Genomic DNA, 57,671 nt, shown 5'->3' on the forward strand with positions numbered 1-57,671 from the left:
TTAAAAACTATGAAGAATTTACAAAAGCGTTAGCAGACTATATTTACTATTACAATCATGAACGAATTAAAATAAAACTCAACGGAAAAAGTCCCGTTGAGTTTCGAAAAGCTTCATAAAAAAGTTCATATTTTTGGGGTCAGATCACTATTCCCCAAGGAGTCGCCCAGTCTCCACTTCAATCAACTAGAATATACAGGGCATATTTTTTTAAAAATGTCATCCACAACTTTTAGTGATGAACCCTATATATACTAATTATACATAAAATTACAAATACCTCTTTTGTAATTTCTGATAGGTCTATAAGACTTACAACAATAAGAAAAAGAGCTGCCGTATCATGTTCAGCAACTCTTGCACCGGTTGTTTAGAAATTATTAATTATAAACCTAAAGCACCCCCATTACTTTAAGGGATTTTCTTCACGAACTAAAGGAGAGCGAGCCAATTCTTTATTACAGGAATACTCCTCGTTAGTTCAACAAGGAAAATTTATCTGTCTATTGATTAAAGTATTGCAAAATAATACCTTTACCTTCTTCTACTTCTACTTCAGCAAAAGCACCATTTATGAAAGTGATTTGTGGTGGAACATGACCGCAATCCACGTCATAAATAATAGGTATCCCAAGCTCATCAGAAAGTTCATTATAAACATCTTCAATCGTGTAGTTATTTACAGGCGTATTCGCTTCACTTCGACCAAACATAATACCTGAACATTGTTCAAGCCAACCAGCTAACTTCATTTGTACTAATGACCTTCTTAAATCTGTTGTGTTCAATTCGCAATTTTCTAAATACCATAATACAGGCTCTCCACTGATATATTGTTTTCTAAAGTTTTGTACATCACCATAAGTTGTACCAACCAAATGTCTTATCACGTCTATGCATCCACCAAGTAAACGACCTTGTATCTTAACTTTTTGATTTGACACAGTATTCCAATAGGTTTGTTCTGTTAAATTAAAAACACAAGGAGAAGGAGAATTGTGTTGCCATTCTTTTTGATATTTAGCTGATGAATGTTGAAGGACTGATTCTCCAATTTTTGTCGATAATACAGACTGCCACATTGCAGTGGTGTCATCTGAATATTCCCCTCTTAAATCTACAAGATTTGTACCATGAGCAGTAGCTATACCTGTTTTTAATGTGATTGCTAATAATAATGCACTGATATCTGAATAACCTAATACCCATTTATTTTTTATATTTTCAAAATCAATTTTTTCAAGTATTTCAATTAACAGTTCTCCACCCCATGGAGGAATAATGATATTTATATTATCATCACTCATCATTTCATTAAACTCATCTGCACGTTTTTCGGCAGGTGCGGATTTGGCTTTTTCTTGAGTCCAAACCGTATCACCACAAATGATTTTAAATCCTTTCGATTTCAGACGCTCACATGATTGTTTAAACATATCCTGAAACTCAACTTGTACCCCAGATGAAGGTGCTGTGACTCCTATGGTTGCATCTTTTTCTAAAAACGGGTATTTAATCATATGTATCCCCCTTAATTTTTACATTATTACACCAAATGATTCCACTTAAACTAGACTGCACCGTAAGTTGAAGAGCAACAATCTTTACGAAAACAGCCTTTGTTAAACAAGGCATGTAAAAATACTAGATGGCCAAAGAAATATTTTCACTTCTTTGGCCACCAATATTTCTCTTATAGATATTCCACAAACCAATCCCTAATATATTCTAATCTATTGATTCTTAACGTTGGTTTTCCGCTTCTAGAAAGTTCATGATTAGATTCAGGGAAGCGAACAAATTTTGTTTCTTTTTTACGATGTTTTAAGGCGATAAATAATTGCTCTGCCTGCTCAATCGGACAGCGATAGTCTTTTTCGCTGTGTAAAATTAACAGTGGCGTCTCCACATTGTCTACATATTTCAGGGGCGAATGATTCCATAGCTTCTCTATATCGTCTAGTCCCGCTTGGATTTGCCAGTCATTGAAGTAGTAGCCGATATCACTTACACCGTAAAAGCTAATCCAGTTAGAAATGCAACGTTGCGTAACAGCGGCTTTAAAGCGATTTGTATGACCGACAATCCAGTTTGTCATGAAGCCCCCATAGCTCCCACCTGTAACGCCGAGACGGTTTTTGTCAATGAAATCATAATGCTTCAATGCATAATCAACAGCGGCCATTAGATCATTATAATCATTGCCACCATAATCACCACGAACCGCATCAACAAATTTTTGACCGTATCCATGGCTTCCACGAGGATTCGTATAGAGAACTGCATAACCTTGAGCAGCAAGGATTTGGAATTCGTTAAAATAGGAGTTGGCATACATAGCGTGCGGACCACCATGAATTTCAAGAATAAGTGGATACTTTTTCCCTTCCTCATAGCCAATAGGTTTCATCATCCAGCCGCTTACTTTCCAGCCATCTGCCCCTACATATTCAATTGCTTCTGGAACAGATAATTCTCTCGTCTTTAAAAATTCTTCATTTACTTTCGTAAGCTGTTCTTTTTCACCAGTATTTAAATTTACGTAAAAAAGATCGCCAGGATTTGTAGTAGTGCTGATTGCAACTACCGCTCTATCATTTTTATGATCAAGTGAAAAACCATAGACATACTGATCATCATTAATAGCCGGATATAATTCGCCAGATAGATTGCCAAAATAAATAGCTGTATTTCCGTGATCAGTTACTTGGAAGTAAAAGCTTTTATTATCCTCCAACCATTGGACGCGCGGAGCAACAACACCTTGAAGGAAATCACCGACAACAAAATCACCAACAGGAGCGTCAAATTCACTCGTTACACATGTCGTATTGTTATTTTCCAAATCATATATCCAGAGCTTTGCTTGTGTTGCATTTTCAAATTCTCTTTCATTTCCAACATAAGATACGTAGCGGCTATTCGGTGACCATGATGTTTGGTAAAACACCCCTGTTCCTTCTGTTAGCTTGCGACCATGTTTCGTTTCTAAATCTAATAAGTAGATATCACATATGAATGAAAAGTCTTGATCCTCTGTTAAGTCCGCAATGTAAGAAAGATATTTACCGTTTGGAGACCATGTACCAAGCTGTAAATTATGTTTCCCTTCCGTAACTAGCTCTAATTCACCAGATTCCAGGTTGACGATGGCAATTTGAGAAAATTGCTCCATATCAATAAACCCAGCAACATCTGATTTATATTTCATCTTTTCTACTTCAAGTGGTTTTAGTTCTTTGTCTTCTTTCTTATCATTTTCAGCTTTATCATAAATGCTATCATTTTTTCCTAACTTTACTGAGAAAGCTATATTCTTACCACATGGAGACCAAGTAGGCGATGTCGCACCGTTTTTACAATTAGTAAGTTGTTTCGCTTCCCCACCTGCTTTAGAAAGCACAAAAATTTGTGGCTTGCCATGTCTCGTTGATACAAATGCGATTTTACTGCCATCTGGAGACCAAACAGGTGAATTCGTTTTATCTTCACCAAATGTCCATTGTTGTGAATTTTTTTCATTTAAGTTTATGTAAAATAAATTAGACACGTAGTCCTTTTTCTTCTCATCAATACGAGTCTCTACATACACAACTTCTGTTCCGTCAGGTGATACTTGTGGATCTGACACGGATTTTAATTGGTATAGATCTTCTGGTTTTATCCCTTGTTTCGATGTCATATTTTATATCCCCTTTGTGCTGAAATTTCATTACTTTGTAGAATATTTCGACGCCCTAAGTATTATTCCTGCTTTTAAAGAAGAAATTGTTTTTTTATCCCAGAGAGGATTTTACAATAGTATGTAGTACAATTAAAAAACCGTAGCTGCTTCGCAATAATTACGAAGAGCTACGGATAGAATTTATTTCAAGATTGATTCTGGGATAAGTGGTTGTTCACCCATTTGAGTAACGACATAAGCATTTTATCGGGTAGAACAAGATGCGGATGAAGCAGCTCGTCGGACGCTCCCAGGTAAGTACTCAGTCGGTACGCAAATCACACTCCCGTTTTGATGGTCTTACTTTTTAACATTTCCCAATAATCCTCAGAATTTGTTCTGCGATAAAATTTATAAAAAGGTTCATTCGGACGTGCATGTTCCTTATAGAGCTCAATGATTTGCTTTAAAAAATCTTCAATATGCTCCACTCCTACCCTTTTTGCAAACAGAGTCCCGGCTTGTGCATTCGGACCCATTGGCACTGCCCCTAAATAGACATCAAAGCTATCCTTTTGGTAGACAAGCCCAATATCATCATAAACCGCATTATAACAGGCAGAGGCACAGCCATTTACATTTAAACGTAATCTTGTTGGGACAGTTAACCCTTCTAATGAATGATATAGCTGTTCAGTAATTGGGGCTGCCTCCATCTTATCACCATCGCAAAAATCACAAGCCTTCATAGCCACACTTGACCCTTGCTTTGCCACATACAGACCAGCGTCTTGTAGCTCTTTAGTTGCATCTGTTACATCTACTGTTGGAATTGATAATATTATACTGTAAGATGCGGAGTATTTGATTGCACCAGTTTCCCCTACAACCTTTGCAATTGTTTGAAATTGTGCCGGAGAATAATGCTTATTAATAATACCTGGGCTTACGGCAAGACGAGTAAAATCTCCATTATTGTTTAGTTTTGCAAATGTTTTGTCGGGTATATTTTTACGAAATGCATTCATAAATAATTCTCCTTATGAAAAGAGAGCTAGCAAAACGCTAGCCCCATATTTTTTCTAGTTTTCAAAGTTATCCGGATAGAAGCCTTTTGCCAAAATTTGAATAGCCTCTGCAGCACGAACCCCTTCTGACGCAGCAGAAAGCGGTAAGATCACAAAGCGTTCTTTTTTTACAGCTTCCGTTTCTTTTAAAGCTGGATCATTTTTTAAGAAATTAATTTTTTCTTCCGCCGTTGTTTCTCCGTAATCAACGACAACAATAACTTCTGGATTTCGTTCTACTACATCCTCTTTTGACACCGTAGTCCATCCTGATTCCACATCACCAAAAATATTTTTACCGCCAGCAATAGTTACAAGCTCATTCATGAAGTTTTGGCCAGCGGTAAAGACATCTTTATCACCACTGTCAAACACTAAAACACGTAGTTCTTTTTCATTTTGCGGTAATTTCGCACGGACAGCATCTACATCTTTTGTCATTTGCTTAATTAATGCTTCTCCACGATCCTCAACGCGGAAAATTTTTGCGATATTTCGAATATCTGTGAAAATATCTTCTAAAGTTGGTTTCGTCATATTTGAGGCAGTATGTAAATAACTGTGAATCCCTAATGCCTCAAGCTCTTCCTGTGTACCAACACCTTTCTCTCCAAAGGCGCTTTTCCAACCACCGTATAAAAAGTCTGCTCCTGCATCAATTACTTGCTCCTTAGAAGGATACTTTTCAGCTATTACAGGCACTTTATCGTAGGCAGCTTGCAGGGGCTCATAAATTTTATCATCTAAGTATGCCGTCCCTACCATTGAATTTTCTAAACCTAAAGCCAGCATAATTTCTGTTACGTGTTGATTTAAGCTAATCGCTTTTTTAGGTGCTTCCTTATATACTTGTGTTGTTCCATTATTTTCAATTGTTACTTCTGTCGTTTCAGCTTGTGATGGCTCAACCTTCTCACCTTTTGCTGCAGATTCTGGTTTGTCCTTTGAGTTACACGCGCCTAGTACAGCGATCAATGCTATAGCAAAGACAAACCACAGGTGTTTCCATTTCTTCATGTCCTCTTCTCCTTTGTTGTTAAATATATAGAAAGAAATCAATAGACTTCTTTACTACCAAGTTCGGTTTTAGAAAAGGGCATAAAAAAAAACCCCTTGTTTCCAAGAGGTTAGCATAGTGAAAGAAAGGTTCTTCAACCTGTTCACTATCCCCATCCTCGTGGTTTAAGTAAAAAAAATACTAATTGGCAGGTATCCTGGCTTAGGTTCATCATCTATACCCCTTCCCATAGCGTTGGCTACAGTGGCATCTCGTATAGACTCCCCATTTACAGTTGCGGGACAGCATCGGATTTGCACCGATTTCCCTTTTAAGCAAATGACAAAGATCATTTGCACCAATAGGTCGTTTTTATTTTGTTGTAAATGATATTGAAAGATTAGTAGATTCAGAATCTCATGAAAATATTAAAAAATATAATCATAAATATATTAACACTATTCAGACATAAATACTAACTATTTTTATACGAAATATTTTTCAATCCAATTCTGTTACAATGTTGATAAATGAATTAATAGAAACGAGGATTTTTTTATGCATGTAACAATTGGAGTACTCGCTCACGTTGACGCAGGAAAAACAACATTTTCTGAGCAGTTACTATTTCATACAAACAGTATTCAAGCCCGCGGGCGAGTAGATCACCAGGACACATTTCTAGATAATCATGAATTAGAGCGTCAGCGAGGCATTACAATTTTTGCGGAGCAAGGTCGCATGACGATTGGAAACGATACATATACGTTAATCGATACACCAGGACACGTCGATTTCTCCCCAGAGATGGAGCGTGCCATTCGAGTTATGGATTATGCCATTATTATTGTTAGTGCGGTTGAAGGAATACAAGGTCATACTGAAACAGTGTGGCAACTTTTACGCCAATATCACGTCCCAACCTTTTTCTTTATCAATAAAATTGACCGTGAAGGGGCAGATGTTAAAGCCGTTATGGCACAGCTTCATAAGGATTGCTCTGAGGATGTACTACTCGTAGATGAACCGCTCCGTTCCGACTATGTTCCTTATTCGATGATGGAATGGCTTGCCGAACGTGATGAGCAGCTTTTAGATGCTTTTCTTAATGAGACATTGGATAGCTCTAGCTGCCTTTCTCATTTACAAACGATGATTAAACAGGAAAAGGCCTTTTTGTGTTTTACTGGCTCTGCCTTAAAAGATATTGGGATAAAGGAATTCCTAGCACAGCTTCCCCTACTTACAAAGACACATTTTCATAACGATGCCCCGTTCCAAGGTGAGGTGTTTAAAATTCGTCATGATGGACATCAACGTTTAACTTTTTTAAAGGCATTGCAGGGAACGTTGCATGTGCGTGATGAATTTTCATTTGGAAATGTAACAGAAAAAGTGACTGAAATTCGGCAATACAATGGCAGTCGTTATGAAACAGCTCAAGAGGTCGAAGCTGGGGAAATTTTCACAGTTAAAGGGCTTAGTGAAGCCAACATTGGAAATATCATTGGCAATTCCGGTAACCCGCAGCCCTATGAATTAGTACCTACATTACAAGCGAAAGTACAATATGAGGGCGATCAGCATATAAAAGAAGTTTTAAAGATTTTCCGCACACTCGAAGCAGAAGAACCATCATTACGTGTACTATGGCAAGAAAAATTCCAAGAAATTCATGTTCATATTATGGGTGTCATCCAACTCGAGGTTCTTATTGACGTGCTTAACAAACGCTTCTCGCTAGATATCTCATTTAGCGAACCACAGATTTTATATATGGAAACGATCACAACAACCGTGACAGGCTATGGTCATTTTGAGCCATTAAAGCATTATGCAGAAGTACATTTATTAATGGAGCCAAATACTCGCGGTACTGGTAATACATTTGTCAATGCATGTCACGCGGATGATTTATCTGTTGGGCATCAACGACTCATTGAAAAACATCTATTTGAGCGCGATCATCATGGGCTGTTAACCGGTTTTCCTGTGACAGATATTCGCTTCACTCTCTTAACGGGACGCGCACACATTAAACATACTGACGGTGGCGATTTCCGCGAGGCAACATTCCGTGCATTACGACAAGGGCTGGAGCAAGCAGAAAATGTATTACTAGAGCCCTATTACCGCTTTAAGCTCAAAGCGCCTAGTGATTTTATTGGTCGCATGATGACCGACATTCAGCAAGCTGCTGGTACATTTGACGCGCCAATCTTAACTGAAAATGATGCGATTTTAACTGGCCGAGCCCCTGTCGCAACATTTATGAGCTACAGTACAACCTTTGCCGCCTACACCAATGGTAAGGGCGTACTTTCTCTACAATTTGATGGTTATGATATGTGTCACAATACAGAAGACATTATTGCGCAAATTGGCTACGATAAGAACGCCGACCCTGAATATACATCTTCTAGCATTTTTTGTGCAAAAGGCAAGGGCTACTCCGTTCCATGGCATGAAGCAGAGGAAGCTATGCATTGTATTAAGTAAATTTAAAAACAGGACATGATTTGTTATATATCATTGTCCTGTTTTTTATGTTTCGTGGGGATTTACTGTGCTATCGTGGGGATTCTTGCTTCGCGTGGGTATTCTGCGCTCGCGCGGGTATTCTCTTCCCTTTCGCGGGTATTTGCTCTGCTTCCGCGGGTATTCTACTTCCTTTCGCGGGTATTTGCTCTGCCTCCGCGGATATTCTGCCCTCGCGCGGGTATTTACTCTGCTTCCGCGGGTATTCTCTTGCTTCGCGCGGGTATTCTACTTCCTTTCGCGGGTATTTGCTCTGCTTCCGCGGGTATTCTCTTGCTTCGCGCGGGTATTCTACTTCCTTTCGCGGGTATTTGCTCTGTTTCCGCGGATATTCTGCCCTCGCGCGGGTATTTACTCTGCTTCCGCGGGTATTCTCTTGCTTCGCGCGGGTATTCTACTCCCTATCGCGGGTATTTGCTCTGCTTTCGCGGGTATTCTTCTTCATCTCGTGCTAATTCAATTTATAAAGCTTGTACTTTTTTCTGTGCCTGTTTGAACATGCGATATGAAGGTTCCACTAGAACGTAGCTATGGGAATTAGAAAAATCAATTAAAACCTTGCCAGGTCGACTTTTCAATAGTTGCAATTTATCAATCAATGCTAACAATAGCTCATGACCGTTACCACGTGGGTGCCAGTTTAAATGATAATCATTTAGTTCCTGCACTGCTTCTAAAAATTGATAATACTCTCGCTCTACAAAATTCATCAGTTTTTTGTCTTTATGAGCTACTTGAGATAAATCCTCTAAATATGTTTCATAAAAGCGCATTACTATCGAACACAATAAATCATTAGCACGGGCAGCACTTAGTATTGGCTTTGGAGCTTGGGAAAGTCGCTCTAAATTTGGTTTTGCACGAGTCGAATCAATGCGTGTAATTAAATGGTAATGCTCACCATTTACCTCATACACAATTGGATTTGTCGGCATATACATCATAAAACTATTTGTTTTTGTTTTAAGCTGATCTGTAATATTTGCCTTTGCAAAAAGGTGCCCATTAATACTTTCATTTTGAATCCAAATAATGTCTTTGTTATATAGAATTTGCTCAAATAATCGTTCATTACTAATAAGATTGCTAGCTATTAATTGATCAACAAGTGATTCTACAACCATTCTTGTTGTAGCTTTCTTTGAAACTTCAGTGCGTGGCTGTTTACAAATTTTCATATCTAAATATTGCGATTGCTGTGCTGTACATACATGAATATTCTTCATACGTGCATCCTCTTTTCGTACATATTTTCAAAACGGAAGTCATCAGTAAAAAAAGGATTTCCTATTAACCGAGGAAATCCTTCATTCTATCTCTTTCGTTCATCACATAAAGTCAAACAATGCCCAAATATGAAAGAATTAGCTTGATAGCAAATACCTTCTTTTATCTTGGGCGTTTGACGTACAGTGACGAACAGAGCATTCTGTTTTGTCAACATGCCACCTCCTATTCCTCGTAGGGTTATGGTGTGTACTCATAATAGGCAGGTCTCCTGACTTATGATCATCGCTACTTTTCCCCTTCCCGTCGTTAAACAGTGGTATTTGAAAAGTCGCTCACATTTACAGTTGCGGGACAGTGTCGGATTTGCACCGATTTCCCTTTTAAGTAAATTGCACGCAATTTACACCTATTATTTCACGCTATTCAGTTGTCATAGGAATCCTAGTGACTACACATTCCTATTAGATTATTAAATTCAATTGTAAAGGAGTGTATTTTCTAAGTCAAATGACACAATATATTCCAGTTTCTTGTTCTTTATCTTCTAGCTATTTTCTTTCCCAAAATGTGTTACATAAAAAATTGTTAATTATAGTTTTCGAGGTAATTTCCTTTTTCAAAAAATTCTTTTGAACTTAGGGCAGTCCATTCCTCTGGTGTTAAAGTTGGGTTCAAATCAAGATAGGATTTAACCAATTTATAGCCTACACCGTAACCATATAAACTTGGAAGGCCGTTACCTCCCATAATAATTTCGTAAGTCCGAGAATTACGGTGTTTACTTTGTCTACCAGAGGTTCTTATTACATCTTCGGAGCTTTTCGTAATTTAGTTGCTTGCTCAAATGAAAATGCGAGTTTTATTAGAACATCTTCACTAAATGCAGTTCCTGCGAAAGTTATGCCAAATGGTCTCCCATTTTCCATATACCCTGCTGGGACGGCAATAGACGGATAACCAGCTTTTGCACTAATTGTCGAACCTATATATGATGGAAAGATAATCGCATCTAATTCATATTTTTTTAATGTATAGTCGATTCCTTGCTCTTGAGAAAAATACAAATCCTCTAATTTTGCATTTAAATATTCAGGATCTCTTAACGTGTTCGGTAAATACTCTCTCGATTCCAATTTATCCTGCCCATATTTCAACGAGTTTTCTTTCGATAGTTTATTAAATTGAATTAACTCAGAGATAGAATGTACAGGCATGTGTGAAGGTAGATTGACAAGGAAATTATTTAAACTATGCTTTAATTCATATTGCGGTACTCCCCATTTCCAGTCTCTATGGAAAGAAGGAATCTCGATGTCTTCAATAATAACGGCTCCTTGCTCTCTTATAACCTGAATTGCATTATTAAAAAGTGTTTCATCATATTCTCCTGAGTCATAATAAGCTTTCGGGGCATTATTATACACTCCAATTCTAGCGCCCTTTAATCCTGTAGCATCTAAAAAACTGGTGTAATCCTTAAATAACCTTCTTTCACTTTTATATGTAGCGACGTCGTCTTGATCTACTCCTGTTAATACTCCCAATAAAATAGCTGCATCTGTTACTGTTCTAGCCATTGGCCCTGCTGTGTCTTGAGAGTAAGTAAACGGTATAATGCCTCGTCGGCTAATTAGCCCAACAGTCGGTTTTATGCCGACAACTGAATTTTGAATAGCAGGATTTAATATCGAGGCGTCTGTCTCAGTTCCAATTGATAAAACAGAAAAATTCGATGCTACTGCTACTGCCGAGCCCGTGCTAGATCCTCCTACAAAAAGTTCTGGATCACCATAAGGATTAAGTGTTTGTCCACCTCGAGAACTATAGCCTGCCCACATCGTACTCGACATACCGTTCGCTAATTCAGTCATATTTGCTTTCCCTAAAATTACAGCCCCCGCTTCACGAAGCTTTTTTACTAGAAATGCATCTTGCTTAGCTAAATAGTTTTCTAATGCTATTGCGCCTGCACTAGTATGCATAAAATCTTTCGTTTCGATATTGTCTTTTAAAACAACCGGAATTCCGTGTAGAGGCCCTCTAGTCCCTTTCGTCATTCTTTCCTCATCTAAAGCTTCAGCAATAAATATCGCTTCAGGATTAATTTCAAGCATAGAATTAATTTTTCGTCCACCTTGATCATAGTTAGCAATTCTGTGTAAATAATACATAGTTAATTCTTTTGATGTTATATCACCTTGTACCATAGCTTTCTGAATATCGATTACTGACAATTCTTCTTTAAGAAAACTATTAAAATATTTCTCCATTCATGTTCCCCACCCTTCTTTCAAGATTATACCAAAAAATCAATTTATACCTAAAACATAATTAAATTTCAAAGCCTCCTCAGCCACCCGCAGTCGGATAAGTATGCATGCTAACTCAAAGCTCGACAAGTAGTTAACGTGTAAACATAAATGTTAAACTGCCCCACACATATTAATCTAATGGCTTAAGTTTATGTATATAACCTGTGCTTCTGTTTGTCTCACACTCTCCAATTAATTACCAAATAATGATCTGATGTGCTACACTTTCTATACAGATAAAATTTTCAGTTAGTTTAGAAATGGGTGGGAACGGGATCATATGAAGAAGCTTAGAGGTATTTGGGGTGTCACAATGTGCATATATGGCGTGTCTTTATATATCAAATATTTTCAAAAAGTCAGTGAAGGATGGAATATTACCCTTCATGTTTTATCAGGGAGTTTATGTATTATAGGATTTTCATTAATTGTTCAAGCAATAAGAGTACATAAATAATCTGGCGCTACTATCTCAAGAAAAGATCAGGTTGAGAGGTGAATGAAATTGAATAATATTAATATCCAATTTGGAACACTAATGCTTTTTCTAATTGTGCTTGTTTTAGTAATTAGTATTTTTGGATTTATCATTAGAAAGCTGTTAGGTGTCGAAAGAAAGAAATGGTTTTCTTATAATCACATTAACGAAAGACATAAAAAACTAGATTGGTCTGTACGAATAATTTTTACAAGTCTATTATTAATAAGTTCTTATTACACGATATACAATGACACAATTGGAATTCCTTGGTTTTTCAAAACATGGTTTATATTAATTGTCTTTTTAGTAACATCTGAAATGTTACGAGCATTTATGGAATGGAAATACGCGGATAATAAAAGAGATTTTCTTGCTACTATCGCAGAACTGATGTTTATGATCAGCATAGTATTTTTGGTGATAACAACTGGTTTTTTCGGCTTATTTAATGTTTAATACCGAATCTATTAAGCAGTTGATAACACCGGTAAATCAATGCACTTGGTATAAAATAATAAAGGCTATTTCGCAGAAAATTTATTCCTGCAAAATAGCCCTTTTTTATTAAGTAATATAGTTCTTTCAATTATTGTCCACTAAATCTTTGTGTAAGCTTTTGTAAATTTTCAGCTTGTACACATAAGTCTTCCGACACCACCGTGTTGACCGCCTGCATAGAGGCACTTTGCTCATCAACTGACTGCAGAATGACCTCAGTATAATTAGATAATTTATCCATTCCGTTTGCAATTGTCGATACTAATTTTGTCACTTCATTCGAGCTACTTGAAAGCTCTTCTGCTGTTGCGGAAATATCCTCAAGCTGGTTCGTCATTTTGCTAACATGCTGAGAGATTGTACCAAACGACTTTGTAGCCTCATCAATGACATAGACGCCCTGTTGAACGTTTTTCAAGTCCTCTTCGACAGCGGTAGCCACTTGTTTTGTATCGCTTTCAATGCCAACAACAAGTTCGACAATTTGAATAGCAGAATGCTTTGATTGCTCTGCCAATTTTCGAACTTCCTCCGCTACTACTGCAAAACCTTTACCATGCTCTCCAGCCCGCGCCGCTTCAATCGCTGCATTTAATGCAAGCAAATTCGTTTGATCTGTAATAGCCGTAATCATATCTGTCATAGACTTGATATCTGTCATTTTACTTGATAATTGTTGCATTAATTCACTTGTTTTTTCAGTGGAAGTTGAAATAAACTCCATTTGATTTTTAGCTACGTGTAAAATTTCCGCACCGTTGCCTGCAATGTCATTTGCTTCTTTTGCATGATCAAAAACGTCTTGCGTTGCCACGGTAATACGTTCAATACCGTCAGCAGTTTCCTGCATTGCAATAGCACTCTCATTTGCAGACTGAGCTGCTTTCTTAAGCCCCTCAGACGTATTTTCCATTTGTGAATCAACTTCGTTAACCGCATTTGTAATTTCATTTGTACTTGCTGATAGCTCCTCTATGCTCGCTGATAAATCTGTAGAACTACTCGCAATTTCTTGTGTCATCGTATGTAATTGTTCTTTCATCTCTATAAACGCATGAGCTAACTTCGAAATCTCATCATTGGAATTTATCTCAATAGGAGCAGTATGAAAATTCCCATCAGCTATAGCTTGAGCGGATGCAGCTAATTGATTAATTGGCTTAATAATTTTATATTTCACATAGAAAATATAAGAAATCGTCATAGTCGTTCCAATTATCGTTAATAAAGTGGAAATCCAATTTAATGAAGTTACATTTGCAAGGTCAATAATTAAAATGACACCCATAAGAACACTTAAAGCAGAAAAGCCAATTATACTTCTTTTCCGTAAACTCATACTAAACTCCCCCAACTATATTATTATTCTAATGTTGTTATTATAGTTTAAATATACCAAAATTCCTAGAAAAAAGCCCATCTTTTGTAAAAACAGAGAAACATAGAGCTCACTTTACTTTAGAGAAAGTGCTTTTATGTCGTTGAAAGAATATTGCGTCAATAAAGTTATGATCTAAAAGTATGACTCTTCAGCAAAACGAGGGGTTGGTTTCCGCTCCGACTGGGCACTTTCCTGGGGGCGTCGTGCCAACAAATGGTTTTTGCGCGAAAGCGAAGCGGCAGCGGCAGATGCTTTTTGCGCGAAAGCGAAGCGGCAGCAGCAAATGGTTTTTGCGCGAAAGCGACCAGGTTGGTCACGAAGGCGTTAAAACAGGACGTGATGCTTTTAGCCTCCGTTCCTCTACCCGCTTCGCTTGCGCTCATTCACCAAGATTGCCCCTGACCATTTTATTTTTCACAAAATATAAAAGCACTTTGCTATAGACAAAGTGCTTTCATAATAAATTATTTTAATTTCATAATACTTGATCCTGCAATACCTGGATGTGTCATCTCATATGGATCTAAAATTAAATCTAATTCTTCTTTCGTTAGTACACCCTCTTCAAGGCAAAGCTCACGAATTGAACGACCTGATAGGATTGCTTTACGCGCAAGGCGTGCAGCTACTTCATAGCCAATATGCGGGTTCACTGCTGTTAACACACCAACACTTTTTTCCACATATTCTTTCATGCGATCTTCGTTTGCTTCAATATCCTTCAAGCAATTTTGTGTAAATGCTCGGAACACGTTATTCATAATACTAATTGATTGAATTAAGTTAAAGACAAGCACAGGCTCCATTACGTTTAATTCTAATTGTCCAGCTTCTGATGCTAAAGAAATTGTATGGTCATTACCAATTACTTGGAAGGCCACTTGGTTAAGAACCTCTGGCATAACAGGATTTACTTTCCCTGGCATAATTGACGATCCAGGTTGACGAGCTGGTAAAACGATTTCTCCTAATCCAGCACGTGGTCCAGATGCCATTAAACGAAGGTCGTTAGCAATTTTCGACATATTAATCATACAGATTTTTAATGCGCCAGATACTTCTGTATAAGCATCGGTATTTTGTGTTGCATCCACCAGGTGTGTAGCGCCTTTAAGCGGCAAACCTGAAATTTCAGCAAGATGAACATCAACTGATTGAATATAGTCAGGAAATGCATTTAATCCTGTACCAACAGCTGTTGCTCCCATATTTACATCATATAAATTTGGGCGAGTTTGGCGAATACGCACAATATCACGAGTGATAACACGGCAATATGCTTCAAATTCTTGCCCTAATCGAATCGGTACAGCGTCTTGTAAATGCGTACGACCCATTTTAATAACATGCGCAAATTGCTCCGCTTTTTGGTGGAACACCGCTTGCATGTTTTCCATTGTAAGAAGTAGTTCATCTATTAAATTCAACACAGCAATATGAATTGCTGTTGGGAAAGCATCGTTTGTTGATTGTGACATATTAACATGGCTGTTTGGACTAATTGTATGGTAGTCCCCTTTTTCTTTGCCCAAAATCTCTAAGGCACGGTTAGCAATAACCTCGTTGGCATTCATATTAATGGATGTGCCAGCACCACCTTGGATTGGGTCAACGATAAATTCAGCATCCCACTCACCATCAATAACTTCTTGTGCAGCCTCGACAATTGCATCTCCGATTTCTTTTGAAAGTAGGTGTACCTCCATATTACTTAAAGCAGCTGCTTTTTTAACAATACCCATTGCTTTAATAAGCGCTGAATGGATCGTGTAACCTGTAATTGGGAAATTTTCAGTTGCACGAAGAGTTTGAATACCGTAATAAGCATCGCTTGGTAAGGCACGTTCACCTAAAAAGTCTTTTTCTATACGTTGTGTGGACATAATTGTCGTCTCCTTTTATGTAATACTCACACTTGATAGTAGCTAATTAATCTCGTATTGTAAACAGTCAATTGTCCGAAAACGAAAAATAATCATTTCGCCTTGGCGTAATTGTAGCTGCCGCTTCACTTTCGAGCAAAAAAGATATGTCGAATGAAGATAAAAACCGAGCGCAGTTTTTACGCTCGGTTTCCATTATTTATTAGAAGTCACTGTAAAACGGCTGTTTACATGCTTTGAATTTTCAATCTCATCTAACAACGCAATGGCATAATCTGCATAGCTAACATAACTTTCCCCAGCAGTATTTACTAATAAATGATCTTCTCCTATAGTATAGCTACCTGTACGTGAACCCTCTGGATCAAAGAAAGCAGATGGGCTTAAAAATGTCCAAATAATAGTAGATTGCTGTAAGTCATTTAGATTTTCTCCTTGGTTTTTAGCTGTCGCGTAAAACATTTCTGGAAAATCCGGTGTATCCATTACGCGTACAGTCTTGTCTGGATCTACAAACAGACTACCCGCACCACCGACAACAAATAATTTTGTATCAATACCAGTGAAAATGTCAATTAAATGACGGCCAACTTTCACATGTAATTCCTCTTGACCAAAAGGAGCACCAAAAGCATTCACAACAACGTCAAAGCCTTTTACATCTACTTGTGACAATTCCAAAACGTCTTTTTCAATAACATCAATACTAGCCGTAATTTTTGAAGCCGAACGCACAATCGCAGTTACATCATGACTACGTTGTAGTGCCTCCTCCACAATTTTTTTTCCTGCTTTCCCTGTTGCGCCAATAACTGCAATTTTCATAATTATAATTCCTCCTATTTTCATTTGTAACCATTTTAGTTACAGGTTAGATACAAAAGACCGACTTCGTTAATTTAAACGAAGTTGATCTAGCACATCCTGTAAAGTTTGTGCTTGTAGTTGTTCTTCCATTGCATTCCAAATTGATGTATAAACACCCTCCAATGTATGTTGGATTTTTTGACCAACCGTACATGCTGGATTTGGCTCATCATGAATCGCAAATAGCTGTTCTGGCCCATCAATCGCATGGTAAATGGCTAATAGCGTTAAATCTTTTGGCTCTACTAACAAGTCATAGCCTGCAATTCCTGGTTGTGACGTTAGTAAGCCCGCTTTTTTTAGCACCCCGATCATACGTCGCACGACAACCGGATTCGTATTCACACTCCCTGCGATGAAATCAGATGTCAGCTGGCTTTTATCAGATGTTGTTGCAATAAGCGAAAGTATATGGATCGCTACCGAAAATCGACTGTTCACCATATGTATCACCACCTGTTGTAACTATTATAGTTACAGGTTTAAATAAAAGCAATTATTTGTACCTGTATTTATTTTTTCTATTTTAAAGAACGTTATACGATAACTATATTTTCTTTACGTAAATGACTAATTCTTGTCGTATTTCTCCATTTTCCTCGTAAAAGTCTAAGTTATGGAATTCATACTTAAAATGGCCAACTGGAAACGTCACACTTTCCCCCTGCGCCGCAGCTAAAATGCCTGCCACATCATGTGACACCATCTGTAAAAGCTCTGCACCTGTAAACGCTTCTATAAATATCACATTCATCATAAAACACCTCCTCAGCTATTATAGCGTAGAAGGCGCTTACATTTATAGTCTTTCTTAATAACGTTTAAGGCGAATTTCCTCAATGACTTGCATCATTTTATGTATTTGCTCCTGCGTTAATTTTGTAGAGATGTGTGAAAGCTCATGTTGTTGAATAGATTCCTCTTTTTGCTGAGAAATATTCGTAAGCAAGTTCGTCCTTAAACGCTGCTCACGTCCTCTTCCATCTATTTGAAAAATCAATGATCTCCTCACATCATTCACCTCTAAATATTTATTAAGACTTCCAGATTAAAACTTATATCGGAAATATTTTCATAAATTTAAACATTCTTCATAATATTACTGGAATTAAGTTCTATATTAAATAAAAAGAATCTCTCTTTTGGCGTTTTATCTTGCGCTTTGCGAGTTCGGCTTTTCTATCCGTCGTTTTGACGGTTCTATCCACGACTTTGACTCTTCTTTCCGTCGCTCTGACTCTTCTTTCCGTCGTTCTGGCCATTCTTTCCGTCGCCTTCACTTCTTTCCGTCACTCTGGCCATTCTTTCCGTCACTTTGACTCTTCTTTCCGTCGTTCTGGCCATTCTTTCCGTCGCTCTAGCCATTTTTCCGTCGCTTTGACTCTTCTTTCCGTCGTTCTGGCCATTCTTTCCGTCGTTCTGGCCATTCTTTCCGTCGCCTTCACTTCTTTCCGTCGCTTTCGCTTTTCTATCCAAGACTTTGCCGGTTCTATCCATCATTTTTGGCTTTTCTATCCACGATTTTGCCGGTTCTATCCACGACTTTGGCATTTCTATCCATCGCCCTGGCCATTCTATCCACCACTTTGCCGCTTCTTTCCGTCGCCCCAGTCAATCTACCCGTCGCTTCGCTGTTTGTAAGCTAAAAAAACAGCAACCATAACGGCTGCTGCTTCTGTTTAAACGGCTATTGGTGCTTTAATTGTTGGGTGTGGATCATAGCCCTCGATAGATAGATCTTCTAGTTCTATATCGAAAATTGACGTTTTATTTGGATTAATTTTTAAGGTTGGTAGGTCCTTAGGCTCGCGTGAAAGCTGTTCTTTTACTTGCTCCACGTGATTTGAATATATATGAGCATCCCCAATGCTATGAATAAATTCGCCAACTTCTAAACCACATTCATGTGCAATTAAATGCGTCAGTAATGCATATGATGCAATATTAAATGGACAGCCTAATAAGGTATCAAGGCTTCTTTGCATTAGCTGACAGCTCAATTTACCATTTGCGACATAAAATTGGAACATCACGTGACACGGAGGTAATGCAGCTTTACTGCCCTTTGCTCCAGCATTGATAACATCCTCTGGATTCCATGCATTAATAATTATGCGTCGTGAATCTGGATTGTGCTTGATTTGATCGATTACATCTTGCAATTGATCGATGCTTTCCCCTGTTGATGTTGTCCAATTACGCCACTGCTTGCCGTAAACATTTCCAAGCTCTCCGTATTTACGTGTAAATTCATCATCCGTTAAAACTCGCTCACAAAATGATGCTAATTCTTTTTTATAGTCAGCATTGAAAGACTCGTCCACTAAGCAACGACGACCAAAATCTGTCATATCAGGACCTGAATATTCATCAGACTCAACCCATTTTTTAAAAGCCCATTCATCCCAAATATGATTGTTATTTTGCAGTAGATAACGAATATTTGTATCCCCTTTAATAAACCAAAGTAGCTCGCTTGCTACAAGTTTGAATGGTACACGTTTAGTCGTTAATAGAGGAAAGCCTTTGCTTAAATCAAAACGCATTTGATAACCAAATACACTATATGTACCGGTTCCTGTTCGATCTTCCCTTTTAACACCATTTTCTAATATATGTTGTAGTAAATTTAAGTACGCGATTTCTGGATGCGCCATGTCAATCATCAGCTCCTTCAAGTTTGCTGTTGACCATTATAACATCTAATAACTACATTTTGTCGCTCAAAAATAAAACAATATTTATATGTTTGAGCCAAAGGAATTGTTATCCAGCTCTTTTGAAACTTCACTTTCAATCATGACAAAGAACATTGGCAACAAAATAATATTAAATAAAATGGGTCCAATAATAAGCAATAGATCAATGCCTGGGGAAAAATAGAGACCAAACGCAGTCAGTAACCCTGACATGACTAGAAAAACAATTTGCACACCAATAATCATGATTGGAATGATTTGATACATATAGTTAAGCTTTCGGAACTGATGCATGTTTTCTGGATTTTCAATAATTCTCTTTTTTAAGCGCCTTGATAAACATATACAGGCAATAAGCTGTGCAATAATAAAACTAAAATAAATAACACTTTGTTGTACCATTTGCCTTTTCATAAACGTGCCATTAAAATGTCCTACCCTCTGCTGTAATAGCTCGTTGACTGCTCCCTCATAAACATATTCCTGTTCACTAAAATATGTAGGCAGTTCCACAAAGCCGAGAGTTGCCCAATCTTTTGCGTTAGCTTTCCAGTCGACTAGTTTGCTAGCTGAAATGCGTAATTGAACGGCATCATTTTCACCAAACATTCCTACTAAAAAAGTATATGGTATCGCTACCTTCATTTGTCCATCTTGTTTTTCATTAATTAAATCTTTAATAGAGAAAGTATACGCAACATCCTTCTGGTGGGCTTCATAACGAGCATCACCGATCTTCCAATGACTTGCTAAAGAAGATTCAATATTATTCTTCATTTCAACATACGGCGTATTATTATGTAAATGCTTTGGAATCTGATAGACAAAACGATTGTCACCCCCAATAATACAAATATCTACTTTCACCGCATCATTCTCAAAATTCTTAGCGATTGTTGTCATCGGGTACGACATTATGACCACTATAAAAAAAAGGATTAGTGGCAATCCTTTCTTTTTCATGCAACGCTCCCCCTTTTCGTCACATATGCTAGATTTACACTATCATAGGCTATACCGAAAACACTACTTCGTTATTCCGAAAAAGCAATAGTGGTTTTCCGAAACACCTTTTTCGGTATTCCAAAATTACCAATAATTATGGATAATATATAGGTACTAAAGATTGAAATGGGGCAATATTATCATGCAAATAATTGTGAGAAAACTATGAGTAAATGGACATATAGTATTTTGATAACCTATCTAGTCCTAGGTATTTACGTACTTGTGGTGGCAATGAGAATACCTTTAATTGGTATTTCAGTAGAGACAATTAGTGGAAAAACGGTTATGACTGAATTCTATTATCCCGATTGGGCACAGCAAAATAATATTGAAAAAGGTGATCTACTACTGACAATCGATGGCAAGCCTGCAGAAGATGTTCGTTCTATCCAACTCGATTCACTCGCTAGAAGTGCTAAGGAACTAACATTTATGAAGCCTGATGGTGATGTTCATTCTGTAACAGTTAAGCATAAAGATATTCCGGAAGAATTTTATTTGCAAATTATTTTTCCACTGTTTTATTTTGTCTTATCTTTTGGCGTCGCTATCTATTTATGGCGAAGAAATAAAGATAATCTGCTAACTAGCCTACTAACATTATTTTTATTAACTTGTTCATTGGCTTATATAAGTACAGGAGCTTCAGGTAGAGGGAATTTAATTGGATCATCAATCATAACTATTGGTATCGTTTTATGCATAGTGCTTTTCATTCACTTTTTACAATTTTATTTCCGCTATCTACGTATAGAATGGCTCTACATCAATACTAAGTGGCTTTATTTAATATTACTATTGATACCTTGCTGTGATTTCATTGCTATATTTTATACTGACTTCAGGACGATAGCATCATTATTTAACTTAGGCTTGTTTGCTGCACTAGTTCTCTATGCCATCTATATTTTACTAACGAGTTATTTACGAAATAAACTGGCAAAGATCCGCCTGATTACTATTGCGTTTATTACGCCTTTCTTACCGTTTCTACTGTTTTTCGTCGTTCCTGAAATATTTGGCCAGAATCCTATTTTACATTCTGAGGTAGCTGCTTTATTTTTATTGTTTATTCCTTTTTCTTTTATCTTCATTCAAGTGAATGAACGATTATTCGATATTGAATATCAATTATCTCGTTTACGTTATTATTCAACACTTGCTTTTTTTAGTGCATCAATATTAACTACGGGCATTACCATACTGTTAATAGACAAATTATCGATTGTTAAAATTACGAGTGTCTTTATATTCATATTCCTCGTTGTCATTGCTAGCTTCTATATAAAAGAGCAGCTTGATTTTAAGTATCGAAAGATTATATTTTCATCCACTGGCAATTATGTACATAATTTATATGCTGCTGTTAATCGTATGGGTAAGGCAAAAAACCAGCAAGAATTACTGGATCAATTTAAGTATGAAATAACAGAAAAGCTTGGTACTACAGCTTTTACAATTACAATCATAACGGATCATGTGCCATTCACTCGTGGTGAAGTCAACATAGGGAATGAAATGACTCATCTGCTATTACATGATGCAAGTGAAGAAAAAATCCTATTAAAAATTAGACATGTATTACAAAAAGAAGAGCTTCTTTGGTTAGAGTTACTTTCCCTTTATGTTTCTATGTTTATTGATAATTTAAAGCTCATTGAAGATTTAGTATGTGAAATAAAACATATGAAGGATAACAATGATACACAGCTTCCTTGGCTCGATAAATTATTATGGAATATCATTGAAAAGGAAAAAAGTATTTTAGCGCAGGAATTACATGACACTATTTTGCAGGAGCAACTTCATTTAGCGAGAGAGTTAGATGTACTTGCTAGCTCGCCAAGTATAAAAAAAGAAAAGGTATTAGATATTCGAGAGCAATTGCTGAATGCTTCGAAGGATTTACGTGAGTATTGTGAGAATTTAAGCCCTCCATTGCTAGACACATTTGGGTTACAAATCGCTTTAAAAAAACTGATCCAAAAGGTAAAAATACGGGCCGACTTTTTGTTAAGAGCCCAAATAGAGCGTGTCCAATTCCAGGATGTAACCTTACATTTAGTCGTTTATCGCCTTGTGCAGGAGCTCTTAAATAATGCAATTAAGCATTCTGAGGCAACCGAAGTTTCACTAAGACTACAAGCGATAGATCGTGGCTTCATTCTTCAATACGAAGATAATGGTATTGGTTGTAATATTGAAGATTTAATGCAATCTTCAGCTTCTATGGGCATTAACGGTATTCGAGAACGTGTCCGTGCTTTTAATGGATACATCACGATAACCTCCAGTCATAATGAAGGAATGCATATATTTATTCAAATACAAGAGGACGTGGAATCATATGATTGAAATTCTTATTGTAGATGACCATCCTGTCGTTTTAGATGGTACAAAAACTTTATTACAGGATTTAGCAAATGTCCGTATAGACACAGAGCAGGATAGTGCCGCCGTTCTACCGAGAATGGATGCCCAAGCTTTTCAATTATTTTTGATTGATATAAATATGAAACCTATCAATGGCATCCAGCTGTCAGAAATGATTAAGAAAAAGCAACCTGAAGCACTTATTTTACTCTATACGGGATACGAGCTTTCCGATTATTACGAACTACTTATCGAGAAAAAGGTTGATGGACTTTTATCAAAGCTTGCCACGAAAGAGCAAGTAATTCAAACCATTCAAGCCGCGCTAAGAGGCGAAATCCTATTAGCAGCTGATTTTTTAGATTTTGTACATCAGCGTACTAATCTATCAAATGTGCAACAAGATGTTTTACTAAGCGACAAGGAGCAAGAGATCTTACAGCTCGTCGCACAAGGCTGTACAAATAAAGCAATTGCTTCAGCCATCGGGGTCACACAGCGTACAGTTGAAAACTATTTATCCAAACTTTTTGTCAAACTAAACGTAGAATCACGTGCAGAGGCAGTAATTGTCGCTAAAGAGAAAGCCTGGATTGACTAATTATAGAGTCCTCTATAATGCATAAACAGTATTAAAAACATTACAATGTAAATTTTCTCTTACTAAAAACGGAATATACTGGATAAATATCTGGAACTGTTATATAATGAAAAAAATAATTACATTACTTCATCTTAGCCGTTAAATTCACGTATTCAAAAGCAATACGAGCTTTTGAATGCGTCATTTTTTGCAAGTGATCGAAGGAATATGATTGTTGAATTTTTTTGGGAGGTTGTTCACATGACACAAGGTACAGTAAAATGGTTTAACGCAGAAAAAGGTTTTGGCTTTATCGAAGTTGAAGGTGGAAATGATGTATTTGTACACTTTTCTGCTATTCAATCAGATGGCTTTAAAACTTTAGAAGAAGGCCAAAAAGTTGAGTTCGGCGTTGAAGAAGGTAACCGCGGACCACAAGCAACTAATGTTGTAAAGCTATAATTTCAGCTTTAGAATGAATAGTGCAAAATTCAAGAGACATCCAAATTGTGGATGTCTCTTTTTTAGTTAATTATATTCAGCTTAAGAAAAAAGCAAGCATACTTATGCGTAAGAATGTAATCCTGCAATAACTAGATTCACAAATACCTGATTAAACACGATAATTCCAAATCCAATAATCGCTAACCAAGCCGTCTTCTCTCCTTCCCAGCCCTTGGAAAGTCGGAAATGAAGGAAAGCAGCATAATATAAAAATGTTATAAGTGCCCACACTTCCTTAGGGTCCCAGCCCCAATACCTACTCCAAGCAATCTGTGCCCAAATCATAGCAAACAAAAGTCCCCCTAGGGCAAACAACGGAAATCCTATGACAACAGCTCGATATGAAATTTCATCCATTAATGCTGGCTGTACACGGTTTGTTAATGGCTTTAATAAAACAATTAACCGTCTTCTCGTAATGAGTAAAATCACCGCATATAAAATCGTTCCAACTATAAACGACCAAACAATAGAATTCAATTTCTTCGCATCTATCTTATTGGTAATCTGCAAAATACCAACCTGATCCCCACTAGATGTTACTGCATCTTTATTGACAATCAGCGGTTTCATAGTATAAACGGCGGTTTCTTCCTTCCCTAGCTTATTTTCAAATTGAACCTCGATTTTATCTGCTGCTAAGTTAAAGTAAGTGGCCACGCCAATAAAGCCAATCACGACAATTAAACAATACATAACGAATTCCAAAGCAACTGTACTTTTCGTAAATTTAGAAACATCTAATGTTCTTAACAAATAAATAATACCTGTTGCGAACGATATCGATAAAATAGCGCTTGAAAATGCCACTGTCATAACATGAATCGTTAGCCAATTACTTTGCAGTGATGGAACAAGTGGTGAAACCGCTTTTGTAAAAACGCTTCCATATCCGAGAATAATTAATGACACAGGGATGGTAAACAAGCCTACAACAATTTGTTTATATAAAAAATGAATGATCAAATAGCTACCAGTAAGCATGATGCCAAAGAACGTCATAAACTCATACATATTACTTACAGGTGCATGATCAACAGCAATCCACCTTAAAATGAAATAAACTAGCTGTAAAGCAAAAGCAATATATGTAAGCAGAAGACCTACTTTTCCAAACATTTTTCCTTTCGATTTTACGGCAAGCCCAATCGGTATAATGGCGATAAGTAGTAAAATAAATGCCGCGAACAATGAATTACTACTTATACTTAATAATGTTTCTTTACTCAATGTAATATCCTCCAAAGTATTTTTTTGCTCATCACCATAACGTGAGGTTAATTTCCCTTCTAACTGGGGCAATGAGGTGTTTGGGCAACACATGCTATATGTCGCGAAAACATAGTGCTAACGTAGCGGCAGTACACGATGTAGGTCACGAAGTCTTTATCATAGGAAGTGATGCTTTTAGTTTAGGCTCACTCTAGCGTCTTATCTGTGACGCTAATCCCAGTGTCTCCACTCAAATCAACTTGTTTTAAATGCCACCCTACTTTCTGTAATTTTTTACGGAAACTATATAGTAGCTTCCAATAAAAATAACGTTATTCATCAAAATAAGTGCCATCATTTCCCTTTATATTATTTTATTTTTTTGAATTGTTACAATTTAGTGGCGTGAGTAAATGAAAAATCCCCAAAAGACGTCCTCATGTCAAAAAAATAACCATCTATATAAGCAAATAGATGGCGAAAGTTGGCAAGACTCTAAAATTTTATGGGAGCTATGTAACAATAAGTATGCTCAAATGTTACATAAAGTTATGTTAGATAAGTGGAGGTTAACTATGAAACAAAACTCAACAATCATCAATACATTAATCGAACATGACTTAACGATAGAAAAAATGCTTGAACCGCTTCCTGATTCATAGGCCATTCAAAAACTGCCTTCCTTAGAAAAAGAGCATCGTAGCCCTTCCCTGTTATTAATACGCGCAAGAAAATAACCTATCAAGCCTCGTAGCAGTACGACTTGCCTTTGAACATCCTCTACTTAAATTTCACATATATGATTTCAGGGTCACCTTCATCTAAGTTTTCAATAAATCCACTTCTTATAAATCCGGCCGCTTCAAATACCATATGCATACTAGTATTTGATTTGTTAGTAGATGAAAAGATTTTTGGAGAGGCAACCATTTCTACATAAAATGATAATAATGCTGTAGCAACGCCTTTTCTTCTGTCAGATGGCTTGACAATAACTAATGAGATGAAACTATTTTCAAAAAAGTCATTCGTATAAATAAGAAAACCAGCAATCCCTTTTTCAGTTTGTTGAATGATACAACGTTTTTGGTTTATTGCTGTACGTATATATTCACTTCTTGAAAAATCCCCCACTACTTCTTGATCAATCGCACAAATTTCTTCGATATGTTCCAAACTTGCTTCTAGCAATTGTGTCATTCTGTTCCCCTCATTCTTTAATAATGATTTTTCTGCAAAATTAAATAGATTCCATCATTGTACAAGTACTACATTACTAATCAAGTTTTTCACTATCAATCTTACTCATGTAATAACTCATCACTTTAATCACACCCCTGAACCCTGTTGCCAGCCTTCCTTCATCGACAAAACCGCATTTTTTATAAAGTGATTGAGCGGCAATATTTGGTTGATTAACCCCTAACACAAGCTCATCGATATATGGAAAATGCTTTGAAACAAAGCCCGGTAAAAGCTGTAATGCCGCTTTTGCATAGCCTTTACCTTGTTCATAAAAGTCTGTCGAAAAGGCACGCATTAAGATCGCCTTTTCATTAGAGGAATATGGCTTCACACCCTCTTTTTCATGTAACACAAAGAAAGTTACGAGCTTGTCTTTATCTAATACAAGAATGGCATGGCGATTTTTGTCCTGCTTCACTAGTTCAATGCTTGCTTTTGGAGACATCGTATAGCGAAGCTGCTCCTCTGTGATCGTATATTGTTCAATTAAGTGTTCATCATTTTCTTCATAAAATTTTAATCTCATCGAATCTCTCCCTTTCATCTTCAGTCCTCGAATTCTTCCTCACAAAGTGCTGCAAATATGCTTCAAAGGATGGCGCAATCACTTTATTGCTATCTGTGTCATGAATGTAACGAATCACCTGTCCTACTTGTCCACCTTCATTCGGATTAAAGTCAATAAACAAACTAGATTTTCCACCATTGTTTATATAGTCTGCAAAGCATAATCGTTCTTTTAACGGTATATGCATGTCAATTCGTTCATCCACTTTCACACAATCTAGAAAATGCTCATAACAAATTGGTAAGTGACTCAGGACACTTAGGAAAAACATCAAGCAACCTTTGTATTTGAGATTCAGTTGCTCCTATTGCAAGTTGTAAGTGAAGTTGTTCCTCATTAGGTAAATATTTCATTAGACCATTAAAATAGGTATTGAAAGTACGCATTTATTCTTCCTTCTTTCTGCTTTAAATTGGTCTTAAATAAGATATTGAATAAATGACAAATATAATGTATTCTAACATGATTTAGAAATTTATTTTTGGGTAGGTGTAAATTTTGGAATTATTAGAGAGAGCTCAAAAACGAAAAGAAACGGCCATGCTCATTCTAGAAGAATTAAAACTGCTAGAAAAATGGAATACAATTGGACAAGCTTATGTTGTTGGAGCTACAGCGTATGATTTACTAGTGGATCTAGATATCGATATAGAAACCTTTAGTTATTGTCCTAATGCTGCTGAAGCCATGTCGATATTATCAGATTTAACAAGCAATCCGAAGGTTATAGAATTAAAGTATCGTAATTATTTGGAATCTCCATTTAATGGTTACTATTTTAAAATACAATATCAGCATATGCCATCAGAAATTTGGAATATAGATATGTGGCTATTTTCTGAAACACGAAATGGCCCTTTATCAAGAGATTTAGTATCGTTCATGACCGATTCCTTAACAATTGAAAGTCGAAAGTATATTTTAAATATAAAAGAAGAAATGCTAAAGAAATCTATAATACTTCCTTCAATTAATATATATGAAGCAGTATTAGACCACAATATTCGATGCCTTGACGAGATTCTAAATTGGATAGAGCAACAAGATCTTGAGCATCAGACCAATTGGCGCCCTTCAAAAAACTATAATTAAAAATCAGGCGTTTCTTCTAAACATTTTAAAAAGGCTCATCACCATATCGTATAGTTAATTTCCGTTCCGACTGGGCGCTCACTTTTCGCACGGGAAGCTTTGCTCTGCGACGAAAGTAAAACGATAGGAGCACTCGAGTTGTCGTCAGCAACAATTAGCTAAAAGGAATACATAAAATCTACAAATAACTCTTCTATAGCTCAATAATCACCTTATATTTTGCTATTCAACATACCTGATAAAAAATATTTATTTCCATCAATTACTAAAAATGCTACTATAAAGTTATCTAAACTTAAGGAGTTGTGAATATGAGTGCGACAAGTGCAGTTGATGTTTTGTTTATACAACAAATAATCTAAGGGATGTAGACTCTAACTGCAGCCCTTGAATAAGGGAGAAAAAAATGGAAAATTATTTTAAAGAATTTCTTACAGGTCAAGCTATTACTTTACAACAAATGACTTCCTCTGATTTAGAAGCATTTGTAAAAATCGAGAGTGAAAAAAGGTCGTTGCTCCTTGCAAACGACGAGATTCCCTTTCCAAATACCTTCGAAGATCATGCTTCATTCTTTAAAAGTATTAGTGGCAAAAAAGAGGAGTTTATCTTTGGTATATTTGAAAAGTCGACTAATGAGCTTGTCGGCTCCTGCGGTGCCTATGCAATCAACTGGCAAAATAGTACTTGCTTTGTAGGCATTTCGATTGGCGAACAATGGCAAGGTAAAGGACTTGGAACGGATGCAATGAAAACTCTTATTCATTTTATTTTTAATTATATGGCTATTAACAAAGTTAAGCTTCAGGTTTTCAGCTTTAATAAAGGAGCTATTCGTTCCTATGAAAAATGTGGCTTTACTAATGAAGGTATTTTACGCAATGAGATTTTCCGCTTCGGTCAATTTCATGATGTATTTTTATTTGGCCTATTACGAGAAGAATGGAATCAAATTGAATAATTGTTCTCGATAATATGAACCAAGGGGCTGTCAGTAGACAGCCCCTTCTCTTATTCTTTCCAAACTCTTTGAACATCACTTAATACGAAATGCTGAAATGTTAGTTGGTACACATCAGGCATTGAAAGTTTTTTCCAAAATGAGTAGTCATACTGCGCAGCAAAATATTGCATCATTAAGACCATTATATTGCCATGTGTGCTAATCACTACATTGTCATCTGGATGCGTATGTAAAATTTTTTGCAAGGTAGTAATAGCTCGGTCCTTTGCGGTTTCATTTGACTCTCCACCCTCAAATGCGAAATTCGGCTGACTCCATACTTGCTGAATAGCAGCGTCAAAATCCAGTAATTTCCCATTAGAAAGTATTCTTTCTTTTAAAGAATCAATCGTATTTATCTGTAATTTATGTTCTTGCGCTATGCCTTCCACCGTCTGAATGGCTCTTTTATATGGACTTGAATATATAGTATGGATTATTTTATTTTTAAAAAGTGTAGTAACACGATCTCTATCCTCAAACCCTTTGTCAGAGAGTGGACGATTGTACTCATCGGCTGTATAGTGAGAATGAGCGTGTCTAACAAAGTATATTACAGTCATTCTAATCTCCTCTATTTTTCTTCAGATTTTGCCTTCTTTTCTTTCATATAATTGTATAAATCAACCTTCCACATACCATCCTCTTTTAATAAGGAAAATGTCTTGCCGTAATGGGAACTTCCGAAAATTATCTCCAATTGGACAATAGCTATATTTTCGGTGCTAGAATCTTTATTCAAAGAAATATTATCGTAGTATCTGTACATTAAATAATTTTGTATATCCTCATCCAATAAATAATCTATATACTCTGCTATAAAGGTTTGTTTATCTGGAAGCTCATGGTTATTGTAGGTAATTGCATACAGTTTATCGAAATTATGTTCAAAAATTAAATTCATCATAATTAACACCATTTCTTCTGGTGTAAAAGTCTTTAAACTATTAATATCCCCATTGCTTAAGAATTCTTTATATAAAGCTCTCTTGTTCTCTGGCAATTCCTCTAAATATGTAAAATCATACTCCTTATCAAAAGCTGGAGATGTCGGTTTTGATTCTTCCAAGTGTTGAACGTAAAGATTAGTAGTCGCATTTGATCCTGAAGATTCTCCTGTATTTGTTTTCACTTCTGAACATGCTATTAACATTACACTAGAAACGATAAAAATGCTTAGTAATAGCCACCTTAACTTCAATATCGTAAACCTCCCCCTATCATTGATTAGCATAGCAATCCCATTTATCCATAATTCTATATTTTTCGAAAATTCTCAACATTATCAACCATAATAAAATCTCTTCAATAACAAACAACAAAAAAGTTTATTTGATAAATTGTGACAAGATATGAATTTCATTAAAATTTCAATCGAAGCAGACATAAATATTTATAGTAAAAAAGATGCTAATCTATTAAATATCACTCTTAACATTTTCTAAAATATAACCAAAAAAAAAGCCTAATATTTTTATATATAGGGTAATAAAATACACAAATAATACAATAAAAGGTAATTGCAATAGATCGAATTATTCAATACTAAATTTTCTAATTTTCCCTACTGATAAGAAGTAAGATATTTTTCTATGACTAAATTACGAATTTCTCACTCTATACACAATATGACATATTTTTTATCTTTGGTGAGATACAATGAAAAAGTTGAATCGAGGTCAATGTATTCCAAGAACATGGAGAAAAAATTTTAGGGGGAAAAGATTTTGGTTAATATATCGTTTAAACAATTCTTGAAGATGGAAATTGAAATAAAAAGAAAAATAATGTATAGAAAAGCTATGGATTTAGGTTTCACTCATCCAAGCGTGGTAGATTGTAGTCAAGAACTAGATGTTCTACTAAATAAATATTCAAAAGCGATCAATAAAGCCAGCTAAAACTATTTCCAATGATTCGTCTAGTTTAATCCTGCATTAGGTTCCGGTTATAAAATAGACATCAAATTCCTATTACTGTTGTAAATATACGTATAAATAACATAAAAATGGGATATCTTCTTTATGACAGGAAAAAGGAGGCCTATTCATGCAGGTATTATTTATATCATTGTTCGTTTCAAGCTTTTTACTACAGCAGCCTCAAGATTCAGTAGAAAACACAGCACCGATTCTTTGCATACCTTCTGGAACTACATCTTATAAATATCCTAATAATCAATATCAAACATTTCTTGCTGAGAATGATTTTTATCATCAATTAGACAGGACAATCTACGAGGAATATAACAATGCTACCTTGAACATTCGTCAAAAAATAGCCTTTAAGGACGTACCGAAAGCAGAAGAAACATTTCATTTAAAAACAAATTTTATACGTGAAAAAATAGACCTCTCTCAACATACTTTTATTCATCCCAATCGACAAGTATATTTTTTAGCATCCTATAAGCAATCTAATCAGGAAACTCATCATAAATACCTGGTCATTGACGCTGAGACACAAACCATCCTTTTTGGAAATAGTATTTATCAAAGTAATAGTATGTATTAAATCTATTTCGTTTGTTGTTTAATTTATTGTATGCTCGAAAATTGATTTATAGTAGCAAAATCGATGAAAAAACCAACATTTTTAAGCAAATTTCCAAAAAAAATATTTTTAACAACATTATTTCATGGTTTTTTTAGCTCGACTCTAGGGAGAAGCGACTTTCTCCCTATGAAACGAGCTAGAAAACCATTTTTATTTTTTAAAGGTTTAATCCCCTGCATAAGACAAAGCTTTTTGCTGTATTTCTTGCTTTATTTCCTCTATGAACTGTTGCAACGGTTTTTCAATTAATGCTTGTTGACCATATTTACGAACAGTGACATGTTGATGATCCCTTTCTTTATCACCAAGCACTAGAATATATGGTATTTTTTTCATTTGAGCTTCACGAATTTTTTTTCCTAGCTTTTCTTGTCGATCTTCAATACTTACACGGATTTGTTCCTTTTGTAAAGCATCAATTACTTGCTGTACATATTCTTTATGTGTATCTGCCACCCCAATTACTTTTACTTGCTGAGGTGCTAGCCACGTTGGAAACGCCCCTCCAAAATGCTCAATCAATATGCCTAAGAAGCGATCAATAGAACCGAATACCGCTCGATGAATAACGACAGGTCTTACTTTTTCATTCTGTTCATTGACATACGTTAAATCGAATTTCTCAGGTAGTTGGAAATCGAGCTGCACCGTTGCACATTGATGACTGCGATGAATGGCATCTTTAATATGAATATCAATTTTGGGTCCATAAAACGCTCCATCACCTTCATTTATTGTAAAAGGAAAGCCTAGATTTGTTAGGACGTTTTCTAATGCCGCTTCTGCTTGATTCCAAAGTTCAATATCACCCATATAATCAACCGGACGTGTTGATAATTCAATATCGTATTGGAAGCCAAAAACCTGATATACCTCATCAATAATTTTCAGTGCAAGCGCAATTTCATCTTCAATTTGCTGAGGCGTAACAAAAATATGCGCATCATCCTGACAAAAAGTACGAACTCGTAAAAGCCCATTTAATGCACCACTAAATTCATGTCGATAAACTTGACCAAATTCAGCCATACGAATCGGTAAATCTCTATACGAATGTAAATCATTTTTAAAAATCAACATATGTCCGGGGCAATTCATCGGCTTTAATGCAAAGCTTTGGTCGTCTACATGTGTAAAGTACATATTTTCCTTATAGTGATCCCAATGTCCTGACTGCTCCCATAAACGTTGGTTCATCATCAATGGTGTCCGCACTTCTTGATAATCAAATTTTGCTTGTAAAAGACGTAAATAAGACTCCAATTCGTTGCGAATAATTTGACCATTTGCTAAATAAAATGGCATCCCTGGTGCTTCTTCTGAAAACATAAATAACTCTAGCTCTTTTCCAAGCTTTCGGTGATTTCGCTTCTCCGCTTCTTCTAAGAAAACAAAGTATTCCTCGAGCTCATTTTTTGAGGCAAATGCTACACCGTATATTCGCTGAAGCATTTGGTTATTGCTGTCTCCACGCCAGTAAGCTCCTGACACATTCATTAATTTAAAATGTTGTAATTTACCTGTAGAAGGTACATGAGGTCCACGACATAGGTCATAGAAATCTCCTTGTTCATAAATCGTCACAACTTCATGTTCTGGAATATCTTCTAACAACTCTAGCTTTAGCGTATCATGAGCGAATAGCTGTTGTGCCTCTGCTCTTGTTATTTCTTTACGCTGTATTTGTATATTTTCTTGAACAATTTGCTTCATCATTTTTTCAATTTGTTGCAAATCACTTGGCGCAAAGGAATGCGCAATGTCGATATCATAATAAAACCCATTCTCGATTATTGGGCCAATCCCAAATCGAGTGTCAGGGTATAAACGCTTAATTGCTTGGGCTAGTAAATGTGCTGTTGAATGACGAATTACCTGAATTCCTTCTTTTGAGTTAGCATCATATAGGGTAATTTGTGTATCCTCCAATATCGGGCGCGTCAAATCAATGATGGTTCCGTTGACACTCCCTACAATTGCTTTTTTACGTAAAGCGGGACTGATCGCTTGTGCAATGTCGGTTAGTGTAACACCTTTTGAAAATGCTTGTTGTTTACCATCTGGAAATTGAATGTTAATAGCTTGATTTGACATATTCTCTACTCCTTTTTTAAAAATTTATGAAAAGAAAATAAAAAAACACATATTCGCCCCATAAAGGGACGAGCATGTGTTGATTACCCGTGGTTCCACCCAAATTCCCACTAGATGCACTAGTGGCTCTTTGCTATGCAGTAACGTTGCATAAACGGTGCAAGTTTCCAAGCACTGCTCAAAGGTAGTAAGTTTTAATAGCTGCATTAGGAAGCTTTCAGCCAAGGCCGCCCTCTCTGTGAATCGTTTATCAAAACTCGTGTCCTTCTCATTGCCAATTTCATTGCTTTGTGAAATTGTTATTTACTATAACGAACATTCCAATACTTGTCAATGTTAGAAAATTATTTTTTTCGCGAAATAATTTCGACTCTTCGCCCAATTATGCACTTAACTCCTCATTACTTATAACAGGAAAGTTGCAATGTGTAACACTATATTTGTTTGAGCGAAGATATGTATTCGGTCCCAATAGCTAGGTTTTCAAACACTTCGTACTTCTAAAGTCTCATTGTGAGACTGCCATTTAATGTGAATAATTGGGGCAGCATCCTTTTTAAAAATTTTTGCACTTTCTCTTTTCTTTAAGATAAACTGTTTATCTGTATTTACTCGGACGTCATTGAAAGTTATTGATTCTTTAGACCCTCCTATCGTTATTTGTAAATCACCTAAGTCTTGCTCTTCTCCAAGATAGAAAAGTTTTAAGCCCTCCTCAGTATTACTATGATAAACGGCCTTCCAGTGATCACTTTTGGCTATGTAGTGTACCTCCTCTTGTTGATTTGTACTACAAGCAACTAACACAAACATCGTCAAAATTAGGAAGCATAATTTTTTCATTAGATATCAATTTTCCTTTCCTTGAAAGTTATCATGATTATATTAACTTCAATCTATCCTTCTAATTCCTAGAGAAAGTTGTTACTCAGCTTGAATAGTTATCATCAATCCAGTCGGTTTTTCCCCAAAGGCATCGCTATATTCTTTAAAGACAAAATCTAATCCTTTTATATTATCGGGTAACGGAGGTGAAACGATAAAAGTGCAGCTGTCATGGCCATTTGTTCCTCCTCCGCTATCGATCCAACAGTCGTATTTTTCCCCTACAAACAACTCAAAACTGTTATGAGTATAATTGTGTCTAACATGGACATTTGATTCTTGTCGAGGATCCCAATCGGTTAATAGTTGTACAACACTTGCATTTTGATACTGCCGAATATAAGTTACCGTATAGAATCGTTCATCAACTTCAATTGACTTTAAAACTGGAATATGCTTTCTAAAATCAGTCGGCTCTACGCGAGGTTTATAATACTCTTCTGTTCTCATCACCCCAAATAATGATGCAAGAAAGGCTTCATAAAAACCATATTTTTTTGCCCAACGAGCAAGCGCTTCATCGGGTGGAAAACCAGGATTGTTATTTGATAGATGGTTACGCTGATTTATAAGAGTGCAAATTTGCTCATCTATAGTAAACAACTGATATCATAATAATCTGTTGGGCGGTCATACGATTCTTGATTCATGTAAATCCTCCTAAGTCATAAATTGTGTAAACCAGGCAATATATTTTGCCCCAGGTATAAATAATAGCTGTGCTAAGCATGTACCGAGCAGCCTTGAACCCATCATCATCACAGAAGCTCGTTTAAGACTTAAGTAGCTGCCTCTTTGATTGATAACATCATCTGCTAGAATGGAAATTTTAGGGTCAATAAATATAATTAATAACATCGTTGCTACACCATTAATAAGCCCTGACGACATCACAGCAGTTGTCGATCTTTCAGGAACTAATAAAGAAGCGTAAAGTGCAGATAGAACGCCAATTGTATAAATGGCCGTAATGACGACATTAATAATAAATAATTTAACAGGGATATCGCGCCAACTAATACCTTTTAAGTATGAAAAGCTTGGTAGATGTATATGTTTTATTCCCCGTTTGACATAATCGATACTAAAGCTTTTTTTGAATAATGCTGGAATGGAGCCTCTTTCCTCAGACAAATGAATAATAGCTCTTGAAAATATTGCTACAAATGTCGGCAATAGAAGAATGCCTACCAATGTACCAAGTGAAGCGGCGCCAATAAGTATGCGGAACTGCTGCTCCACAAATGCAAGTGTATTTTCCTTTGGCGCTGTGTCAGTCAAACTTCCTGTAAAAGGCTGCTGCATCATATTTGCCAACCTTGAAAACATGACCATCACATTAAACAAGGATAGTGCAGATGCTAGTAATTTTACACGTGCACCTGATAATCGAACTGCATACGCAAGTGTTTCTATCGAATGAATAATGAGAATAAATAAAGCTATCATGATCAATTTATCTGTTATAATATCCAAAATCTTTTACCTTCTTTTTCATTTGTTCATTAATCTCGTTAATCCAAGCTCGAGTTATTCCCTTATAGTAAGGAACACAACAGAGATACTCCTTCCTTTTAATATTCTACGAATTTCCCTTTAATAAGTTCCATTATTTTCTTACCAAAAAGAAAAGCTATTCATTAAGAGGAAAATACCTAATGAATAGCTTTTCTCAGTGTTTAATGATTAACTGCAAAGTCATTTTTCCAGCTAGTTGAATCAGATAGCTGGTAGGTCACCATGTTGGCGGTTACAGCAAGAATCACACCTGCTCTGGATTTATCTGTAGAAATAGGGTCCTCTAACACTAATACAATATACCCCTCACCCTGCCCGAGATGATCTATGGCACTTTTAGCGTTTATTTCAAAGGTTGTATATGTTTCCTCATTTGTAACAGGGAGTAATCGATCCTTTTGATAGGCTCCATTTTCCTTTAAATTATAGCAAACAGGCATCCATCCTTTTGACCAATCAATACTGCCTATTATTTCTTTTTTACGATGTGCCAGATTGCCAATCGAAAACGTAAAGTATATCTTCATAATAGCTTGATCTAATTCATTTTTCCCTTCACATACAGGTGTAACTTCCATCTTTATATCTCCCTTTGAATGCTTCTTAATAACCACTAAAGTCACAGTGAAAATACAGATAACAAGTACTATGCCGATAACGACAAATCCCATTTAGTCCCTCCTAACATTGCAATGACTGTTACTATTAGATTACCATGTTTTAGGAGTTATAGTATTTTTTCATCAAACAATCTTATGAAATGACATGGCCATAAATGATAAGACAAAAAACGAGTATAGAGTGCAAATTCCCAACTTCTAAGCTCTAATATTTTCCGTTTACTTTAGAAGTAATGCTCAACTATACTAGAGTGAATTTGTTTTTTTAGGAGATTTATTATGAGAACATCTGTACCTTGCCCAAATTGTCAAGAAGCAATAACGCTTGATGACTTTGAGGATTTTTCATCACCATTTACCATGAAATGTCCATACTGCTACGCCAAATTAAAAGAAACAAAAGTGACCCCATTTCTTTTAATTGGTTTGATTGCAATAATTCCTGTATTAATTTTCATAACAAAAACACTAGTTCCTTTAATCTCCGGGATAATCTCTGTTATTGAAAAAATACCTTCCCCTATCCTATATACGGCTGTATTATATCCGTTTTATGCTCTTTATGAGCGATTCAATGGACTTGTTATGTTTAATAAAGGCAATTTACAATTGAAAAAACGACAGTGATCAGGCTGGGACTATACTGGTCAAAACCTTAAAAGCGCTAGAAATCAATCTTAAAAACGTTGATTTCTAGCGCTTTTTAATGTGATTATTTTGTAGCTTGTAACTCGGCTGTTAAAGTAAATGGCATTTTTAAATAATTGTACTTAATCGTTATTTTTTTAATAGTAGGTGCTTCAACCTTCACAGCATAATGCTGAGGCTGCTTTCCAATGGCCTTGCGATCTATGTACTGACTAGGAAAAATGTCTACTTGCCTTAACTTATGATACGTAATATTCGGATTACCCACTAGCTTCGTTTCTGCTTCAAACGGTTCTGCCTTACTTACGACAAGCTCGGCATTTTCAGGTACTTTATCATTGACGAGTATTTGCTGAAGCTCTATCTCACGTAGTCCTTTATTCTCTATTTCTACGATTCTTATCGACGAATCATCTGTAGGATTCATATAGCTTTTCATGACAAGTGGTGGATTGCTTTTTAAATAAATGATAAAGGCCGCTCCTACCACAAGAACACTAAATATTAAAACAAATAGTACTTTTTTCATTTCATTCCTCACTTTCCTGCCCTATCAAGTATAGCGAGAAATCGTAGGTGATGAAACCTTGAAAATAATAAGTAAGGATTTTTCTTCGCCAATTAGCATTTACATACAGTTAATCTTCTAGCTCACTTCTTTGCACTACCTTTTTATGCAAAATAAAAACAACCTGACTCATTATAAGCCAGATTGCTTTTCTAATCGTATTTCATCACGTATTGGAATCCCATCATTGCCGATTAAAGGAATTTCGGGTTTATATGCTCTTGCTTGCTCGACTGCGTTTTGTATGATTTCGACTAAGTGATAGCCACGTTTTTGATAGAATTTTAACGCATGTAAATTATCATTTGTCGTAATAAGGGTAATCATTGTACAGCTTTGTTCGAATGCATGTTGTTCAACTGCTTGTACAAGCAAAGAACCAATTCCCCTTCCTTCTTCAATACTATCAAGAGAAATTATTTCACATTCTTCAGCACGAATGATATACGTTACGAGACCTAAAATCTTGTTTTGTTCATCTACATAAGCGAAGCCATCTAAATTACTGCAGTCATAAATCCCACTGGAAATGACCATTTACGTACTTCCCCAATGTTCCTTAAAAAACTGCACCGCATCATTTTGGGGCAATTGTTGAATAGGAATCACTGTCATCTAACATCCTCCTAAATAGAAATATTAAACATACTAGTAATAGCTTTTTGGACACCTAGAAATACTGCCCACGAAACAATTCCTAGTCCGATGGCAAAAACGAGATGGATCGATGATTTCATCGCCATATAAATAACAAATAGCATGACCATTGTCGCTGGTAGTCCAACGATTACACCAACCGTAAATCGCTGAATATGCTCACTCGGTTCACTTTGCACTGTAAGCCAGATGATACTTAAAATACTGACAAGTGGTAGTGCTGCGATAATGCCACCATAGGTTGGAAATCTTCTAGCAACCTCTGTTACGATTCCGATTACGGCTGCTGAGCAAAGAATTTTTACAAGTGTGTACATTATTTAGCCACCTCGCTTAATAGACGAAATGCCTGTAAAATCGTTTGTTGTTCTTCTTCTGAAAGCTGGTTTAGTGCATGTTGCAGTTTCTCATCATCTAATTCTGAGTTTTTCTTTAAGATGTGAAGCCCTTCAGCTGTTAGATGAAGATGTACTTTGCGTTGATCGTAAATAGCCCGCTCCTTTGTCACCCAGCCATTACGCTCCAGTTTTTTTATATGCTCTGAAGCTGTATTTTGAGAAATATTCAGTAACCCTGCAATATCACGAACTGTTACTTCATCTTCCTTTTGAATCATCTGTAAAATACGCACGCTTTGATGTGAAATTGTATCTTCATGCGTTGTATGTAGATGGTAAAAAATTGATGTGAAATAGTTATTTATATCTTTAATCATCAAATTTGCTCCTTTAATATATCGTCAGAATCGATTATATCGTAAAGTACGATATATTAAAAGTGAATTTATTAAAGCTTATATTTTCAGATTTTTTAATATACGAACAAATTGGTAACCATCCGAAGGCAATTTAGCCATTTTAGATAGATTATCGATATAAAAACACAGTCATCAACCCAATCAACTAGACCGAAATATTCTAGTTATTTTTGATAAAAGTCTATCTTTCTCGGCTTCTTGCTAATTATTCAAAACAGGGACTTGTACGGCGTTATTTCTCGAAGTATTATTATACTATTCTGAATAAAAAATCGAGGGTTATATATGTTGTATATTCTATATTTTATAGTGGGCGGCACTATCATGGTCTTAGCACTACTGTTAAGCCAATCGAAATATCTGTTTTTATCGGGCATCATTACAGCATTGCCTATCCTAACACTTATCAATATGGGCATGCAGATGAAAAATATGAAGGAAGATACTTTCCATAGCGTTTTACAAAATACAGTGTTTGGGGCTGTCGGTATGTTACTTTTTACGGTTCTTGCATTTTTATTAACAACCTGGTTTAAACCTAGCATTTCCGTCATTAGCTCTCTTGCAATTTATGCAGTTTTTATGTTATCAGGCAAATATATTATGTCGATGTTTACATAAAATGAGGGGCCGTCAGAAGACAGCCCCTTACTAGTTTTATCGGAAAATCTCCGAGATATTTATAAAATTTTCACATAGATACCCTGTTGAAATTTTTCTTTAGCAGCTACATTCATTTTTCTAACATCATCAGATATTTCGCTTGCCCTTATTAATCTATTATGAAGGTAAAGCAAAGGATCGATAAGCCGAGTTTTATTCTTTTGATGAATATCAAATTCTTTCTGATCCACTCTCACTTTTACATCTGGATGAAGCTGTTTTAAAAGACTCTGCACTTGCCTTTCATTTGAAGATTTCATCCGTTCAATTAGTTCATTATCTTCCTTAAGAAAATCAGCAAGTGTAATGATCTTTTTTTCTAATGATAACTTTAACGTTTGTGCCAATTTATCATAGGCATAAATATTTAACGGATTCATAAAGAAATCAAGAACTTCTTGATAATATGTTTTCACAAACCATTCTGCACTTTCAATACTTTGAAGACACATCTGCCCTTGATAAATTATCATGTCATTTAAAAATTTTTCTATGTCTTCTAATGACGCTTGCCCATATACATACATATCCCTTAATGTATAATCTACTCGATCTGCACATAATTCAGGAGCTGGTTGTTCAAGTATATTCCATTTCGCAGTATTTAATAGTAGATATTCATAATTATAGTTATACTTTCTAAGAATAATAGGAATTTCTGAGTTTCTAATCACATCCATAAATATTTCTTCATGATAATCTTCCGCTTTATTTTCAAAGACAAAATCAATAACATGCGAAAAAGCTGTATGTGAAACATCGTGTAATAATCCTGCAATCTGCTCCTCTAAAGAGCCTCCAAGCTGTTTAATTAATAGCATGACACCAACTGAATGCTCATAACGTGTTACATTCCATCGGCTATTTACTAGATAACTTGCACCACCCTGATGAATACCCTTTAATCTCTGCATTTCTTTACTCGAAATAAGTTCCGCTAACACATCCTCTATCTCGAATTCACCATATATATAATCAGAAATAATCATATTAGCATCTTCCTAAACAAAATTCGAAAGTACAAAAACCCCACCGCAATGTGAAATTGGGTGAAATTCTAATTGGCACACTCCTTTTAATAAGTAGCTAATTTCCTCTTGGACAAAGTAAATTTCATCATCATCCCAATAATCAATACTTTCTTGACGACATTTTTCAAGCTGTTCTCTTGTTTCAAACGCAATATCGCCGATTAAAATTTTGCCTTCAGGTGTTAGCTGCTGCAATAAGGCTGTAATGTATTGCACCTTCATTTCATCAGTAAAATGATGTAGTGCATAGGTGCTAATAATGGCGTCATATTTTTGATGAAGGAGCGCTGCTGGTAGCCCTTTTGTCAAATCCCACTCTATTAAGTTTGCATCTGGCATTTTTTCTTTGGCGATTTCGATCATTTTCGAGGAGAAATCGAATCCATTGATAGTATGACCATTATCATATAGCTTTGCTGTTAATACCCCTGTGCCAAATCCAATGTCTAATACAGTTGATTTTGGAATGGACATGACCTCGTTAAAAATCGTATTTAATACTGCTTTATATCCTGCAAATGGATATTGATTGCTTTCTTCACTTAGCTGAACCGTTTTATCATATCCATCAGCCCATAAATTGAATCCTTGTTGATTTAATAGCATTAAAGTCCTCCTATGTTTTCCATCGATTACGAGTCTGAAAGTTTATTTGTATAAAGATAATAACGTTGTTTAATTCGAGAAATAAATAATTAACGCCGTCGTTTATAAAATGATATGTGTATTAAAGAATTCGAGTATTTTCTCATACACGTAAATTTCATTCGCCTTTTTAGAGAACCCATGTCCCTCATCCTCTAGCACAATATATCCAACTTCTCGTCCCTTGTCCTTCAATGCAGCAACGATTTGGTCAGATTCCTTTTGCACAACACGTGGATCGTTCGCCCCTTGAATTACTAACATAGGTTTCGTCATGCCATCTAAATACGTAATTGGTGAATCGGCTGTTAATCTATCCTTGTCCTTCTCTGGATCTCCTATCCATTGCTTCATATATGGCGCCCAAAAATCCGGAACAGACTCAATAAATGAAAACAAATTACTTGGACCAAAAATATCGACAACTGCTTTAAAGTAATCTGCATGGCGACCATGTAATAGCAGTGCCATATAGCCGCCATAGCTGCCACCTAAAAGCAGCATTTTATCACGATCCGCATAGCCCTTCTCAATAAGCCAATCAATCCCAGTAATATTATCAAGACGTGGACCATGACCCCAATCGCCCTCTACCATTTTCATGAAGTCTAGACCGTAGTTCGATGAGCCTCTAAAGTTAGGCGTAAAAATAGAGTATCCCTGGTTAACTAGGAATTGGAACATAGGTCGAAATGATTTACGTTCAATTGATTGTGGACCACCATGTGGCCATAAAATAACATAGCCATTCGAATTTTCTTCCTTCGCCTTGAACAAGAGTGCCTCAATTTCTAAACCATCAAACGATGGATAACGTAGCACTTCGGGTTCCACCAAATCCTCGTCTCGAACACCTGGAACTCTATAGTGAGTTAACTCCAACCAAGAACTACCCATTTCCTTCGAAACAAAAATATTATTTGGCTTCGTTGCCGTTTTTCCAAGCAAATATAAATGTCCGCTTGGCATAATAACCATTTTCACAATAATATCAACAGGTATTTCGATTTTTTCATTTTTTCCATCTGCAACTGAATAACGATAAAGCCGATCCTCTACACCATAGGAACCAACAATATATAGTGCATGCTCTTCTTTCGAATAATTAATACTTGTAAAGGTTTCTTTTTCTAATTGAAGCAACTTTGTAAATTGTTTTGACTGAATATCAAATTTTGCTAAGTAGCTAAAATTATCATCGTAATCTGTTAAAAAATAAATTTCCGTTTCAGAAGTATACACTAAATCGGAAACTGTATGCTGCTTATCCGTTAATGGTGTAAGCAATACTTCCTCACCATCAATCTGTACATATGCTAAGGAATGCGTATTACCAAACTGTTTAATATAAACAAATGATTTTTCATCTGGGCTAACTGTAGCGATATAAGTAGGTGCAATACTACCCTCTATAAGTAACTTTTCCTCTTCACTCTCAATGTCATAAACTAAACTATTTAAATATGTCGAATTTCCAGCTGTAGTCGAGTAATAAAGATGTCTACCATCCTCAGTCAAATGTGAGTAGAAATGACGTTCTCCCTCTTTATAGCGAATTGGTACTAGGCTTCCTCCCTCAGGTGGAATTGCATAAATTTGACTATTCTCATCGCCATCCTTATCAAATCCAGCTAAAAGGAAATCACCTGTTTTCGAATATTTAATAAAATCCGACGTTTGATTATTAAAAGTCATTTGATATGGAAATTTTTTCTCTAAATCCATTCCCCATAGATTAAAATATCCATTAAAATTCGTACTTAATACCATCTGCTTCTCATCAGGACTAATCGCAAAATCACTTACAGTTAAACTTTGCAAAAAATGCTTTGTGTTCATCTTTTCAAATTGAATCATAGACTATCCTCTTTTCTTTATAATTTTTTTGTTAAAGGTTTCCATCCCTTTTCCTGAGATTACGCCTTCGTGACCAACATCCTTGTTGCCCAATCGCTCATCGGACGCCCCCGCCCAGTCGGAACCGATATCAACACGCTATGCTAGCTATCCTAATAAATACTATTATACCATTTAATACAATATAAGTATCTGAATATTTTAACTTTATCCATTTCCTAAAAAATGTTATGATAAAAATAGTCTTCTTTTCAAGGAGGAATCGAAATGGACGCATTCTTTTGTAATGCTTGCTCTAGACCAAACACTTTACAGGTCAAAGAGGTCTAGAAAAGTTAACGTAAATAACATAATTGAATGATCTCTTTAGGCCGTAAACCTTTATTAAAAGCCTACTATTCAGGAGTGAATTCAAATGGAAAAACAAACAATTCAGCCGTTTTTAACGGTCGCAAACTATCATTTACTCGAACAGCAAATGAATAAAATTATACAAACACTTGCAACGACAAAGGATAAAAACGTTATCCTAGCCGTACACGGTATTGTTGAAAGTGAAATTACGGCAAAATTAGCGCTGTCCACTGCGGAAGCTCAGCTTGTTGAACAGCTGTTTAATGTGACAGATCGTGCACAGGGGGAAGCGTATATAGAGCAAGTTAAACCATACGTCATCCCATTTAAAGCAATCACTGCAAGCACACTAAAGAGCCTATTTAAAAAAGAAAAAAAGCTCAAGCTACCGAAGCTTGAAGAAATGGATTTTCAGGAGATTTGTTATTTAGCGTGGGATGATCCTGGAACACATCGAAAATATGTCGTGATGGAACAAGATGAACAGCTAAAAGCTATTAAAGGTACATTCTCCAACAATACAGTTCGCGGAATATGTGCTATATGTAACCGCCATTCAGATGTTGGCCAATTTACTACGTCCGTAAAAGGTCAAGTCGTTGGAACGTTCACGAGTTATAGTAATTACATTTGCGCAGATAGCCAAACATGCAATCGACATGTAACGGATATTGAAAAAACAAAAGCGTTTTTCAATCGCATCACTCAATAAAGTAAAACTTTAATCAGTGGGGTATTCTTCATCCCCACTGTTTTTTATTTTTCACATCAAGCTTTATGTTCAGATAAAATAAGCCTTCCCCGTTTAGGGGAAGGCTTTTTGATAGTCTTTATTAATATCGAAGCTGCTTTTGATCTACTTTTATAATCGACGATGCGATGATAACAAAGCCAAGCATTAAAACAAAGATTAAATCGAGTAAACCTGTATGCATAGATACCGTAAATACTGTAATAGTAAATGCATAGGCGACAGAATGGAAACTACGTATACCCTCCTGCTTCACCTTATTATAAATTAATGAAATTAAAGCACCGTATAATAAGAAGCCAATTGCTACTAATAAATAGCCTCCATCTAAAAATAATTGACCGATAAAGGTTGGTGTAGTTGTGCGATTTCCACGTGTAATAACTCTACCCTTCTCCACACTCACGGAATTGACAACCTCTGTTACCATCATACGAGGTGAAACTTGCTCACCAGGTAATATTGTAGTAAAGATACCTTTATGGATTTCACCGTTTAAATACCCGTTCTCCTGTGTATACTCCATAATTGTACTTAACACAATATGCCCTGTTACACTTTCTTCATTTAATGCACGCACCCATAACGGCGTTTGGTTGACCTTTTGTTCAGCCGTTAACAGCTGATCTCTGGCCTCTTCCGTTAGCTCCACATCTGGCTGATCTCTTCTATTAAATTCTAATGACCTGTCCTCCGTTAACACACGAATAAAACTAAACATCGAGAAAGCTACACCAATAACTAACAGCGTTGTTAAAAACCACGTTAATTTTACTCTTTTTACTACGTAGTGGATAATGATGAGCCCTGTAAATAGCATAATAATTAATGGTGTTCGATAAGCTACTAACACAAATAAAAACATAACTACTGCATAAATAGCGCCGTAGATGAGCCCTTTTTTCCACGTCATCTGCTTTTCCAAAATCATTTTATAGGATAATAACAATAAAGCTCCAAACCATAGTAATTGACTAAAGAAGTTCAGCTTTGGATTTAGATTTCGGCGATTTGATTCATCCGAAATACCAAGGCCGCTTCCAAAAACCATCAATATGTACGAACATAAACCAAGTAACGTAAGAAAAACGATAAAATGAATCACATATTTGCCTAAAAACGACAGACCAAATGAAGGGATTGTCCATTTCATCTTATCTATAACGTAAACACCTATGTAATAACAAATAACTGCTAAAATGACTGCCGGCCAAATGGAGACATGTAAATTGAACAGTTCAAACCTATGCCAATCAAACATACTAGTAAAGAAATATAGCAGTAAAATAAATGGTAAAAAGAAATACGGCGAAAACGTATCGATTTTATTTAATTTTCTAAAAAATCGTTTCATATCCTTTCACACCCTAAGATGCTTTCTCCCCCAAACTTTAAATTAATTTCCAATTATGTAAAACAAAAATAGTATATCATATAAATAGATTATTATATATACACTTACTATTTTTGTTAGTTATTTAAAAAATTTACCTTCTAACCTCTAATTTTTCAATGCTTTTTTTATTATCATAAACAAATCTTTAGTGGATTCTTCCCCCTGTATTTTATAGGTTTTACTATCAAACAATAGTGTTCCGTTTTCATTAATAGAGAATTGGTAGAAAGTGCTGTTTTGAAAAATAACGAACACATATCCTTCCATATAATTGAATTTTGCGTTAGTTCGTTTTACTTCTAACCCTTCCACTGCTTGTTTTAAAGCTGGATAAGCTGGATTACTTTTATCAATGTTAGTCATCGTTACCGTTGATTCATCTAAGATACTAATCTTATTTTCGCTTAAATTATTTGTATGGAGAAAAGTTTTTACAAGGTTTTTTGTTTTGTATTCATTAAAAAAGTACACTGAGACAGATGCTATTAATAAGCAAGCTATAAAACTAACAATTATTTTTTCTTCATTTGAAGTATATCCCCCTTAAAAATAATAAAACGTTTTTCGGGTTTTAAGTAAAAAAATGGATGATTTTTAAAAAATAAAGTAGCCATCTACTATAAGAATAGATGGCTACTTTATTCGGTACTTGCTCAATTATAACTATTAATTGTGAGCATAAATTGGATGACCCCTGAATGCAATTTTGCTAGAACTATATGAGCAATTTAATAGTATACAAATTCTAACCTAAGTCATTTGCTCTTTCCAATCTATATTGCTTTCTCCATTGAAAAAGAGCAATTATACATAGTAGAATACCAATAATAACTGATCCGAAAGGAAACATTAATGGAAAAAAATAAGTTGGGTAAACAGTCAATATATCTGAGTAATAACCCATCATCATGAAATCTGTCCCTGAGTAACCAATTAAACGAACAGCAAGTGGATTTTCTTTTCGTGATTGATACGAAATGGTATCTTCTTTCACCTTACCTTTTTCGTCAATCCAAATAATCTTCCACATACGGTCGTTCATATTAGTATCGTCATCTGTCAGTCTTTGGACGATAGCAATCTTTTCATTAACAGTCAGTATATCGAGCCACGAAAAATAACGACTGCTTTGATTTCGATTCGATAACCAAACTTCATCCGCAGTTGTCACTTCTTTGTTATCTACAAATAGGTGAAGTTTAACAATATCACCGGCTTCTACACCTTCTTCTTCATCCCATAATGTTAAACTCGCCTTTTTACCAGTCGGTTCTTCTTTAATTTCTATATGACGTCCGTTTACTTCGACATCCAGGAGATCAATCGTCGTTGGAAACCCCTGTTCTTCATAAATTTGTTTAATCGAATACTGGCTATCAATCTTCCATTCTATGTATACCTCACGCGCCATATAAAATAATGGTATTGATGAAATAACTAATAAGAAAAGACCCATAAAAAATATATTTCTTTTTAGTTTCACTTCATGTCCTCCTACTGATTTATCTTATCGTCATTATTCATCGAAACATCAATATTATTTTTACATATTATTGGATTTTGTACAATTAACACCTACATTACAAAAATAGAATCAATGTTTGTTAATGTGAATAACCATCACCAATGATTCAAGACTGTTCCCTAACAACTTAGAGTCCTTCTTTATCTCTTCAATCTCAAAGTCTACATCATCAACAATAGATACCTTAAAAGGCGTATGTACTCGGAAACCTGACCTTGCCTTGTAAACCCTGTGAAACTTGAGCTTTAGACAATAAAACGATTGGAATGTTTCGCTTGTACTCGAACCACACTCTCAAGTAATCATCTCTAGAACTGATTCCCTTCTTTCAAAAAATGAAAACGAGTACGGTGCTTTTTTTGCAATCTGTACTCGTTTTATGTTTTTATAATTAATCTAAATTCCAAAAAGGATAACCTTCATATCACCGTAATGGAATACCATGGAAGGATCTGCAACAGAAAGTCCAGGATTTGTTGGACTTGTAAGGCCTGATCCACCAACCACTTCGATTTCAAGTTTTCCCCGTAATGGGCGTTCTCCTACTAAATAATCGCCTGTAGATTTAACATGAAGGATTCCATTTACAAGAGAACTAATATCAAATTCCAAACGAGTACAACTCCTTGCAGGTATAACAGTTGATGGAAGTCCTTCAAGAAAAGGTTTTTCATTCTCATTAGTTATAAATGGAAGTGTTATTCCTTCCCTTGAAAGCTGTAGAGAAGGGCAATATTCAATCACAACATCAGCCTCTAGTGGTTTGTTAGTAGGGTTTTTAATAAGAATCACAAGTCGATTATTAGGCTGTCCAACTGCAGCATCTAATGGAACAAGAAATGGTCCTGTGGTAATCGTATACTTTCTATTTTGACTTGTTGATGTTTGATTTGACAAAGATTCACCTCCTAAAAAAATATTACTTTCTGTATATCTTATTAAAATAAAAAAATAATTGTATAGACGGTTGTAGAAAGAATACCACTTTATTCTTGGTTATAAATGTAGTGGCTGGGAGCTAGTTTCTAAAATTTATATACTATTGAAAAAGATGAAGCACACGCATCTTATTTAATTGATGAAATTTAGGGTACATTTTAAGGAGCATCCCTTTCTCTGTCCTTCCCATCTATATATAACAATCAAAAAAACACTCGTGTTTTAAACGAGTGTTTCGTGACTATTAGGTTAACCATTTCGGCGGCGTATATTTTTCTCCTTAATAAATTTGGTGTGATGCATACTCTATCTAAACTTACATATAACATTGAAATATCAACGCAAAAAATGTAACTATCAAAATCAAGCTTTACAAAACAGGCATAAAACGGGGCTAACTGGGGCTGAAAAATGTTTATGTTTTGGTTAATTTCATCTGTATTAGTTTAAAAATCATCAAACTTTTTTCTTACTTTCTTTTTAAACTTAAAGCCAAACCGATTAGTATGTACCTCATTCCTTGCTAAAAGTTTATATGCATCTAGGATATTGGACATGTAAGTAAAAATATAGATACCTACTGCAATTAACCCAATACAAATCGGATAATAAGGTGTTAAAAAACTATCGGAAATAATTTTTTTCCGTTCAAATCCAATTGGTAAGAACCCCACTGCAAATAATCCGAATCCTGCTATCATAAAAATTGCATATTTTTTCTTTATGCGTTCATATCTACTATTAAGTTCTTGGAGATATTTTTCATCAAACAATAAAGGTTCTTGTTTAAGAACTTTATATTTATCTTCTTCAAAAAATGATGTTGACGCAAGTAAGCCTATTCCTATGGTTGCAAAAATAATCGTTGGTATTAAATAAGTTGATGGATCTTGTTTAAAAATAAAATAAGGGATAAAGGCTAAAGCAACAAAAAATAAACCCATTGAAAAATATTTAGCAGATTTACGAGCAGAGAGTAAAAAACCTTCTGCCATTTCTTTGCTAACATAATATCCTGACTCTTTATCATTACTAGGTTCGACAGAGTCCTTTAATAAATAATCCATTGAAACATCAAAAATATTACCAATCATAAGAAGTTTTTCAGTTTCAGGATACCCTTGACCATTTTCCCATTTGCTAACGGCTTGCCTCGTCGTGTTTAACTTTTCGGCTAAAGCCTCTTGGGAAAGCCCTTTTTCCTTTCTCAATTTTAAAATTTTTTCACCAAATGTCACTTATTTTGAACCCCTTCCATTTCTATTTAAATTATTTATTCATTCTTTATTTTAAAAGGTTATGAAAATGATTTAACTAGCGGGTTACCAATGTATATTTATCCACAATACACCCTTTCAGCATCCCATATTATTCCTATATAATACGATATCATGGGTATCTATTTGTTTCAATTCATTCTGATTCGGATTAGACACCTTAATTGTATAAATATTCAATATTTTTCCTTGCTTTTCTGTAAAATATTTTTCCCATTAGATCATTACGATTTTTACAATATCGCTACTTCCTCTTTTAAAATTTTATTTAGATTTTAATTCTCCTTTTCTATGACTATACACATTCAAATATTACTGCATTAAATCATAGTTCAAATAGCCTCCAAATACTCCACCTAGGATTCCCCAAAAACCTATACTAACGGAATGCCAGAGGATAACTCTTCTTTTATTTGCGCCAGCAGCTAATGAAGTGAAGGCAGCTATATGGGCGGAAGCAACTAAGGGAGAAATAAGTGCAAGTCCTGGAACACCATATTTATTGTACCTATCTCTCGCTTTAGTTGCGCGATTATGAACAAATCCTTCTTTTTTTGAATTACGATTACGAATTTTTGTAAACAAAGCATTAAAAGAGAAAATTACGAACATAACTGAAATCCAGTTTCCAATAATACTAATAATTACTACTACAATAATCGGTATCCCGATTAAAGAACCGACTATTGCCGAACCAGGAGATTCTACGAACGGAATGAAAGATATAATGAAAACACCCAAATACTGTAGAAGTAAATCTAATTCCGATAATTGACCAACAAACTCTTGTACCATTTGACGAAACATGCAGTAACTCTCCTTTCCAAGGTGGTTTCACTTTTTTTTTCTAATTCGAGACATGCCATAAATAATGGTAAAAAAGACTAAGCCTACAAAAACGATTATATTTGTTATTGGTTCATTTACTCTTGGGATTGTTTCCTGAAAAATCTTCAAAAAAATTAATATCACTAGTGTAAAAATAATTCCGATAATAGATACTTGTTTCATTGTTTCTCCTCCTTTATTACTTTCTGATCAATAATTTCACTTTTTTAAATTTCATTAAAATATAAATCTCCTTTCTGAAATACTATCTATATCATAAAAAAACAATGCTCTACCTTCTATAATGCTGCAGTTGCACTTTGTCAACTTACGGTTGCATTCATGTTAAACAGTGCATTTTGTATCGAAATGCCCCACCAATCTTGAACTAATAAAAAAACATAACTCAAAAGAGATTATGATCCATCCCCAAGTTATTAGTATTATTTGGAAGTGGACAAAACACGATACCGGAACAACAAATAGGAGAAAAATAGTGAGATAAAATCAAAGTTGGTAAAAATTGATCGAGGAAAGATAAGGGTTTTGTGTTTTTCTTATAGAAAGAATGTGATACCTATGCTGTTAATCATGACACAAACAATTCAAAAGTATAATTCAACGTTCAGTGCTACCCATCTAAAAATATATAAATGAATGACGGTGTAGCGTAAAAGCAATTGCTGAACGATTAGGCAACAAACCGGAAATGATTCATACGGAGAGAGAAATCGGAGAGAGAAATCGAAGATAAAATTAACGACACATTTGATTGTGCAATCGAAATTGGGGCTAATCGAGTAGGAGACTAGCCATTAATTGACTAGTCGACCTCTCACACCACCGTACGTACGGTTCCGTATACGGCGGTTCAAAGTTTTATGGTTTTAAAATAATTTGGGAGAGACTTTTTAAATTTTGTTTCTCCCAGTATTTATTATTTAGGGCTCTATTTATGATTGGATTATTAGATGAACGCCAATATCCCTTTCGGGTATTTGCCATTCTGTAGGCGTCATTCGGGCGGATACCAAGTTTCTTAAGGTTGCGATACTTGGTTGTGGTTTTCTTCCATTCTTTCCATCGACACGCTCTCAATCTTCGGCGTATATGGGCATCCATCTTTTTAGAGTAAATATCTACTCTCCGACTTTAAAGTAATTGTCCCATCCCTGAATCAGGTAGTTGAGGCATTTAATTCTTTCATCCATTCGGATGCTACGATTGCGATTCGTTAGGTAACGAATTTTATCCTCTAGTTTCTGTTTACTTTTCTTCGGCACGTATATCCTTGTTTGTTGCTTGTTTCGGTAGAAACTCACTCCTAAGAATGTCCGTGCTCTTGGCTTTCCCACTGCGGATTTCTCCTCATTTACCTTAAGCTTTAGTTTCTTTTCGATAAATGTTGTTATCCCTAATTTCACACGCTCTCCTGCTTTTAGACTTTTTACATAGATATTGCAGTCATCCGCGTAACGAACGAATCTGTGACCTCGTTTTTCAAGCTCTTTATCTAGTTCATGGAGAAGGATATTACTAAGTAGTGGACTCAATGGGCTACCTTGTGACGTGCCTTCTTGGCTATGTACTACGACGCCATTTGCCATAGTACCAGCGTTGAGAAACTTACGAATTAACTTTAAAGTTGGCTTATCCTTAATATATCCTGCAACTAGTGACATCAGTTTATCGTGTTGAACACGGTCAAAGAATTTTTCAAGGTCCATATCTACCACGAATTTGTAGCCTTCATCCATATAAGATTGCGCTTGTGTAATTGCTTGATGGGCACTTTTATTTGGACGAAAACCATAGCTATAGTCACTGAAAATTGGGTCGATGATAGGTGTTAAGATTTGAACAACTGCTTGGGCTATTCCGATGGATATGGGATTTCATGAGTTTTTTAGAGCGATGTATTAATCGCTCAATTTCGTTTAAACTCATATTGTTCATTAGTTCGCAGTAGCGTCTGCAAACGCTGCGGCTTTTTTATGATACAATTTACAGAAAATACATAACGAGGTGATAATATGGAAAGCGATAAATTAGTTTGTAAGGCTTGTGGTAGTGATTCATTTACAACTGGACAAGTTGGTGGTAATAGTAGTCATGGTAATATAAGACCAATAGGATCAATAATGGCATTCGGGTCACCATTTCTTATGACTTTTTGTAAAAACTGTGGAGAGGTTGCTTCAATCAAAGTTGATAACCCTAAAAAATTCAAATAATATTTCTGTTTAGGGTCACTTCCATCCTAGTGACCCTTTATAGTTTCTTTGCTCATATTGTTCATTAGTTTGATGTAGCGTCGAGAACTAATGTTAAATATTAACTACCTATAAATTTTGGATGGTATATTAAAAAACAATTAACAGTATATACTTTTTACAGTAAACCCTTTATATGGTACATTTGGATATATAATATCATTTCCAAAAAATATACATAAAAAGGGGACCTAAGAATGTCAAAAATTCCGATTGCTTTAAAGTGGATGATTGCTATCGGTATTATTATTATCGGTATTACTATTATCCTTACTTCATTTTACTTTTTAAGTGACCATCAATATTATAGATGGATAAAATGGACAGGTTACATCTTGTTTTTAGCAGGGATTTTATTAACACCATTTGCTAAAGAATCTAATGAAGAAATGTAAAAAACTAGATAAATTTATTAAATAGGCTGTCTATGGACAGTCTGTTTTTTTCCTGTCCAACGTTCCCCTTACTGAACATTTTCTTTCGCATATTCAATGTCTTCCCGATCACAATGAGATTGAATATCATAACCCCATTACTCGCTATATATCCTGCGTAACCGTGACCAGCGTTTGCACGCCCACCATTACGAATAAAATCAATTGAAGTCACAATTCAAAGCCCATAACGTGCCTCCATGAGAAAAACCTTAGGATATTATTATTGTGTTTTTAATACTGTCCTAGTAAAATTCCAATAATGACCATTATTGATAGGAGTTAATTAAATGAATCCAATTTTTGAAAAAATGAATCTACTACAAACAGTTTCTGATATCTCAGAGTACACAAATTTTATAGTCTCTGAAGTAAATGATCATGTTGTAAGAATAGCTGTTATAGACGGTGAGTATCATTGGCATGAACATGACACAGATGAATTATTTATAGTTCTTGAAGGAGAGTTATTTATTGATTTAGAAAAATAACGAAACTATTTCTTTACTTCCAGGTGAAATATTTAAAGTACCAGCTTTCACCCAACATAGAACACGTTCAACTGGAAGAACAGTAAATCTATGCTTTGAAACAAAAGAAAACGATATTAAAGGAAAATCTTAAGCGCCAGTTAATTGGCGCTTTTTTACAATTTTATAATTATGAATACTTCTCAAAATACTCATATTGTTCAGTTGTAGTTTTGTAAAAAAAGATTATTTGCAAATCAACGCTGGATATTTATGTTAATATTAATTTGAAAGTTGTGAAGAAAAAGAATTAAACTAAACTTATAAAAAAATAGAAAACTAAAGGAGCGTGATTCAAATTATCACTACATTATCTGCAGTGCTTATAATTTTTTTTATAATAGCTTTCATTCTTACTTTTAAACGTTCTTGGTCACTTAATTTTTTGATATGGGGCATGTACTTAGCGATATTTTTTACACCTATATTCACAGTTGCTGGTTCATTCATTTATACAGACATAACAAAAGATGGATTTGCAGGAATAGGATTTCTGACTTTATTCGTGCCACTTGAAATAATCGCAGTTCTTATATTTATTGTTGGCTGTATCGGCTGTATAGTAAGTAAGAAAAAGAAACAAAATGAAAGTCTATCTAATGTTCCATTATAAATTTAATTACTTAAATTTAACGGTCGATTTAGTTGAATAAGGTTCATTTAATTGATCAAACTTTTAAAAAAATCTCATACTTTGTTAGAAATGTTAACTCCATTTTAATCAATCTTTTTTTAAATGGAGTCTTTCCATTTATTTATCATCATTACTGAACAATTTCTTTCGATTGTTTAAATCTCTGAATCTGATCATTGATTTAATATGCGATCGAGAAAAGATAACTCACTTTACACCTCACTACTTACGGCACACATTCGTGACGATTCAGTTATCAAATTAAATACCTGTATCTACAGTTGCAGCTTTAGTTGGTGGTACTCCTGAAACAATTTATAAAGTTTATGGCACACTCAATTGAAAAAGATGAAGTACACGCATCTAACCATATGGATGAAATTATCAATTTGAGTTCATTTGAAGAATCTGAAGAAATATAAAAATGATGAAATTGGGGTACAATTTGGGGTACATACTTTTTTCTCCTCTCCCCTATTATATTAGCTTCTTTATACAACAACTAAGATACGAACCACAGACGTTGATTTATCAATGTTTTTCAATAAAAAAAACACTCGCATTTTAAACGAGTGTTTCGTGATTTAGGATAACCATTTCGGAGGTGTGTTTTTCTCCCAATAAATATCCCCTAAATTATTATGTGCCATAAAGTCGTCTTCGGCACTGTGGTAATGGAAGTTGTAATAATAGCCTTCCTGTGGTCTTTTTTCTGTGCGGACATGGAATCGTATTAAATCCTTGCCTGATTCATTGCTACTAATATTAAAAATTTTCTCGCCATAGTTACCACTTGGCTTTTCTGAAATTGTTAACGATGCTAAGGACGTATCGTCTAAACCTTCTACTGTCATCGCAATGGCTTCCTCCATTTTCGGGAAAATAATAGAGTCAAACTCATTGCTAATTTTTGGGCCGATTTTTGTGCCAAATTTTTTGTAGGATTGCTCTTTCGCCGCATCAACAAGCAACGAACTATAGTCAATCGGGTCTTCTTGTATAACTGTTTGTTCTATCGGAAGTGCAGTCTCCTCTGCAGTGCTTGTCCCAGCTGATGGTCCGATAGAAGCTCGATTTGATGGATTTTGATCAAATGCTTCCCATATCTCATGTGTTGGCGTAATTAATCCAAATGTTAAAAACGCAACCATTATGACGATACTTTTTTGAACCCATTTCTTCATTAATTAACACCTTCTCTTTATGTACAAATTGGTAATTCTACTACTTATATATACGCACAAGCCCATAAAAGGTTTCATATTTCTATAATTCATTGTACAATATTTATGTATAAAGTAAAAACTTCACATCCTGTGAAAACACTTGTAGGACCATCATCCTGTTGCTCCGAACCAATCGGGCATTCGCTGGCAGTATGCGGGATAAATGTGTCGTTTTTTTAAAAGGAGGTACAAAACATGGAAATCGTAATGGGTATTGGTCTTTTATTAATGTTAGGTTACTTATCATCTTTATGCTTCACGGACTAATTTAGTCAAAATGCATACTAATCACGATTCGTATGTATAATGCCGTGTTATCAAGGTTTAGCTATTATCTTAGAATTTCATTTAATGTAAAATAATGCTCTAAATTGGGGCTAATCGGGGCTCTGCTATGGAGCAACTGTGGGGCTAATTGGAGCAAATTAAAATATGCGGCGTGTGTACAGGAATATGTGTGTAAAAAAGATTGGGGCTACCGCTTCAATCTTTTTTATTTGGAGTTCTTCCTTACGCTAAATAAGAGTCAATGTTAGTATTTACGCTATCATTTGATATCAAACTACTTCCATTAGCCCTCCAGTCGCCTAAAAACGATCAATTTTTTATGCATTCTAATACTTCATCGCGTGGATACTTTCTAGCTAACGACTTCGAAACTTTCAAATTGGTGAAACATAGCTGTGCTGAAAGTTCAGCATTCTTTCATTGATAAGCTAATACACAAATTGCAGAGTTGTCACCTAAAAGGACTGGTGAAATCGTATTGATCCTTTCAAGGAGCTGTACATTAGCAAAGTCCTTCAACGGGAGGGCGAAATTTCAGCCTCTCTTTAATTTAGCTATATAATAAAGTTGATTAAATTAACGATTTTATCCTTGATATGAGAAAACATACAAAAAGCATATATTGATCAATCTTTCTTCAAAATGGAGCTTTTACATTAGGGCTGGGACATAACTAAATGGTTCCTTCATAAAGCCGAATAATCTCTAAATTAACAAAACATGATAAATAGAAAAACCGAACTATTCCGAAACACTTCATGAGCGTTTCATTGGATAGTTCGGTATTTTTGTTTGCTGAAACACTTTTATCTCAGCCTCTTTTTATAAATCGTAATAGATTTTCGTTTGCATAAATGTTTAGCTTATTTCCCCAGTTTTTCATCATTAATTGGCAAGTCGTTTTGTAAGATATCTTGAAGGACGTTTCTCAGCTGCCTATACTGCTGCTCTGTAATATTCAATTGCTTCATTACTTGACGTGACACTTCAGGTAACTTTTGGCGTACTTCAATTCCTGCTTTTGTTAAATAGATTTGCATTTGTCGTTCGTCTTCCTTGGAACGATCACGACGGACGTAACCTTTTACCTCTAACTTTTTTAATACAGGTGTTAATGTACCAGAGTCTAAAAATAAACGTTGCCCCAATTCCTTCACCGTAATTTGCTCATCGTCCTCAAGAGCTAGTATGGCGATATAACCTGTATAAGTTAAATCGTATGGTTTTAATAGCGTCGTATATTGTCGAATGGTTTCCTTTGAAGTCGCATACAATAAAAAGCAAAGTTGATTATCTAAATGAATCGGCATAGTAATCCCCTCTTTAAGTACTTTTGATACTTTTAATATTAAAAATAAAGTTTCTACTTGTCAAACACAATTAAATTGTGTACAATCGATTTTGCAAAATTAAATTGTGCACAATCTAATCGAATAGTGCCGCAGACAAGGAGTTTTATCTAATGAAAGTATTATATACAACAACCATGATTAATGACGGTGGCCGTAATGG

General features: G+C 35.4%; 61 protein-coding genes, 2 pseudogenes and 2 riboswitches (1 of these 65 running past the window's edge). Of the genes and pseudogenes, 19 read left to right on the forward strand and 44 right to left on the reverse strand.

What is annotated here, in order from left to right; genetic code table 11:
• A partial coding sequence (locus ACQKMV_RS12460) for an IS3 family transposase (RefSeq protein WP_427504557.1) occupies positions 1-119 on the forward strand: 119 nt, incomplete at its 5' end.
• A gap of 384 nt (positions 120-503) precedes the next feature.
• Here the strand turns inward: ACQKMV_RS12460 and ACQKMV_RS12465 are convergent.
• The 4 genes from ACQKMV_RS12465 to ACQKMV_RS12480 all read right to left on the reverse strand — a co-directional run bounded on the left by ACQKMV_RS12465 (position 504) and on the right by ACQKMV_RS12480 (position 5,748).
• Positions 504-1,520, reverse strand: a complete 1,017-nt coding sequence (locus ACQKMV_RS12465) for a S66 family peptidase (protein ID WP_427504277.1) — start codon at positions 1,518-1,520, stop codon at positions 504-506.
• Between the two features lie 173 nt (positions 1,521-1,693).
• Positions 1,694-3,682: a S9 family peptidase gene (locus tag ACQKMV_RS12470; RefSeq protein ID WP_427504278.1), complete on the reverse strand. Its 1,989-nt coding sequence runs from the start codon at positions 3,680-3,682 to the stop codon at positions 1,694-1,696.
• Positions 3,683-4,002: 320 nt separating this feature from the next.
• Complete coding sequence (locus ACQKMV_RS12475) at positions 4,003-4,692, reverse strand: precorrin-3B methylase (RefSeq protein ID WP_427504279.1); 690 nt, start codon at positions 4,690-4,692, stop codon at positions 4,003-4,005.
• A 54-nt stretch (positions 4,693-4,746) separates the two neighbouring features.
• A complete protein-coding gene (locus ACQKMV_RS12480; RefSeq protein ID WP_427504280.1) occupies positions 4,747-5,748 on the reverse strand; it encodes an ABC transporter substrate-binding protein in 1,002 nt (333 codons plus the stop codon).
• 170 nt (positions 5,749-5,918) lie between these two features.
• Positions 5,919-6,106: riboswitch (cobalamin riboswitch) on the reverse strand.
• A gap of 180 nt (positions 6,107-6,286) precedes the next feature.
• Here ACQKMV_RS12480 and ACQKMV_RS12485 point away from each other — a divergent pair.
• Positions 6,287-8,227 carry a GTP-binding protein gene (locus ACQKMV_RS12485; RefSeq protein ID WP_427504281.1) on the forward strand — a complete coding sequence of 647 codons (1,941 nt, stop codon included), beginning with the start codon at positions 6,287-6,289 and terminating at the stop codon, positions 8,225-8,227.
• A gap of 500 nt (positions 8,228-8,727) precedes the next feature.
• Here the strand turns inward: ACQKMV_RS12485 and ACQKMV_RS12490 are convergent, their stop codons facing one another.
• The 3 genes from ACQKMV_RS12490 to ACQKMV_RS12500 all read right to left on the reverse strand — a co-directional run bounded on the left by ACQKMV_RS12490 (position 8,728) and on the right by ACQKMV_RS12500 (position 11,766).
• A complete protein-coding gene (locus ACQKMV_RS12490; RefSeq protein WP_427504282.1) occupies positions 8,728-9,492 on the reverse strand; it encodes a hypothetical protein in 765 nt (254 codons plus the stop codon).
• Positions 9,493-9,737: 245 nt separating this feature from the next.
• Positions 9,738-9,921: riboswitch (cobalamin riboswitch) on the reverse strand.
• Between the two features lie 160 nt (positions 9,922-10,081).
• Positions 10,082-10,324 carry a DUF2268 domain-containing putative Zn-dependent protease gene (locus ACQKMV_RS12495; RefSeq protein ID WP_427504558.1) on the reverse strand — a complete coding sequence of 81 codons (243 nt, stop codon included), beginning with the start codon at positions 10,322-10,324 and terminating at the stop codon, positions 10,082-10,084.
• Positions 10,300-11,766 carry an amidase family protein gene (locus tag ACQKMV_RS12500; protein ID WP_427504283.1) on the reverse strand — a complete coding sequence of 489 codons (1,467 nt, stop codon included), beginning with the start codon at positions 11,764-11,766 and terminating at the stop codon, positions 10,300-10,302. Before ACQKMV_RS12500 ends, ACQKMV_RS12495 begins: the two co-directional genes overlap by 25 nt.
• Positions 11,767-12,313: 547 nt before the next feature.
• Here ACQKMV_RS12500 and ACQKMV_RS12505 point away from each other — a divergent pair.
• Positions 12,314-12,745, forward strand: coding sequence for a DUF4181 domain-containing protein (locus ACQKMV_RS12505; protein ID WP_427504285.1), 432 nt, complete (start codon positions 12,314-12,316; stop codon positions 12,743-12,745).
• 130 nt (positions 12,746-12,875) lie between these two features.
• Here ACQKMV_RS12505 and ACQKMV_RS12510 read toward each other — a convergent pair whose 3' ends face one another.
• The 9 genes from ACQKMV_RS12510 to ACQKMV_RS12550 all read right to left on the reverse strand — a co-directional run bounded on the left by ACQKMV_RS12510 (position 12,876) and on the right by ACQKMV_RS12550 (position 20,580).
• The gene (locus ACQKMV_RS12510) at positions 12,876-14,126 is read right to left on the reverse strand and encodes a methyl-accepting chemotaxis protein (protein WP_427504286.1); all 1,251 of its coding nucleotides are present in this window, start codon (positions 14,124-14,126) and stop codon (positions 12,876-12,878) included.
• Between the two features lie 506 nt (positions 14,127-14,632).
• Positions 14,633-16,051: an aspartate ammonia-lyase gene (gene aspA, locus ACQKMV_RS12515; RefSeq protein WP_427424227.1), complete on the reverse strand. Its 1,419-nt coding sequence runs from the start codon at positions 16,049-16,051 to the stop codon at positions 14,633-14,635.
• Positions 16,052-16,246: 195 nt separating this feature from the next.
• Positions 16,247-16,876 (reverse strand): NAD(P)-dependent oxidoreductase, encoded by a 630-nt coding sequence (locus ACQKMV_RS12520; protein WP_427504287.1) that lies wholly within the window; start codon positions 16,874-16,876, stop codon positions 16,247-16,249.
• A 69-nt stretch (positions 16,877-16,945) separates the two neighbouring features.
• Entirely contained in the window at positions 16,946-17,362 is a 417-nt protein-coding gene (locus ACQKMV_RS12525; RefSeq protein WP_427504289.1) for an Rrf2 family transcriptional regulator, read from the reverse strand.
• 103 nt (positions 17,363-17,465) lie between these two features.
• Complete coding sequence (locus ACQKMV_RS12530) at positions 17,466-17,675, reverse strand: thymidylate synthase (RefSeq protein WP_427504291.1); 210 nt, start codon at positions 17,673-17,675, stop codon at positions 17,466-17,468.
• A gap of 54 nt (positions 17,676-17,729) precedes the next feature.
• On the reverse strand, positions 17,730-17,930 hold the full coding sequence (locus ACQKMV_RS12535; protein WP_427504292.1) for a hypothetical protein: 201 nt from the start codon (positions 17,928-17,930) through the stop codon (positions 17,730-17,732).
• A gap of 188 nt (positions 17,931-18,118) precedes the next feature.
• Positions 18,119-18,469: a hypothetical protein gene (locus ACQKMV_RS12540; RefSeq protein WP_427504293.1), complete on the reverse strand. Its 351-nt coding sequence runs from the start codon at positions 18,467-18,469 to the stop codon at positions 18,119-18,121.
• Between the two features lie 128 nt (positions 18,470-18,597).
• Positions 18,598-19,575 (reverse strand): thymidylate synthase, encoded by a 978-nt coding sequence (locus tag ACQKMV_RS12545; RefSeq protein ID WP_427504294.1) that lies wholly within the window; start codon positions 19,573-19,575, stop codon positions 18,598-18,600.
• Between the two features lie 84 nt (positions 19,576-19,659).
• Positions 19,660-20,580, reverse strand: coding sequence for a hypothetical protein (locus tag ACQKMV_RS12550; RefSeq protein WP_427504296.1), 921 nt, complete (start codon positions 20,578-20,580; stop codon positions 19,660-19,662).
• A 207-nt stretch (positions 20,581-20,787) separates the two neighbouring features.
• Between ACQKMV_RS12550 and ACQKMV_RS12555 the strand changes: the two genes are divergently transcribed.
• The 3 genes from ACQKMV_RS12555 to ACQKMV_RS12565 all read left to right on the forward strand — a co-directional run bounded on the left by ACQKMV_RS12555 (position 20,788) and on the right by ACQKMV_RS12565 (position 24,043).
• Positions 20,788-22,980 (forward strand): ATP-binding protein, encoded by a 2,193-nt coding sequence (locus ACQKMV_RS12555; RefSeq protein WP_427504298.1) that lies wholly within the window; start codon positions 20,788-20,790, stop codon positions 22,978-22,980.
• Positions 22,973-23,599, forward strand: a complete 627-nt coding sequence (locus ACQKMV_RS12560) for a response regulator (RefSeq protein WP_427504299.1) — start codon at positions 22,973-22,975, stop codon at positions 23,597-23,599. Before ACQKMV_RS12555 ends, ACQKMV_RS12560 begins: the two co-directional genes overlap by 8 nt.
• Positions 23,600-23,842: 243 nt before the next feature.
• Positions 23,843-24,043 (forward strand): cold-shock protein, encoded by a 201-nt coding sequence (locus tag ACQKMV_RS12565; protein ID WP_053592785.1) that lies wholly within the window; start codon positions 23,843-23,845, stop codon positions 24,041-24,043.
• A 102-nt stretch (positions 24,044-24,145) separates the two neighbouring features.
• Here the strand turns inward: ACQKMV_RS12565 and ccsB are convergent, their stop codons facing one another.
• Complete coding sequence (gene ccsB, locus ACQKMV_RS12570; RefSeq protein ID WP_427504300.1) at positions 24,146-25,315, reverse strand: c-type cytochrome biogenesis protein CcsB; 1,170 nt, start codon at positions 25,313-25,315, stop codon at positions 24,146-24,148.
• Positions 25,316-25,710: 395 nt separating this feature from the next.
• Between ccsB and ACQKMV_RS12575 the strand changes: the two genes are divergently transcribed.
• Positions 25,711-25,959 carry a hypothetical protein gene (locus ACQKMV_RS12575; protein ID WP_427504302.1) on the forward strand — a complete coding sequence of 83 codons (249 nt, stop codon included), beginning with the start codon at positions 25,711-25,713 and terminating at the stop codon, positions 25,957-25,959.
• A 118-nt stretch (positions 25,960-26,077) separates the two neighbouring features.
• Here ACQKMV_RS12575 and ACQKMV_RS12580 read toward each other — a convergent pair whose 3' ends face one another.
• From ACQKMV_RS12580 to ACQKMV_RS12590, 3 genes are all read right to left on the reverse strand, one after another.
• Positions 26,078-26,497 carry a GNAT family N-acetyltransferase gene (locus tag ACQKMV_RS12580; RefSeq protein WP_427504303.1) on the reverse strand — a complete coding sequence of 140 codons (420 nt, stop codon included), beginning with the start codon at positions 26,495-26,497 and terminating at the stop codon, positions 26,078-26,080.
• Between the two features lie 76 nt (positions 26,498-26,573).
• Positions 26,574-27,068 (reverse strand): GNAT family N-acetyltransferase, encoded by a 495-nt coding sequence (locus ACQKMV_RS12585; RefSeq protein ID WP_427504304.1) that lies wholly within the window; start codon positions 27,066-27,068, stop codon positions 26,574-26,576.
• Positions 27,049-27,315, reverse strand: a complete 267-nt coding sequence (locus ACQKMV_RS12590) for an SMI1/KNR4 family protein (RefSeq protein WP_427504306.1) — start codon at positions 27,313-27,315, stop codon at positions 27,049-27,051. Before ACQKMV_RS12590 ends, ACQKMV_RS12585 begins: the two co-directional genes overlap by 20 nt.
• 293 nt (positions 27,316-27,608) lie before the next feature.
• Here ACQKMV_RS12590 and ACQKMV_RS12595 point away from each other — a divergent pair, with 293 nt between their 5' ends.
• Positions 27,609-28,202, forward strand: a complete 594-nt coding sequence (locus tag ACQKMV_RS12595) for a hypothetical protein (protein WP_427504307.1) — start codon at positions 27,609-27,611, stop codon at positions 28,200-28,202.
• A gap of 406 nt (positions 28,203-28,608) precedes the next feature.
• Positions 28,609-29,163 (forward strand): GNAT family N-acetyltransferase, encoded by a 555-nt coding sequence (locus ACQKMV_RS12600; protein WP_427504308.1) that lies wholly within the window; start codon positions 28,609-28,611, stop codon positions 29,161-29,163.
• 50 nt (positions 29,164-29,213) lie between these two features.
• Here the strand turns inward: ACQKMV_RS12600 and ACQKMV_RS12605 are convergent, their stop codons facing one another.
• Positions 29,214-29,768: a histidine phosphatase family protein gene (locus ACQKMV_RS12605; protein ID WP_427504309.1), complete on the reverse strand. Its 555-nt coding sequence runs from the start codon at positions 29,766-29,768 to the stop codon at positions 29,214-29,216.
• A gap of 11 nt (positions 29,769-29,779) precedes the next feature.
• Positions 29,780-30,406: a hypothetical protein gene (locus tag ACQKMV_RS12610; protein ID WP_427504311.1), complete on the reverse strand. Its 627-nt coding sequence runs from the start codon at positions 30,404-30,406 to the stop codon at positions 29,780-29,782.
• A 526-nt stretch (positions 30,407-30,932) separates the two neighbouring features.
• Here ACQKMV_RS12610 and ACQKMV_RS12615 point away from each other — a divergent pair.
• Together ACQKMV_RS12615 and ACQKMV_RS12620 are read left to right on the forward strand one after the other, a co-directional pair.
• Positions 30,933-31,106 (forward strand): Spo0E family sporulation regulatory protein-aspartic acid phosphatase, encoded by a 174-nt coding sequence (locus tag ACQKMV_RS12615; protein ID WP_427504312.1) that lies wholly within the window; start codon positions 30,933-30,935, stop codon positions 31,104-31,106.
• Positions 31,107-31,254: 148 nt separating this feature from the next.
• The gene (locus ACQKMV_RS12620) at positions 31,255-31,719 is read left to right on the forward strand and encodes a hypothetical protein (RefSeq protein ID WP_427504313.1); all 465 of its coding nucleotides are present in this window, start codon (positions 31,255-31,257) and stop codon (positions 31,717-31,719) included.
• Between the two features lie 207 nt (positions 31,720-31,926).
• Here the strand turns inward: ACQKMV_RS12620 and thrS are convergent, their stop codons facing one another.
• From thrS to ACQKMV_RS12645, 5 genes are all read right to left on the reverse strand, one after another.
• Positions 31,927-33,855, reverse strand: coding sequence for a threonine--tRNA ligase (thrS, locus tag ACQKMV_RS12625; RefSeq protein WP_427504315.1), 1,929 nt, complete (start codon positions 33,853-33,855; stop codon positions 31,927-31,929).
• 483 nt (positions 33,856-34,338) lie between these two features.
• Positions 34,339-34,698, reverse strand: coding sequence for a hypothetical protein (locus ACQKMV_RS12630; RefSeq protein WP_427504316.1), 360 nt, complete (start codon positions 34,696-34,698; stop codon positions 34,339-34,341).
• A gap of 81 nt (positions 34,699-34,779) precedes the next feature.
• Complete coding sequence (locus ACQKMV_RS12635) at positions 34,780-35,343, reverse strand: hypothetical protein (RefSeq protein WP_427504317.1); 564 nt, start codon at positions 35,341-35,343, stop codon at positions 34,780-34,782.
• A gap of 57 nt (positions 35,344-35,400) precedes the next feature.
• A complete protein-coding gene (locus ACQKMV_RS12640; protein WP_427504560.1) occupies positions 35,401-36,189 on the reverse strand; it encodes a lipid II flippase Amj family protein in 789 nt (262 codons plus the stop codon).
• 230 nt (positions 36,190-36,419) lie between these two features.
• On the reverse strand, positions 36,420-36,929 hold the full coding sequence (locus ACQKMV_RS12645; RefSeq protein ID WP_427504318.1) for a hypothetical protein: 510 nt from the start codon (positions 36,927-36,929) through the stop codon (positions 36,420-36,422).
• Between the two features lie 228 nt (positions 36,930-37,157).
• Here ACQKMV_RS12645 and ACQKMV_RS12650 point away from each other — a divergent pair, with 228 nt between their 5' ends.
• Positions 37,158-37,505 carry a hypothetical protein gene (locus tag ACQKMV_RS12650; protein ID WP_427504320.1) on the forward strand — a complete coding sequence of 116 codons (348 nt, stop codon included), beginning with the start codon at positions 37,158-37,160 and terminating at the stop codon, positions 37,503-37,505.
• An 85-nt stretch (positions 37,506-37,590) separates the two neighbouring features.
• Here the strand turns inward: ACQKMV_RS12650 and ACQKMV_RS12655 are convergent, their stop codons facing one another.
• The 4 genes and pseudogenes from ACQKMV_RS12655 to ACQKMV_RS12670 all read right to left on the reverse strand — a co-directional run bounded on the left by ACQKMV_RS12655 (position 37,591) and on the right by ACQKMV_RS12670 (position 39,466).
• Positions 37,591-38,055 (reverse strand): hypothetical protein, encoded by a 465-nt coding sequence (locus tag ACQKMV_RS12655; protein ID WP_427504321.1) that lies wholly within the window; start codon positions 38,053-38,055, stop codon positions 37,591-37,593.
• Positions 38,056-38,226: 171 nt separating this feature from the next.
• Positions 38,227-38,709 (reverse strand): annotated as a pseudogene (locus ACQKMV_RS12660) (GNAT family N-acetyltransferase).
• 11 nt (positions 38,710-38,720) lie between these two features.
• Complete coding sequence (locus ACQKMV_RS12665; RefSeq protein WP_427504322.1) at positions 38,721-39,068, reverse strand: DUF3147 family protein; 348 nt, start codon at positions 39,066-39,068, stop codon at positions 38,721-38,723.
• Positions 39,068-39,466, reverse strand: a complete 399-nt coding sequence (locus ACQKMV_RS12670; protein ID WP_427504324.1) for a MarR family winged helix-turn-helix transcriptional regulator — start codon at positions 39,464-39,466, stop codon at positions 39,068-39,070. Before ACQKMV_RS12670 ends, ACQKMV_RS12665 begins: the two co-directional genes overlap by 1 nt.
• A gap of 327 nt (positions 39,467-39,793) precedes the next feature.
• Here ACQKMV_RS12670 and ACQKMV_RS12675 point away from each other — a divergent pair, with 327 nt between their 5' ends.
• On the forward strand, positions 39,794-40,129 hold the full coding sequence (locus tag ACQKMV_RS12675; protein ID WP_427424199.1) for a hypothetical protein: 336 nt from the start codon (positions 39,794-39,796) through the stop codon (positions 40,127-40,129).
• A gap of 59 nt (positions 40,130-40,188) precedes the next feature.
• On the opposite strand, the gene ACQKMV_RS12680 is transcribed toward ACQKMV_RS12675, so the two are convergent.
• The 3 genes from ACQKMV_RS12680 to ACQKMV_RS12690 form a co-directional block, all read right to left on the reverse strand.
• On the reverse strand, positions 40,189-41,160 hold the full coding sequence (locus ACQKMV_RS12680) for an HD domain-containing protein (RefSeq protein WP_427504325.1): 972 nt from the start codon (positions 41,158-41,160) through the stop codon (positions 40,189-40,191).
• A 12-nt stretch (positions 41,161-41,172) separates the two neighbouring features.
• A complete protein-coding gene (locus ACQKMV_RS12685; protein ID WP_427504326.1) occupies positions 41,173-41,808 on the reverse strand; it encodes a class I SAM-dependent methyltransferase in 636 nt (211 codons plus the stop codon).
• Between the two features lie 102 nt (positions 41,809-41,910).
• Complete coding sequence (locus ACQKMV_RS12690) at positions 41,911-43,704, reverse strand: S9 family peptidase (protein WP_427504327.1); 1,794 nt, start codon at positions 43,702-43,704, stop codon at positions 41,911-41,913.
• Between the two features lie 415 nt (positions 43,705-44,119).
• Between ACQKMV_RS12690 and ACQKMV_RS12695 the strand changes: the two genes are divergently transcribed.
• Positions 44,120-44,770 (forward strand): FusB/FusC family EF-G-binding protein, encoded by a 651-nt coding sequence (locus tag ACQKMV_RS12695; RefSeq protein WP_427504329.1) that lies wholly within the window; start codon positions 44,120-44,122, stop codon positions 44,768-44,770.
• 121 nt (positions 44,771-44,891) lie between these two features.
• Here the strand turns inward: ACQKMV_RS12695 and ACQKMV_RS12700 are convergent, their stop codons facing one another.
• From ACQKMV_RS12700 to ACQKMV_RS12735, 8 genes are all read right to left on the reverse strand, one after another.
• The gene (locus ACQKMV_RS12700) at positions 44,892-46,163 is read right to left on the reverse strand and encodes an oligosaccharide repeat unit polymerase (protein ID WP_427504331.1); all 1,272 of its coding nucleotides are present in this window, start codon (positions 46,161-46,163) and stop codon (positions 44,892-44,894) included.
• Positions 46,164-46,310: 147 nt separating this feature from the next.
• Positions 46,311-46,568, reverse strand: a complete 258-nt coding sequence (locus tag ACQKMV_RS12705; RefSeq protein ID WP_427504333.1) for a hypothetical protein — start codon at positions 46,566-46,568, stop codon at positions 46,311-46,313.
• Positions 46,569-46,950: 382 nt separating this feature from the next.
• Positions 46,951-47,688: a hypothetical protein gene (locus tag ACQKMV_RS12710; protein ID WP_427504334.1), complete on the reverse strand. Its 738-nt coding sequence runs from the start codon at positions 47,686-47,688 to the stop codon at positions 46,951-46,953.
• Positions 47,689-48,126: 438 nt separating this feature from the next.
• On the reverse strand, positions 48,127-48,627 hold the full coding sequence (locus ACQKMV_RS12715) for a hypothetical protein (RefSeq protein WP_427504335.1): 501 nt from the start codon (positions 48,625-48,627) through the stop codon (positions 48,127-48,129).
• 488 nt (positions 48,628-49,115) lie between these two features.
• Positions 49,116-49,907: a helix-turn-helix domain-containing protein gene (locus ACQKMV_RS12720; RefSeq protein WP_427504337.1), complete on the reverse strand. Its 792-nt coding sequence runs from the start codon at positions 49,905-49,907 to the stop codon at positions 49,116-49,118.
• Between the two features lie 351 nt (positions 49,908-50,258).
• Positions 50,259-50,753: a small multi-drug export protein gene (locus ACQKMV_RS12725; protein ID WP_427504339.1), complete on the reverse strand. Its 495-nt coding sequence runs from the start codon at positions 50,751-50,753 to the stop codon at positions 50,259-50,261.
• A gap of 27 nt (positions 50,754-50,780) precedes the next feature.
• Complete coding sequence (locus tag ACQKMV_RS12730) at positions 50,781-50,957, reverse strand: hypothetical protein (protein WP_427504340.1); 177 nt, start codon at positions 50,955-50,957, stop codon at positions 50,781-50,783.
• 956 nt (positions 50,958-51,913) lie between these two features.
• Complete coding sequence (locus tag ACQKMV_RS12735) at positions 51,914-52,663, reverse strand: reverse transcriptase domain-containing protein (RefSeq protein ID WP_427504562.1); 750 nt, start codon at positions 52,661-52,663, stop codon at positions 51,914-51,916.
• 144 nt (positions 52,664-52,807) lie between these two features.
• On the opposite strand from ACQKMV_RS12735, the gene ACQKMV_RS12740 reads away from it, so the two are divergent.
• From ACQKMV_RS12740 to ACQKMV_RS12755, 4 genes and pseudogenes are all read left to right on the forward strand, one after another.
• Complete coding sequence (locus ACQKMV_RS12740) at positions 52,808-53,008, forward strand: hypothetical protein (RefSeq protein WP_387081661.1); 201 nt, start codon at positions 52,808-52,810, stop codon at positions 53,006-53,008.
• 236 nt (positions 53,009-53,244) lie between these two features.
• Complete coding sequence (locus ACQKMV_RS12745; RefSeq protein WP_427504342.1) at positions 53,245-53,442, forward strand: hypothetical protein; 198 nt, start codon at positions 53,245-53,247, stop codon at positions 53,440-53,442.
• 329 nt (positions 53,443-53,771) lie between these two features.
• Positions 53,772-54,105: pseudogene (locus ACQKMV_RS12750) on the forward strand (cupin domain-containing protein).
• 303 nt (positions 54,106-54,408) lie between these two features.
• Positions 54,409-54,624 carry a hypothetical protein gene (locus ACQKMV_RS12755; protein ID WP_427504344.1) on the forward strand — a complete coding sequence of 72 codons (216 nt, stop codon included), beginning with the start codon at positions 54,409-54,411 and terminating at the stop codon, positions 54,622-54,624.
• A gap of 605 nt (positions 54,625-55,229) precedes the next feature.
• Here the strand turns inward: ACQKMV_RS12755 and ACQKMV_RS12760 are convergent.
• Complete coding sequence (locus tag ACQKMV_RS12760) at positions 55,230-55,829, reverse strand: YpjP family protein (protein ID WP_427504346.1); 600 nt, start codon at positions 55,827-55,829, stop codon at positions 55,230-55,232.
• Positions 55,830-57,022: 1,193 nt separating this feature from the next.
• Positions 57,023-57,469: a MarR family winged helix-turn-helix transcriptional regulator gene (locus ACQKMV_RS12765; protein ID WP_427504347.1), complete on the reverse strand. Its 447-nt coding sequence runs from the start codon at positions 57,467-57,469 to the stop codon at positions 57,023-57,025.
• 152 nt (positions 57,470-57,621) lie between these two features.
• Here ACQKMV_RS12765 and ACQKMV_RS12770 point away from each other — a divergent pair, with 152 nt between their 5' ends.
• Positions 57,622-57,671, forward strand: the beginning of a protein-coding gene (locus ACQKMV_RS12770; protein ID WP_427504348.1) for an Ohr family peroxiredoxin. The gene runs 355 nt beyond the window's last position; only the first 50 of its 405 coding nucleotides appear in the window; it begins with the start codon at positions 57,622-57,624; its stop codon lies beyond the right edge, outside the window.

The organism is Lysinibacillus sp. NPDC094403 (assembly GCF_050278745.1).
GTDB lineage: Bacteria > Bacillota > Bacilli > Bacillales_A > Planococcaceae > Lysinibacillus.

Bases quoted from the DNA above. Each gene is read 5' to 3' on its own strand.
- ACQKMV_RS12665 (WP_427504322.1), bottom strand. From the start codon at position 39,068: ATGTACACACTTGTAAAAATTCTTTGCTCAGCAGCCGTAATCGGAATC.
- ACQKMV_RS12605 (WP_427504309.1), bottom strand. From the start codon at position 29,768: ATGACTGTAATATACTTTGTTAGACACGCTCATTCTCACTATACAGCC.
- ACQKMV_RS12640 (WP_427504560.1), bottom strand. From the start codon at position 36,189: ATGATAGCTTTATTTATTCTCATTATTCATTCGATAGAAACACTTGCG.
- ACQKMV_RS12530 (WP_427504291.1), bottom strand. From the start codon at position 17,675: ATGATGAATGTGATATTTATAGAAGCGTTTACAGGTGCAGAGCTTTTA.
- ACQKMV_RS12725 (WP_427504339.1), bottom strand. From the start codon at position 50,753: ATGTTTCGTCAAATGGTACAAGAGTTTGTTGGTCAATTATCGGAATTA.
- ACQKMV_RS12630 (WP_427504316.1), bottom strand. From the start codon at position 34,698: ATGAAAAAATTATGCTTCCTAATTTTGACGATGTTTGTGTTAGTTGCT.
- ACQKMV_RS12755 (WP_427504344.1), top strand. From the start codon at position 54,409: ATGTACTTAGCGATATTTTTTACACCTATATTCACAGTTGCTGGTTCA.
- ACQKMV_RS12510 (WP_427504286.1), bottom strand. From the start codon at position 14,126: ATGAGTTTACGGAAAAGAAGTATAATTGGCTTTTCTGCTTTAAGTGTT.
- ACQKMV_RS12690 (WP_427504327.1), bottom strand. From the start codon at position 43,704: ATGATTCAATTTGAAAAGATGAACACAAAGCATTTTTTGCAAAGTTTA.
- ACQKMV_RS12740 (WP_387081661.1), top strand. From the start codon at position 52,808: ATGGAAAGCGATAAATTAGTTTGTAAGGCTTGTGGTAGTGATTCATTT.
- ACQKMV_RS12550 (WP_427504296.1), bottom strand. From the start codon at position 20,580: ATGAAAAAGAAAGGATTGCCACTAATCCTTTTTTTTATAGTGGTCATA.
- ACQKMV_RS12620 (WP_427504313.1), top strand. From the start codon at position 31,255: ATGCAGGTATTATTTATATCATTGTTCGTTTCAAGCTTTTTACTACAG.
- ACQKMV_RS12675 (WP_427424199.1), top strand. From the start codon at position 39,794: ATGTTGTATATTCTATATTTTATAGTGGGCGGCACTATCATGGTCTTA.
- ACQKMV_RS12555 (WP_427504298.1), top strand. From the start codon at position 20,788: ATGAGTAAATGGACATATAGTATTTTGATAACCTATCTAGTCCTAGGT.
- ACQKMV_RS12680 (WP_427504325.1), bottom strand. From the start codon at position 41,160: ATGATTATTTCTGATTATATATATGGTGAATTCGAGATAGAGGATGTG.
- ACQKMV_RS12500 (WP_427504283.1), bottom strand. From the start codon at position 11,766: ATGGAGAAATATTTTAATAGTTTTCTTAAAGAAGAATTGTCAGTAATC.
- ACQKMV_RS12700 (WP_427504331.1), bottom strand. From the start codon at position 46,163: ATGAAACGATTTTTTAGAAAATTAAATAAAATCGATACGTTTTCGCCG.
- ACQKMV_RS12480 (WP_427504280.1), bottom strand. From the start codon at position 5,748: ATGAAGAAATGGAAACACCTGTGGTTTGTCTTTGCTATAGCATTGATC.
- ACQKMV_RS12645 (WP_427504318.1), bottom strand. From the start codon at position 36,929: ATGGGATTTGTCGTTATCGGCATAGTACTTGTTATCTGTATTTTCACT.
- ACQKMV_RS12580 (WP_427504303.1), bottom strand. From the start codon at position 26,497: ATGACACAATTGCTAGAAGCAAGTTTGGAACATATCGAAGAAATTTGT.
- ACQKMV_RS12705 (WP_427504333.1), bottom strand. From the start codon at position 46,568: ATGACTAACATTGATAAAAGTAATCCAGCTTATCCAGCTTTAAAACAA.
- ACQKMV_RS12485 (WP_427504281.1), top strand. From the start codon at position 6,287: ATGCATGTAACAATTGGAGTACTCGCTCACGTTGACGCAGGAAAAACA.
- ACQKMV_RS12745 (WP_427504342.1), top strand. From the start codon at position 53,245: ATGTCAAAAATTCCGATTGCTTTAAAGTGGATGATTGCTATCGGTATT.
- ACQKMV_RS12575 (WP_427504302.1), top strand. From the start codon at position 25,711: ATGAAAAATCCCCAAAAGACGTCCTCATGTCAAAAAAATAACCATCTA.
- ACQKMV_RS12600 (WP_427504308.1), top strand. From the start codon at position 28,609: ATGGAAAATTATTTTAAAGAATTTCTTACAGGTCAAGCTATTACTTTA.
- thrS (WP_427504315.1), bottom strand. From the start codon at position 33,855: ATGTCAAATCAAGCTATTAACATTCAATTTCCAGATGGTAAACAACAA.
- ACQKMV_RS12520 (WP_427504287.1), bottom strand. From the start codon at position 16,876: ATGAAAATTGCAGTTATTGGCGCAACAGGGAAAGCAGGAAAAAAAATT.
- aspA (WP_427424227.1), bottom strand. From the start codon at position 16,051: ATGTCCACACAACGTATAGAAAAAGACTTTTTAGGTGAACGTGCCTTA.
- ACQKMV_RS12670 (WP_427504324.1), bottom strand. From the start codon at position 39,466: ATGATTAAAGATATAAATAACTATTTCACATCAATTTTTTACCATCTA.
- ACQKMV_RS12655 (WP_427504321.1), bottom strand. From the start codon at position 38,055: ATGAAAAAAGTACTATTTGTTTTAATATTTAGTGTTCTTGTGGTAGGA.
- ACQKMV_RS12545 (WP_427504294.1), bottom strand. From the start codon at position 19,575: ATGGCGCATCCAGAAATCGCGTACTTAAATTTACTACAACATATATTA.
- ACQKMV_RS12695 (WP_427504329.1), top strand. From the start codon at position 44,120: ATGGAAAAACAAACAATTCAGCCGTTTTTAACGGTCGCAAACTATCAT.
- ACQKMV_RS12490 (WP_427504282.1), bottom strand. From the start codon at position 9,492: ATGAAGAATATTCATGTATGTACAGCACAGCAATCGCAATATTTAGAT.
- ACQKMV_RS12475 (WP_427504279.1), bottom strand. From the start codon at position 4,692: ATGAATGCATTTCGTAAAAATATACCCGACAAAACATTTGCAAAACTA.
- ACQKMV_RS12565 (WP_053592785.1), top strand. From the start codon at position 23,843: ATGACACAAGGTACAGTAAAATGGTTTAACGCAGAAAAAGGTTTTGGC.
- ACQKMV_RS12465 (WP_427504277.1), bottom strand. From the start codon at position 1,520: ATGATTAAATACCCGTTTTTAGAAAAAGATGCAACCATAGGAGTCACA.
- ACQKMV_RS12760 (WP_427504346.1), bottom strand. From the start codon at position 55,829: ATGAAGAAATGGGTTCAAAAAAGTATCGTCATAATGGTTGCGTTTTTA.
- ACQKMV_RS12765 (WP_427504347.1), bottom strand. From the start codon at position 57,469: ATGCCGATTCATTTAGATAATCAACTTTGCTTTTTATTGTATGCGACT.
- ACQKMV_RS12730 (WP_427504340.1), bottom strand. From the start codon at position 50,957: ATGAAACAAGTATCTATTATCGGAATTATTTTTACACTAGTGATATTA.
- ACQKMV_RS12685 (WP_427504326.1), bottom strand. From the start codon at position 41,808: ATGCTATTAAATCAACAAGGATTCAATTTATGGGCTGATGGATATGAT.
- ACQKMV_RS12650 (WP_427504320.1), top strand. From the start codon at position 37,158: ATGAGAACATCTGTACCTTGCCCAAATTGTCAAGAAGCAATAACGCTT.
- ACQKMV_RS12470 (WP_427504278.1), bottom strand. From the start codon at position 3,682: ATGACATCGAAACAAGGGATAAAACCAGAAGATCTATACCAATTAAAA.
- ACQKMV_RS12585 (WP_427504304.1), bottom strand. From the start codon at position 27,068: ATGAGATTAAAATTTTATGAAGAAAATGATGAACACTTAATTGAACAA.
- ACQKMV_RS12525 (WP_427504289.1), bottom strand. From the start codon at position 17,362: ATGGTGAACAGTCGATTTTCGGTAGCGATCCATATACTTTCGCTTATT.
- ACQKMV_RS12560 (WP_427504299.1), top strand. From the start codon at position 22,973: ATGATTGAAATTCTTATTGTAGATGACCATCCTGTCGTTTTAGATGGT.
- ACQKMV_RS12540 (WP_427504293.1), bottom strand. From the start codon at position 18,469: ATGCCAAAGTCGTGGATAGAACCGGCAAAATCGTGGATAGAAAAGCCA.